The organism is Paenibacillus shirakamiensis, from assembly GCF_017874255.1.
Taxonomy (GTDB): Bacteria; Bacillota; Bacilli; order Paenibacillales; family Paenibacillaceae; genus Fontibacillus; species Fontibacillus shirakamiensis.
This window is the reverse complement of record NZ_JAGGLD010000001.1, coordinates 1-57,671: the sequence shown is the minus strand read 5'-3', so window position 1 is coordinate 57,671 and position 57,671 is coordinate 1. Positions and strand designations below refer to the sequence as shown.

The window sequence follows — 57,671 nt, the reverse complement described above, 5'->3', positions numbered from 1 at the left end:
ATTAACAGTACCGCTATAGTCCTTGGCACTCTACGCGCACCCAACATGTTCACAATCGGATTTAGGACATAGGAAATAATTAAGGCAATGAGAAATGGAGCAAAAATGACTTTAAGAAACGCATAGATAATCATAATTACTGGTCGAAGCAGCCAGAAAAAATAGGCGATGATCAGTCCCAATAACAGCCAAAGGGCATAGCGGAACATCTTATGATTCCAGAATGGTTCCACGCCTTTCCCTCCTTTTCGCACATACAGCCTGTCTTTGTAAAGAGTATATGCGCAGAAAGTCTAAAATAATCAGTTAGACCACCACAAAAGCAAAAAGACTACCCTAGATCAGAACTCCTTAAAAAGGAAATCTGTATAGGATAGTCATGTTAGGCAGCTTGGCCTCATATGTATACCTTACGAGGAAGCATGAATATGCGGGAAGTCTTGAGGCATGTCATCACTGAAGAATAAATCATCCAGTGAACTAAGTGTTCCGTCTTCCTCTACTTGATAGACAGACATTTTTTCTCCATTTACCGTAAGTTCAATGAAACAACCCCAACAATAAAATTGGTGAGAGCCGATTTTACCGATATCTTTGGAGCTGCAATTTGGACATTTCATCATATCGTATCACACCTATTCGTTAGCAGTATATACGCCCTTCTCAAGACGCTCTTCACTAAGTGGAGGCACAATTACTGCACTTTCACCCCGAGTCATCCCGGCCGTGTAAGGCAGCCATTTCCGGCCTTCCATCAAATCTGAAATAAACCCATCGCTTATTTCAAATCCTACTATTGTATTTCCCACTTCTTGGTTAAAATAAACATCGCTTACATGTCCAATCATAACCCCATCGCTCGTCAATACCTGAAGCTCCTTGACTTTGTTATTCCCGAGGACGAATGTTTGCTGTATATTCTCAGCTTCCATCTTACGGATAGCTTGTTGATTACGAATCATTACGGCATCCTCACCGTATGCTACGATATCATCCCATAGTACTGCCTTAATCGTTGAAGAGAACAAGCCTTTACCTTCAAGTTCAATAGCCACTAGTTCCCATTCGCTGCTCAGCAGAACATCCAGGACTTTACCGATTTGCTTGCCTTCCTCTACATCGAACACCGACAAACCAATCAACTCTTGTAGTCTCATGTCCCGGATCCCTCCTAGTACTTTTATAACCTATAATACGGAACACGCTCCCTGCCGGTTACGAATAAAAGTGAAAGACCTTATCTCCTACTACGAATGCGTTGAAGAATGGTTTCAATTTTATGGGCAGTGTATTCCAGTTCTTCATTAGTATTACCCAAACCAAAGCTGAAACGAATCGCTGTGGTTAAAAGATTTTGGGGAAGGTGCATAGCAGCTAGGACATGAGAAGGCTCTAAGGAACCCGACGTACATGCTGAGCCGCTAGCCACTGCAATTCCATCCATATCCAGGTTCATCAGCATTGTCTCTGTGCCGCATTCTGGGAAGCTTACATTTACGATATGAGGAAGTCTATGATCCGGATCTCCATTGACAACATAGTGCTCTTCCCCAATCTGCGAGCGAAGCAAATCTAGGAAAGTCCTGCGCATCTGTTCGTCTCTCACATGCTTTGCTTCAAGCTCGGCTACTGCAAGCTGAATCGCCTTAGCAAATCCGGCAGCTCCTGCTAAATTCTCTGTACCTGCACGGCGTTTGCGTTCTTGTAACCCTCCGAATAATAACGGATCCAGAGCTACGTCTTTATGCACATAAAGGGCTCCCATCCCTTGCGGTCCATTAATTTTGTGCGCAGAGAAGCTCACCAAATCTACGGGTAGTTCGTGGCAATTGATAGGTAGGGAACCCAGCGCTTGAACCGCATCCACATGAAAAAGAATACCCTGCTCCCGCGCTAGTCTACCGATCTCTTCAATGGGCTGAATGGTACCTACCTCATTATTGGCATACATCACACTGATTAGCGCTGTATCATCCTTGATTGCTTCCTGAATTTGATTGAGATGTACTCTTCCATGACTATCCACAGGTAAATACGTGACTTCGTATCCCTGTCGTTCTAATTCCTCGCAAGTATGCAGTACGGCATGATGCTCAATTTCAGTAGTTATGATATGCCGACCTTTATTACGTCCCCCTTTAATCGCCCCGAACAGGGCCAGATTGTCACTTTCTGTACCCCCAGAAGTCAACACCAGCTCATCCGAGCGACAGCCGAGCGCAGCAGCAATCTGATCGCGAGCCCCGTTAACAGTACGTTTTGCTTTACGGCCGAACGCATGGATACTCGAAGCATTACCAAATTGGGTCTGCATGACACTCAGCATTTCCTTTGCTACTTCAGGATGAATAGGTGTGGAAGCTGCATGATCCAAATAAATATTTCTCATCTTCAAATGCCACCCTTACGCTATAATATCTAGCACCTCTAAATTATCTAGCACCATATGTATAACTTCATTAGTAAGTTTGAGCACTACGAACTTCATTTCACAAATAGCTGTGAAAGACTATTCTATACGTAATAGTCAAAATGAGCAATTAGAATGTACCACTGTCAACCTCTTGCTTTCCTATAAATGGAACGAAGAAAGACTCCCGCATGGGAGCCTTCTGATCTTCATCGTTGAGACTAGATATAGAACATATAGTTCTCTTTCGCTAACTGATCCTCATAATTCACTAGGTTGTCCAGTGTTGTGGAATCTAGAACGTCTGCAATTCCATCCCGAATACGCAGCCATAAGTCACGCTTAGCTGGATCATCTTCTTCGGTAAAATCTACCGGTGAGATGGGGCCCTCTAGCACTCGGATGATGTCACCCGCAGTGATCTCTGTAGTCTCCCTAGATAAAATGTAACCACCATAGGCACCACGTATACTTTTTACAAGACCTGCATTACGTAACGGGGCAATCAGTTGCTCCAAATAGTGTTCAGATAGTTGATTTTTCTCCGCAATACTCTTCAAGGAAGTGGGACCTTCACCAAATCGGGCTGCAAGTTCCATCATTATCGTTAATCCATAGCGTCCTTTTGTCGATATTTTCAAGAAAGCCACCTCTTTCAATTTTCGCTAAATATTTATATAATTGATCTTTGACCTATAATAGTGAGAAGTCGAGGGTATTGTATACCGCCGTATTCCGATCTTTGATCTATGCTTATCGTAACATACCCGCAAGGGTTATGGAAACAAATCACGGTTTTGAGACCTGTCTTTTTTTACAGTAATTTACATCCAAACTACAGGAGTGATATACATGTCGAAATCTAATAGCGAAACTCGCGTCGTCGTAGGCATGTCCGGTGGTGTAGACTCCTCCGTTACAGCACTACTGCTCAAGCAACAGGGCTATGATGTCATTGGTATTTTCATGAAAAATTGGGATGATACCGATGAATTCGGACACTGCACCGCTGAAGAAGATTCAGAAGATGTGCGAAGAGTCTGTGAACAAATTGATATTCCCTACTATTCCGTTAACTTCGAGAAGGAATACTTTGATAAAGTATTTACCTATTTCTTGGATGAATATAAGCTTGGCCGCACCCCTAACCCAGATGTCATGTGCAATCGGGAGATTAAATTTGGAGAATTCTTGAACAAAGCGCTGGACCTCGGTGCAGACTATGTAGCTACGGGCCATTATGCGAGAGTGATTGAAGAGAATGGGATGTTCAAACTCCTCCGCGGTGTAGACAATAACAAAGATCAGACCTATTTCTTGAATGCACTGAACCAAGATCAACTCTCCAAAACCATGTTCCCGATTGGTCATCTACCTAAGCCGGAAGTTCGTAGAATTGCAGAAGAAGCGGGACTTTATACAGCTAAGAAAAAAGATAGCACAGGGGTCTGCTTCATCGGGGAGCGGAATTTCCGTGAATTCCTCAGTCAATATCTTCCCGCCAAGTCGGGAGAGATGGTCGATGTCGCTACGGGCGAAGTAAAGGGTAATCATGATGGTCTAATGTACTATACGCTTGGTCAACGCCAAGGGCTAGGCATCGGGGGTTCAGGCAATGGAGAACCTTGGTTCGTAGCGGATAAAGATCTGGAGCGGAACATTCTATATGTCGTTCAAGGTGATCAACATCAAAGCCTATATTCTACGGGACTCACAGCAAGCGGCGTGAACTGGATTGAGGGTAAGGGTACAAGTGGCGATGATTTGCTAGCGAAACCATTCCAATGCACAGCAAAATTCCGTTATAGACAGCCGGATCAAGGCGTTACGCTTACGCAAAGGGAAGATGGGTCGATTCACGTTGCATTTGACCACCCTCAAAAGGCGATTACACCGGGACAGGCAGTCGTCTTCTATGCAGGGGAACAGTGCCTTGGCGGCGGAACGATCGATCTCGTAGATAAAGTGCCATATACTTATCCGCAATTAAAGGTAAGTAAATAAATAGTTACACATTATACACGCGCAAAAATACCCTTATTATACTTAACGAGGGTGTTTCTGCGCGTATTTTTTTGAAGTGGTAAGTTCGATTGGCACCTAAGTATTCATGATATATTAAATTTCAATTTGTCCACGTAAGAGGAGAAATTTTGGAATCATACCTGCACATTTTCCATTCCGCCCACTGCAATGAACATACGATTTACTGCTCGTCTCATATAGGGCTTATTGCTGGGAGGAATCAGCCAAAAGTCCCTTTTACATAATTATACATAAATATATATTATTCCTCACCGTTTTTATTACCTCTAATTATTTTCCGCCGAAGTTCCTGATTATGCTTAATCTTAATCTCATTTCCCTGCTGTGACGCTTGGTATAGAACCATTTTGCCTAACTCGTTAGGCAAGTATTGCTGTTCTACAAAGTGACCCGGATAGTTATGAGGATATTTGTAGCCTGTATGTCCGAGCTTTACTGCTCCCTTATAATGCCCGTCTCTCAAATGCAAAGGTACTTCGGCATGTTGAAGTTGATCCATAGCGCTCATTGCATTGGAAATGGCCGTATATACGGCATTAGATTTCGGACTTTCTACTGCGAAAAGTATCGCTTGAGCAATATTCAATTTGGCTTCAGGCCACCCGTTATTCCGATAGGCATCTAGCGCACTCGTTGCCTGAACCATAGCTTGTGGATTAGCTAACCCAATATCTTCGCTACTTGCGGCAATGAGGCGGCGAATGAAGGTCATTGGGTCCATACCTAACTTCTCAACGGCATAAAGAAACCAAAAAAGTGCGGCGTCGCTGGAGCCTCGGATGCTCTTGTGAAAGGCGGATAAAATATCGTATTGAGTAGACTCGTCCGCTTTTACAATGGGTCTACGAATCGATTCTTCAGCAACATCCATCGTAATATGAATGGTGCCATCCCCTTCAGGAGCAGTGGTCATAGCTGCCAATTCAAGTGCATTCAAAGCCCGGCGTATATCCCCGTTCGAGACCCAAGCAATGTGCGTGAGCGCTTCTTCGTCCGCAATGAGCTTCAAATACCCAAGGCCCTTCTCATCGTCCTGTAAAGCCCTTTGCATCGCAATCATCGAATGTTCCTTCCCCAGCGGCTCCAATTGAAACAGCGTCGATCGGCTTAGCAAAGCTCCATTCACATAATGAAATGGATTCTCGGTGGTCGCCCCAATGAACGTAATCGTTCCTTTTTCCACAGCCGGAAGTAGTGCATCTTGCCTTGAACTATTGAATCGATGCACCTCATCTAGAAATAGAATTGTCTTCGTTCCGTAGAGTGCTTTATCATTTTGAGCTTTTTCTATAACCGCTCGTACATCCTTCACCGTGGCATCCACCGCGTTGAGCCGGATGAATTCACCTTGGGTATGGCGAGATATGATATGAGCCAGCGTTGTTTTGCCGCATCCGGGAGGACCATACAAAAGAATCGAGGAGACTTGATCCGCTTCAATCGCTCGGCGTAGTAACTTACCCGGGCCCACGATGTGTTCCTGACCTATATATTCATCCAGTGTTGACGGCCGCATGCGGTCCGCAAGCAGGCGTGTACTGGGATTCTGTTCTTGACCATAGGAGAATAAATCCATGTTCAGCTGTCCTCCTTGTAAAAATCATTCATTTTCTCGTCATTCTTTCATCCATGACCCTATTATTCTATCATATGCGCACTGCAATTCCGAACTTACGTTTGCCTTATGGTCTAATTAGCTCGTAAAGAATACTTATAACTGTTCTTTCACTTTCATCCTTTCGGTGCCTATGCGTTAATATAGATGTCGGGCCGACAAGATGTAACTAGGAAAGGAGGCTGGTCAAATTGATCACAGTATACGAGGTGGCTTTCGCGTAAATCGCGAGGGCTCATTCCAGGGGGCCGCAAGGCCTCCCTTTTTATAAACGTGAAGAAGGAAATCCCAAGTTGTAATTAAGACTATAAATGCGCTATGCTTTTAACATAAAATACATATTCCGGAAAAGAGGTGCTGAGAATGAACAAGTTACGTTATTTCGTCAGCCATACGGTGTTCACAACTTAATCTGCATGCTCAAAGTCACTGGAAGCCAAATCAATATAGTTAAGAAAATAAGAATTCCAAATTACGAAAGGAGGACACGGCAATGAATATCTTAATCGATAGCGGGATACACGTCGGAACACGATTTAAGGAGGAAATTGAACGTGAATTACAGAAATGGGAAGGATGTGCTTCCCCCTAGGCTGCTGAAAGAACTGCAGCATTATATTCAGGGAGAACTCGTATATGTCCCGAAGCTTGATACCAAAAGGGCCCCTTGGGGCGAGGTTAGCGGATCACGAAAATTAATAGCAAGGCGGAATGAGGAAATTTACCACGCCTATTGTGGAGGGCATTCTGCTCCGGAACTTGCTGCATCTTATCATTTATCCATTGACAGTATTCGTAAAATCATTACCAAACTGCGTTCGGAAGCCAGGCGGCGTGAATGCTCTACTAGTCAAGTTGCTTATGGGCCGGCTCACAGCCCAACATGATCTATAACCGGTCAAAGCTACAAAAATTACAATTATGGAATATAGATAAAGGCTGTCTCGTCGAAGGGAGAATGCAACCCTCGGAGACAGCCTTTTGTTCGTGGAAAATGGTATTCACTTCGTATGGCCGCTTAGCAACTGTACTTACGCCACACTAATTTATTAGTAAACTTTAATTTGCTTCATAATACTTATACTACACTTTTACTAATTGGATTCCTTTGATTCCATAGGAGTAGGCCAACCTTGAACAGCCACCTCAGGATCATCGATTGGAACATACATGGGAAGCGAATCTCCATATAGTAACCACAGTTCATGCAGTGCCCGGGTACAACCTACATAGAGCAGCTTGGCATCGTAAGAGCTATATTCCTCTGCATTTACATCGGGTATGATGACCGCATCAAACTCAAGTCCCTTGGAAAGATACACAGGTAATACAGATAATCCCCCCGCATATTCACTCGTTCGGCCATCAATAAGATTCGGATCTAACCCCTTATGCTTCAAATAAGCATGAAGCTCTTCCGCAGCCTGTAACGTTCTCGTGAGAACAGCTACCGTCCGGTATGGGCCTTGTTGCACAAGTTCTAATGCCTTTAAAATCTGCGCCTGTCGCTCGCATCCCTCTTCTACGAAATGAATTAATCGCACAGGTTCGGCACTTCGGAATACAGGAATAGCCAAAAAATCTGTATCTACACCGCGGCTTAGAATTTCGTTGGCAAAATTAATGATCTCCATGGTGGAACGATAACTTCGAGTCAAGGCAAACATGGCCGTCTCCTCAGGCTTGAAGAGAATCTGCATTTCATCCCAAGTCCGAACTCCCTTATAGTAATGAATGCCTTGCGACAGATCTCCCAAAATAGTAAAAGAATGATTCTTCACAAAACGATCCAGCACCGCCACTTGAAAAGGAGAGAAATCTTGGGCTTCATCAATGACGACATGGTCAAACCGTTCGTTTCCATCCAACTCATTTGTTAGCGTGTAAAGATACAATAATGCAGGAAGATCCTCTTCGCGAAGTTGATTTTTTTTCAAATAGGCCTGTGTTTCTTTGAGAATAGCGGGCGGCATGTGTTCAAGTGCTTCGGAACTATCCACACCATTTTGTTTTTTTACACCCATCATCGTCTTGAACAGGGTCAGGGCAGAAAGATCCGGCCACTTTTTAGCATAGGCTTTCTCTCGCTGCGAAGCCTTTGTTTTGCGTTCTTTGAGAGCTGCAGCCGAAGGTGCCTTCTTAAGTTCCATCTCAATCCAGCGATGAATCCGAGCCAGAACACGCTCTTTACGCATCACAATGGGGTAAGGTTTATATTCCTGCATATACCATTCTCTAATCATACGTTCAGGTAATACGGCTCCATCCCACGGGCTAAAATCGCCATCAGGTAGACAGGAGGATTCCAATCCTTCCGCGAACTGTTCGATCATATCTCGGTAGGCTAGCGAACCTTTGAATCTACCTGGCAAGTCCTCATCCAAGCGGGATATATCTTTTCCTTGGTCGAACCAATGCACATACGTCTCAGGTCCATCCTGAGGGATGTGTTCTAATTCCAGTATCCGCGCCGCCCAATCACTGAATGTACTTTGCTGGATATCGCCTACACCTAGTTCGGGCAATACATCCGAGATGTAATCAATAAACATTCGGTTAGGTGCAAAGATGACCATTTTCTCGGCCGTAATCTGTTCTTTGTATTGATATAAAAGGAAGGCTAGACGATGCAGAGCAACCGTCGTCTTTCCACTTCCAGCGACCCCTTGAATAATAAGCGCTGTATTCTTAGCTGCTCGGATGATCTGATCTTGTTCCGCTTGGATCGTAGATACAATGTCGCGCAGGCGGTTATCTTTATTCTCCCCTAGACGGTAGACAAGGAACTCATCGGAAACCGCCGGGCCATCTGCCTCAGCATTAAACGTATCGGAGACCCGCTCCAAAATTTGTTGGCGAATGACCACATTTCGTTTGAGGTACACGAGTCCTTCAATAAGTCCTTCGGGGGCATCATAGGAAGCGGAATCGCCTCCGGTAAAAGAGTAAAACAAACTTGCCACAGGGGCCCGCCAATCTATAACTAAAGGCTGAGGGGAGTCGCTTCCTACTCCAACTTTACCTATGTAGAGGGGGACACGTTCTCCCCCTTTTTCCTCGAAATCTAAGCGTCCAAAGTAAGGTTCCTGCGTAGATTTAGCAAGCTGATGGCGCTGCTGATCGCGCCCGGCTTCGAGCACCTGCTCCGTATAATCATGCCCCGTATACACCGGGGTATTTCTTAACTTGTCTAACTGTTCGTCTATCGTCAGTAAAGTGCGATCTAGCCGCTCTTTCTCTTCTTGATAGGCACTTTGAACATGATCCATTTCAGTTACCTCCTAAGGAATGTTGGTTCAGAATTTTTTTGGAAAAAGAAGATTTATTATATCACTTGCTGTAGGAATAGGCTACATGCCCTCAGAAGTCATAATGAGTTGACTCTATTCTAATAAATTAAGAAAAGATGAACGTAAGCGAGTATGCATGGATTGCATACTCGCTTACGTTCATCTCAACATGTGAAATTACAACTCTGAATGCATACTGTCATCCTGTTTCATATAACCTGAATGCATATCATCATCGAACATATCATCTTATTCATTCATGTAATGCATATCAAAATCAAAATTCCGATTTCATTGAAGCCTTAAGCATTAGCTTTCTCAAGCAATTCCCGTATAGCTACGCTCACCATAATCAACCCGACTGCTGGAGGCACGAATGAAATGCTCGCCGGAGGCTGCTTGGCTTTACGAATTGCGGGGGCATTGGGAGATACAATCTTCTCTGTTACATCCGCGCGTGGTTTGATCGGCTTCTCGGTGGAAAAGACGACCTTCACGCCCTTTTTAATGCCTTCATCTCGTAGTTTCCCCCGGATGACGCGAGCCATCGGGTCCATGTGGGTCTTGGAGATGTCCGCAACCTCAAATTTCGTAGGGTCCATTCGGTTCGCTGCGCCCATGCTGGAAATAATGGGGATTCCACGTTCACGGCATTGTTTGATCAAGTGAATTTTGTAGACAATGGTGTCTGAAGCATCCAGCACATAGTCTAGATCATACTTGAACAATTCCTCATACGTCTCATCTGTATAGAACATGTTCAGCGCTATCGCTTCACACTCGGGGTTAATGAGCTTAACCCGATCTACCATCAGATCCGCTTTCTTCTGCCCTACCGTGCTCGTTAGCGCGTGAATTTGCCGATTGATATTGGTAATATCCACAACATCTTTATCGATCAAGATGATTCGGCCAACGCCAGTTCTTGCCAAGGACTCCACGGCAATGGAACCTACGCCGCCAATTCCTAATACGGCAACTGTGCTATTTTTCAGCGTATCGAGGCCCTCGGCTCCAATAGCGAGCTCCGTCCGTGAGAACTGATGAAGCATAGCTTATCGCCTCCTTGTATACCTTAATTCTATTGTTTTTTCGCTTCGACTGGCTTCTTAGCTACACGAATATGAAGCTGTTCAAGCTGCGGTGCATCTACTTCCGACGGAGCATTCATAAGCAGATCAGTCGCACTCGCTGTTTTAGGGAAAGCAATCGTCTCTCTAAGGTTAGTACGGCCGGTAAGAAGCATGACTAAGCGGTCAAATCCGAACGCCATCCCACCATGCGGAGGTGTACCATATTCAAAGGCATCGAGCAAAAAGCCGAATTTCTCTTGCGCTTCCTCCAAGGATAAGCCGATAGCTTTGAACATTTTCTCTTGAATATCCCGTTTGTATATCCGCATAGATCCTCCGCCTACTTCATATCCATTCAGGACGAGATCATAGGCTTGAGCGCGGATTTGGCCTGGATCTGTATCGAACAAAGCCAGATCTTGGTCTTGTGGACGAGTAAATGGATGATGTAGCGCTACAAAGCGCTTCTGATCTTCATCCCATTCAACAAGTGGGAAATCAACTACCCAAGCGAATTTGAATTCTTTTTCATTGATAAGACCCAATTCACGACCAATTTTGAGACGTAACGCGCCTAGCACATCCGCGACAACTTTTTTCGTGTCTGCTGAGAATAGAAGTAAGTCTCCTTCTTCAGCTCCCGTACGTTCTTTCACGGCTTCGATCTCTTCTGGTGTGAAGAATTTAACGATAGGTCCTTTGAATTCTCCATCTTTCACTTGAATCCAAGCCAGTCCCTTCGCGCCATAACGCGCAGCAAATGGACCTAGATCATCGATATCCTTACGACTCCAAGTGCCACAGCCTTTAGCATTCAAGACTTTGACCTCGCCGCCTTTTTCGATTACAGAAGCGAATACTTTCACCCCACTTGAGGAGACGATTTCGCTTACTTGGATTAACTCCATACCAAAACGTAAGTCTGGCTTGTCTGAACCATATTTGTCCATCGCATCTGCATACGTGAGACGCTGGAATGGAGCAGCGATTTCAACATCAATTGTCTCTTTAAGCAGACGCACAACCAACTTCTCCATCATGCTAAGTAGCTCATCTTGGCTTAAGAAAGAGGTCTCAATGTCGACTTGCGTGAACTCTGGCTGACGGTCTGCACGAAGATCCTCATCACGGAAACAACGAGCGATTTGATAATAACGTTCCAGTCCACCCACCATGAGTAACTGCTTGTATAACTGTGGAGACTGTGGCAAAGCAAAGAACTCGCCCTCGTGTACACGGCTAGGTACGAGATAATCACGGGCTCCCTCTGGCGAACTTTTGGTCAAAATAGGGGTTTCAACTTCAATGAATTCTTCGTTGTCCAAGAAGTCACGGAATACTTTTGCCGCTTTCGAACGAAGCCACAATGTTTTTTGCATTTCTGGACGACGAAGGTCCAAATAGCGATATTTCAGACGAAGGGACTCGTCAATAGGAATGCCATCTTCAATGAAGAATGGAGGTGTTTTAGCGGTATTCAGCACTTCGATCTCGGTAATTTGCACTTCGATTTCGCCCGTTGGCAGGTTTTTGTTAATCGTCTCCGCATCCCGCTTAACGACTGTACCTGTTACGGCTAGTACGTACTCACTACGAACTCTGTCCGCGATTTCTAGGGCATCTCCGGAATAAGCTGGATTAAATACAACTTGTACAATTCCGCTACGGTCACGAAGGTCAATAAAAAGTACGCCGCCTAAATCACGACGAGTCTGTACCCAACCGTTCAGTGTTACTGTGTCCCCGATATTAGCCGTGCTAAGTGTTCCACATTGATGTGATCTTGTCATGGAATAATGGTCCTCCTCTTATTTTAAAAAAGATGGGTAAACCTATGATTGTTGTAGCGCTGATACCAAATCTTCAATATTTACCAGTTGCTGCTCACCTGTATCCATACGTTTCACTGTTATTTCGCCGCGCGATAATTCATCATCACCCAAAATAACGGTATAACGAGCCTGCATACGATCGGCTGACTTGAATTGAGCTTTCATTTTACGTCCTAGATAATCCCGTTCAGCGGAATAACCTGCTTGACGAAGTTTGAACAATTGCTTGGTAATTTCGCGATCTGCCGCCTCTCCCAAAGCAACAAAGTATACATCAAGTGGCTTCACCGCTTGCAAATCTATATTCTGATTGTCCAGAATGAGCTGAATTCGCTCCAGACCAATCGCTAGTCCCACACCGGGCTGATCGGGGCCACCGACTTCAGCTACAAGCCCGTTATAACGTCCACCACCACCGACAGTATCAATAGCACCAATACCTTGCGCTTTATATTCGAATGCTGTGAGCGTATAGTAATCCAAGCCCCGGACCAAACGAGGATTCAAGCTATAATCTACACCCATATCATCCAAATACATTTTCACCTGTTCAAAGTGCTTCAGGCTTGTCTCATCTAGACTTTCTACCAGTTCAGGAGCATCTGCGAATTTGTCCTGATCCACCTTGCAATCCAATACACGCATCGGATTTCGGTCCATTCGGGACTGACAATCTTTGCATAACGTGTCTTTGATCGGGGTAAGGAAAGCTAATAACTTCTCCTTATAAGCCGCACGACTATCTGGATTCCCAACCGAGTTGATCTCTACAGTTACGCCTTGGAGACCTAAATCTTTGCACAATTCATAACCAAGTGAGATGACTTCGGCGTCAATAGCTGGATCCAATGCGCCAATGGCTTCAATGCCGAATTGATGGAACTGCCGCTGACGTCCGGCTTGAGGACGCTCATAACGGAACATAGGACCAATATAGTAGAGCTTGCTCACATCAGGTTCCCCATACAACTTGTTCTCTACATAGGAACGAACCACACCTGCTGTACCTTCCGGCCGAAGGGTCATACTGCGCTGCCCTTTGTCTAGGAACGTGTACATTTCTTTTTCGACAATATCTGTGGTCTCTCCCACTCCACGCTCGAATAAAGCTGTCTGCTCAAAAATAGGGGTTCGAATCTCGCGATAATTGAAGCGTCGACAAAGATCTCTAGCCTTTTCTTCAATGAATTGCCAGCGCTCCACATGACCTGGCAGCAGATCTTGCGTGCCTGTCGGTTTCTGAAAACCCATAGTTGATCCTCCATTCTTCTGTGCTATTCTCGGTATAGGATTTGTTACCAAAACATAAAAAATCCCCCATCCCTGTCATTACAACAGGGACGAGAGATTGGATATCCGATCATCTCGTGGTGCCACCCACATTCCGTCAGCCTGCCTGTTAAGGCATATAGTACTCAAGTCTGACGCTCTAAACGGTTAACGCCCGTCTACGCTGCCTTGTTACTAAGATGTCTTGCATCTAGTTCACAAGCAGTTCTCAAGGAGGTCTTTCATTCAATCATCAACGGAATTCTTCCAGCCTGATCCCTGACACAAGCGATAGCTGCCGAAACCTTGGAATTCCTCTCTGAAGTTGTGGGGTTGAATTACTTTTTCCCTTCATAGAAGATACTGTCATATAGTTTTTTATCATTGTAAGAAACGTGACGTACAAAGTCAAGACTTGCTGAAAAGAAAAATGACCTGCAGCTAAGCCGCAGGTCCAATCATGATATATTAAAAGGGGGTCATGCTGTTATTATAAACAACCTATATTAAAGGATTATGAAACAAAGATTACAGTTATATTACATAATTGAAAGCGTTTTCTGACTAAGAATAAATAAAACCCATCTACACTACTTGATTGTAATGTAGACAGGTTTTCATCAGCCTTTGCTGATATCCGACAGCATCTCTAAGGAGAGTCCTGATGCATGTTGTTAAAATTAACTCAAAACTTCAACATGTGCTCCATTTTCACGCAATTTTTGAACAATATCATCGACTTCTTCGTCTTTGACTTTAGCGCTAAGTACATATTTTAGATCTTCCGTTGAACCACTTTGCTTCACTACAGAATCTTCTCGGCGATCTTGCTGATGAACATCGCGCTCACGATCTACACCTTCGTAATTCGCCTCAGCATGATCCACTGTATCATTGTTCGTAGTTACAAACGGGACCACTGTCTGAGGAGCCGTAGTTCCAGTTAGTCCTGCTGCTCCAAATACACCGCCACCAATAATGGGTGAACTTGCCGTATCTGGATCTACGGGATCTAGAATTTGATTCCCTCTTGTGATCTCATGATCTAACCGGCCCACTTCCAAATTGTCTGTCTCGAATGAAAGCAGACTGGTTCTAGCCCCTTCTGCTTGGCTTTCCGTCTGAAAATAAGCTTGAATATGTTTACTCATCGTAATCTCTCCTTAGCATTCGAATTACAAACGTTGTAGTAGTTCGCGTACAAAAGCCGGCTCGTCCTTAGGTGTGCGGGACGTGATGAAATTATCATCTAATACCACTTCTTTATCTTCAAATGTAGCCCCGGAATTGGTCACATCATCTTGCAGTGGGGGATAAGAAGTAAGGGTACGTCCCTTCGTCAATCCTGCACTAATCAAAATTTGTGGTCCGTGGCAAATTGCCGCTATCGGTTTCTTGGAAGCATCGGCTTCTTGTACAAATTTCAATATATTAGAGTCCAGACGAAGATTTTCAGGAGAAGAGCCTCCTGGAATAACCACCGCATCATAATCAGATGCTGTTACACTTGTGATGGCTTTGTCTGCTTTATATTCAGCCTTACCTTGTTTGCCCTTTAGTGTCTCTCCTGCTTCGAGACCAATAATGTCTGCTTGATGTCCGGCTTCTTTCACCGCATCATATGGAACCTGCATCTCAGAATCTTCAAATGCATTCGCTAATAAAAAGGCTACTTTACTCATCGTATGTCATTCTCCCTTCAGATAGTTCGTGATCCATATTTCTCTTCTTGTTGTTATTACCCGAATGAGAATGCTTTATAACAGAACTGTGGAGATCACGCTTAAATGCCTGTGGATACATTAAAAAAGAGCTGTCTTCTATTTAGGAAGACAGCTCTTTGTATGGGCAACAGCTTTGTTATGGGTTACTTTAATTTAAGAAGAAACTACTGGACTATCTAGAATGATGGTCACAGGGCCCCAATTCGTAAGAGACACGTCCATCTCTGCTCCAAAGCGGCCTGTAGCGACCGTAAGACCCTTTTCACGCAGGATCTGATTGAAGCGATCATATAAGGCAGATGCTGGTTCTGGAGCGGCTGCACCCATGAAATTGGGACGCCTTCCCTTACGGCAATCTGCATACAGTGTGAACTGTGAAATAGATAAGATTTCACCATGTATATCCTGAACACTGTCATTCATTTTCCCAAGATGATCTTCAAAAATACGCAAACCCGCTATTTTATCCGCTAGATAGATCGCATCTCTCTCCGTATCTTCATGCGCAATACCTACAAGCAGCATTAGGCCTTGTCCAATTTCACCTACGATTTGATCATCAACCGTAACTTTAGCCTGCTTGCAGCGCTGGATGACTACTCTCATCCTATATCACTCCTCTATTGCATAATCCGGTGAACGGTGTAGATGTCTTTGATGCGCTTAATTTTGTCGACAACCGATTGTAGATGCTCGGTATTCCGAATCAGGATGGTCATATGAATCAAATCCATCTTGTTCTTGTCAGAACGTCCGGACACTGCTGATATATTCGTCTTGCTCTCCGATACGGCTTGAAGCACTTCATTTAGCAGTCCGCGGCGGCTGTGACCTGTAATCTCAATGTCTACACTATAGTTAGCCTCAATCGATTGTTCCCATTCTACTTCAATCACACGCGCTGCTTCTTCGCCATCATCCGGTGAAGGAATATTGGCACAGTCCGCTCTATGCACCGACACACCCCGACCCCGAGTAATATAGCCGATGATGTCATCTCCGGGTACCGGGTTACAGCACCGTGCGAAGCGAACCAGCAAGTTATCAATACCTTTAACACATACGCCGTTGGTAGGACGCTTCTTTTCTGCCGAAGGAGATTTCATCTCTTTAATCTCAGATGTTAATTGAATAATTCCTGCGTCTTCTTGTTCTTTGCGCAGTTTCTCCGTCAGCTTGGTTACGGCTTGAGAGGCGGTTAGACCACCAAATCCGATGGCAGACAACATATCATCTACATCGTTAAAAGCGAATTTTTTCGCCACTTCCATCATTTTATCATCGGACATAAACTGCGAAGGTTCTAGGCCTGCACGCTTCAATTCGCGCTCAATGAGATCGCGGCCCTTCTCCACATTTTCTTCCCGCTTCTCTTTCTTGAACCACTGTTTGATCTTGCTCCGAGCATGGGAGGATTGAGCGATCTTCAACCAGTCCTGACTTGGTCCATAAGAATGTTTGGATGTAAGAATCTCTACGATATCACCCGTTTTTAGCTTGTGGTCCAGAGGAACAATTCGGCTGTTCACCTTCGCACCAATCGTCCGGTTACCTACTTCGGTATGAATTCTAAAGGCAAAATCAAGCGGTACAGATCCCGCCGGCAGCTCAATAACTTCCCCTTGAGGAGTGAATACAAACACAAGATCTGAGAAAAAGTCCATCTTCAACGATTCTACGAACTCAGATGCATCTTTGGCTTCGTGCTGCAGTTCCAGAATTTCACGGAAAAATGGCATTTTGTTCTCCGGTCCTGCCGGTTCCGTTCCTTCTTTGTAAGCCCAGTGAGCCGCAATCCCGAACTCCGCGGTTCTGTGCATTTCCCAGGTCCTAATTTGCACTTCTGTAGGCTCGCCTGTAGGTCCCACCACGGTCGTATGGAGTGACTGATACATGTTGGCTTTGGGCATAGCAATATAATCCTTGAACCTCCCTGGCATAGGTTTCCAAAGCGTATGAATAATACCTAAAGTTGCATAGCAATCTTTAATATTATCCACAATAATGCGAATGGCCAGAAGATCGTAGATTTCATTAAATTGTTTATTTTTCGTTGACATTTTTCTGAAGACACTGTAAAGATGCTTGGGTCTTCCTGACAAATCGGCTTCTATACCCATTTCGTCAAGTTTCTCCGCAATACGTATTATGACATTGTCGATATATTCTTCACGTTCTGCACGCTTTTTGTGCATTAGATTCGCAATTCGGTAGTACTGCTGAGGGTTAAGATAGCGGAGTGCAATATCCTCCATCTCCCACTTGATCGCAGAGATCCCAAGCCGATGAGCAATGGGACAAAAGATTTCCAGCGTTTCGTAAGCAATTCTTCGCTGGCTTTCTTCGGACTGATATTTAAGCGTACGCATATTATGAAGCCGGTCTGCTAGTTTAATGACAATAACTCTAATATCCTGAGCCATAGCAATAAACATTTTCCGGTAATTTTCGTTCTGTTGTTCTTCTTTTGATTGAAAACGAATCCGTTCCAGTTTGGTTAGCCCATCCACGAGCATGGCGCAATCTTTACCGAAATTCTCATCGATTTCCTTCAGGGAAACGGTTGTGTCCTCCACAACGTCATGAAGCAGAGCTGCAATGATGGACAACGCATCCATTTGCATACCCACAACAATTTCTGCTACCGCTAACGGATGCAAAATATAGGGCTCACCTGATTTTCGCACCTGTCCATGATGGGCTTGTTCCGCGAAATCGTAGGCTTCCCTTATGCGGTTCAGATCTGGTTCTTTAATGTAGGCGGACGCCTTTTCAAGTAATCGCTCAATGCCCATTGAATCCTTTTCGTTTCCTTTCGTGGTAACAAGGCCCTACTACTTTCCTAAACATACAGGTGTAGTATCCCCATTTTCGATTTTATCTAATTATGACGCTTGCCGGGAATCCCGTCAACTCTGTGGAAAGCTATACATCTTATCATTTTGACAAAAATATCTTCTTCCCTGAAAAATTTTGTTGAATAAAAGGGAATGAATCATTATTCTAGTAAAGATGCTTTTTTAGACAACAAAATATAAGGAGTGTGTTCAAGCTTGCAACGTGAAATTCAAGTCAATCAGAAAGTCCCTGTAGGCCCCGGCATTCTTCTCAGTATGCAGCATTTGTTCGCTATGTTTGGAAGTACGGTACTAGTTCCCAACTTATTCGGAGTAGATCCAGGCATGATTCTGTTAATGAATGGGATTGGAACATTATTGTACATCCTCATCTGTAAAGCAAAGATTCCGGCTTACTTAGGATCTAGCTTTGCCTTTATCTCACCCGTATTGAGCGTATTAAGCTTACATAAGAGCAATGGATATTCGCTCGCTTTAGGCGCCTTTATCATTACAGGGATTATCTTTATTCTGGTTGGACTTATCGTCAAATACGCCGGAACTGTTTGGATAAATGTTGTCTTCCCCCCTGCTGCTATGGGAGCTATCGTAGCTGTCATTGGACTTGAACTTGTACCTGTAGCCTCGGGTATGGCTGGCATCATTAACAGCACACCCGGTACAGCTTGGACCCCCAATCTTACGGATATAACATTATCTATGACGACACTTGGCGTGACTATTATCGGAGCCGTACTCTTTCGAGGCTTTCCTAAAATTATTCATATCCTAATTGGGATCGTGACAGGTTATGTACTAGCTTTAATATATGGAAAAGTGAATACGGATGCGATAGCGGCTGCCCATTGGATCTCCCTTCCAAAAGTGTCTACTCCGCAGTGGGACCTCTCTGCAATTATTACGATCGTCCCTGTAGCTCTCGTTGTCATCGTGGAACATATTGGTCACTTGCTAGTTACAAGCAATATTGTTGGTAAAGATTTATCGAAGGATCCAGGTTTAGATCGATCCCTAATCGGGAACGGAATCTCGACCGTTTTATCTGGATTCGTAGGATCTACTCCCAACACAACTTATGGTGAGAATATCGGTGTTATGGCTCTCACCCGTGTCTATTCCATTTATGTCATCGGTGGCGCTTCCATCTTTGCCATCTTGCTATCCATCTGTGGTAAATTCTCAGCCATTATTGCTAACATTCCGATTCCTGTCATGGGCGGGGTCTCCCTCCTTCTGTTTGGCGTCATTGCTGCATCTGGTCTCCGTATCTTTGTGGAGCAAAAGGTAGATTTCTCTAAAGCCACGAACATGATTTTGGCTACCGTAATTCTTGTGATTGGAATTAGCGGAGCCAAGCTAACTTTAGGTTCTGTAGAACTTAAAGGCATGGCTTTAGCAACCATTGTCGGCATTCTCTTCGCCTTGTTCTTTAAATTCATTGATGTCATGGGTTGGTCCAATGATAAGGATGAAACGGTGCAAAAACATTAGCATGATAAATAGTTCTTCTATTTAGAAAAAAAAGGTGACCTGACAGCCTAAGCGGCTCAATCAGGTCACCTTTTTTTTTTAATGTTCCCAATGAATAGTTCTAAAATTTATTTCCGGGGAAATCAACGATTTTAATAAGTTAGTAATGTGAATACATCAATTCCATCTAATTTAGCTCGTCCATTCAAATCAACAAGCTCAATCAAGAAGGCGGTACCAATAACGTTACCACCAAGCTTTTTAACAAGCTCAACGGAAGTAGAAATGGTCCCCCCAGTAGCTAGTAGATCATCAGCTATAAGTACATTCTGTCCAGGTTTGATCGCGTCACTATGCATAGCTAGAGTATCTTTACCGTATTCCAAGTCGTAACCAATTTCAATCGTATCATAGGGAAGCTTGCCACTCTTGCGAATCGGCACAAAACCTACACCCAGCGCATAGGCAAGTGGAGCACCAATTACAAATCCACGTGCTTCCGGACCTGCAATAAGATCTATTTTAAGTTCGGACACTAGTTCCTTTAATTCATCAATCGCTTGACGATATTTAGCGCCATCATTTAGCAACGTCGTAATATCTTTAAAACTAATACCTGGTTGCGGAAAATCTTCAATTACACGGATATAATCTTTAAGATCCAATTGTATCTCTCCTTCATCTGCTTACCATGTGTTGTATATTATCTTGTTCATTCTTGGAACCACCTATAATCAGCATGCCCCTTGAATTCTGGAACTTATCCATTGTCTCACTTGCTCAGTTTCTCCGTAGGAAAGAATCTGTTCCATTTCAGCCAGCAACTGAAGACTCTGATACTTCACAGAGGAATCCAATGGTTGCTTCGAGGGAGATCCATTAAGAGATAGATTGCCATCATTTTGCTTAATGAAGTCCAAATCTTCAAATACATCTAAAATGAACTGCACCATTCTTTTTGTCAGTCCACTATGACGAACGAGTAAGTTCACGATTTCATCTAAAGTATGTGAACTCTGGCAATAATGACGAAGTAATGCATAAATCTGCTTGAACTGTTCTCTTGAAGGGGCAACTAATTGATGCTGTCGCTCCTGCTTTGCTTGGAGTAACCAAATCCGTTCTAAATGTGGCCACTGAAGCAACAGTGTATCCCAATGATCTGAAGTGGAAGGAAGCTCAAGTACATATAGACTTGTAACTTTAGCTTGTGAGGAACTTTGTGATGGTGTGAGTTGATTCTCCACCGTTCCCGAATCTCTATCATATACCCTAACCGCTGTCTGCGACAATTGTTCATTATAACGAATAGCTAATTCCTTGCCACATACGGCGGCCGATGAAGCAGCTGAACTGTAAGGCAACTGCATCTGTTTGAGATGAAGCTCCTTGAGTACACGTTCAGGAGATACTGTCCCCCTATAGTCATATACCTGCAATTGGGAGACATTAATGTCCTGAATCATTAACTGCGGTTTTCTATTTCCATTCCATTCGTTGATCTCTGCTTCAACAATAAGTTGGATAGCTGTATTTATAGGAATTAAGTCTGCAAGATACCCTCTACCAAAAGCGACAGCCTCCATCGTGGCACGCCCTTGCTTGACCGTCATCTTTAAATGTCTGCCTTCTTGGCCCATATGGCGAATATCCACCACTGCGGCATCTCGAATTAATAATCTTGGACAGGAGTTTCCCATTCCATAAGGAGCTAGCAAACCTAGTTCTTCAATCATTGGAACTGTGATGTCAGCTAGTTGACATTCCAAATCGGCTTGAAGTCCCGGAACAAAATGTTCGGTGGTCAGCCAATCAGCCCCCCATTGATTCAGCCTAAGCTCAAATTCATCCAAATGAACTCGATCCAGTGACATCCCAGCCGCAGCAGGGTGTCCTCCATAATGTTCTAACAGGTCTGCACAGGCTGTTAAGGCTTGATACATGTCATAGCCAGGTATAGAACGAGCTGACCCTTTACAGTGCCCTGTATCCGCATCGATACCGAGTACGATGGTCGGTCTATAATAACGATCCAGTATTTTAGAAGCCACAATTCCGACAACACCCACATTCCATCCCTCACCGGCAATTACAATGACATCAGGAACTGATCGATGCTCACGAATCTTAGCTTCAACTTGCTGCGTCGCTTCGCTAACGATGCGTTCTACCATCTGCTGGCGATCACGGTTCAGAAGATCCAGCTCCGTAGCCACCTCATCGGATTGCTCCGCATCCTCTGTAATAAGCAAATGAACCGCTTTATTCGCATGCTCAAGTCGACCACTTGCATTAATTCGAGGCGCTAATCCGAATCCAACCGCCGTTGAATGGACTGATTTATCACGATGACCCGCTAGTCGTAGTAAAGCAGCTATACCGGGAATAGGTTCCTCTGTCATGGACGCAAGCCCAAGCTTGACAAGCACTCGATTCTCACCCGATAAAGGCATGAGATCTGCTATAGTACCCAGAGCTACAAGCTGCAACCATTCTTCGGGTACATCGCCAATCAGTGCACAAGCCAGTTTGTAAGCTACGCCTACACCTGCTAACCCTTTGAATGGATAGGTACATTCAGTCAGCTTCGGATTCACAAGGGTGTAAGCATTCGGCAAAATAGCAGGTGGTTCATGGTGATCTGTAACAATGACATCGATACCTAATGACTTTGCATATTCTATCTGCTGAACAGCACTTATTCCCGTATCTACCGTAATGACTAGCGTTACCCCACGATGTTTAGCTTGGTCTAAGGCATGATTATGAAGTCCATATCCTTCCTTGGATCGATGAGGAATATAATATTCAAAAGATGCTCCGATATGCTGCATCAATCGAATCATTAACGAAGTCGAAGATACACCATCTGCATCATAGTCTCCATAGATAAGAATATGCTCTTTCTGCTCCAAAGCTTGTCTAATTCTAGATACGGCTCGATCCATTCCGTGTAATAGATAAGGATCATGTAACTGCTCTATCGAACTTTTTAGAAATTGCTCAGCTTCAAAAGATTGATTGATTCCTCTATTAACAAGAAGGGCAGCCAGTAATGTAGAAATGTGCAACTCGTCTACTAATCCTTTTACTTTTGTAGCATCGGGCTCTTTACAACTCCATACATATTTAGACGGTATCATTCGGTCTTCCCCCTGTTCTTAATTCAGTTACTGAAGCAACGTAGGGATGTCCATAGCGTCTGATTCATGATTAGATTTATAAGGATAACCTGGATCATAAGGTAAAGCTTGAATCATAACATCACTTACATGGGAGAATCTCCCCATTAACAACGCTTTAGCACGATTAGTAATCTCTCTTGCCTCTAGCACAGATATTCTCGGATTCACACTAACCTTCACTTCAATAACTATATAATGGCCATATTCATGAGCCTTCAGATCTTCTACACGGATGATGCCATATACCCTTTGTACCGTGTCTATGAAGTCTATCGCATTTTCCTCTTGCAACTCTCGAACCAACGTTCCGTATACAGAACGTGTGACCATTTGATAACCTCGCAGCAAAATAAGACAAGCAATAAATAGAGCCGCTGCAGGATCTAAATATAACAAAGGCTCAATATCCAGCGCTCCCCCAGCCATTGAACCGAACACCCCGACAAGAACCGCGATGGATGAATAAAGAGAGAATCTACGACTTTCCATAAAAGAGTCAAGGGCTTGCTCCCTTGTTTTTTTTAGAGCCCGATATTGGAACTGAAAAAGAGCCTCTTTGAGTGCAACCGCTATAACAATCGATACTCCCGCCATCATGGTTGGAGAAGTCATATTATTAGCTGACATGGCTTTAACAGCTGAGATCGCCGTCTGCACTGCCCCCATTAATAAGAATACTGTTAGGATCATAGTAAGAATAGGTTCTTTGGATTCACTGCTAGTTCTTCTTCCTGCCGAGGGTAAGCGGTCCTTCTGTAAAGGTAGACGAAATTTCTCTGCCAGGCCTTCTGCCGCTTCCGAGGCTGTAAACAATGCATCCGCAACTAGAGCCTTGCTGTCGCATAATAGACCAATGGCCCCTTTAAACACAGCAAGAATCAAATGACCCGTAATTCCCGTCCACGCCGCAGCGTTGGAGTGAATAATTTGTTTATGAGACATAAGTTCCCTCCTGCTTCATTAACATGAGCACAAGCGTAGAAAGCCGCGTCACCCATAGACGCGGCTTTCTCTCTTGTCCGGATAGACAATTTAATTATACCGTAGATTTAGGCGCATTCGGTTTGACATCTTTGTTAAGTCCTTTAAGAGCGTACCACAGTGGGCTTGCAATAAAGATAGATGAATAAGCACCAAACAAAAGTCCAATAACCATCGCAAGCGAGAACATACGGATGGATTCGCTTCCGAAGATTAACAAACATACAGAAGCAATAAATACAGTAAATACCGTATTAATCGAACGTGTCATCGTCTGAGCGATACTTTGATTCACTACTGTCTTGAGGTCGGAAAGATTTTTAACTTTCGCAAAGCGCATGTTCTCACGTACCCGGTCAAAAATAACAACTGTATCGTTAATTGAATAACCGACAATCGTCAGTACAGCGATAATGAACGTCAAATTCACTTCCAAGCGGAAGATAGAGAACACGGTGATTACCATGAACGCATCATGCAGCAATGCCACAATGGAAGCCACTGCAAAACGCCATTCGAATCGAATGGTTACATAAGCAATAATCCCTAGACTGGCAAGTAGCACAGAATAGATCGCATTACGTTGTAACTCTTTTGCAATTTCAGGATCTACGGTGTTCACTTCTGGTGATGCCTTAGCGTCCAGTCCTTTTAATGCACCTTTAAGCGTTGCTTCTTGGGTAGGACTAAGTACTTCAGGGAAACGAATGTTCACCCGGCCTTCACCTGGTGTAATATGGACATCTTTTTGATTCAGTTGGGTATCTACCAGAACCTTCTCAATTTGTTCCTTGGACAAGTTAATGCTTGTCTTTACATCCACATTCGATCCAGCGCGAAAATCAACGCCGTAATTCAGCTTGAACACAGCCAAACAGATGATTCCTACAATTGTAAGAATAATGGAAGCGGTATAAAAATACTTACTGGCTTTTACATAGTCAAAATTCCAATTAAAGCGCACGAATCTCACTCTCCTTTACACCGAGCATTTTAGGGCTCTTGATGATATTCGCCTTAACTAACAGATGCAGGAGGTAACGTGAGAAGAAGATATTTGTAATGATACTCACGATCAAATCGAGCATGAGCACGAATGCAAATCCTTTAACTGGGCCCGTACCCAGTCCATACATAACTGCCGCTGCAATAAATGTAGTAACGTGAGCATCCATAACGGTACGGAAGGATGTCCGGCTTCCCGCTTTAACAGCAGACAAAATGCTCTTACCGCTACGAAGTTCTTCTTTTATCCGTTCATCCGTGATGATATTGGCATCTACAGCCATACCTATACCTAATATAAAAGCCGCAATCCCCGGCAAGGTTAAAGTTACCCCGGCGAAATAGAAGAAAGCGATTAACATCCAAGTATAGACAATCAGCGTAAAGCTGGCTACAAGACCTGGAATACGATACACACTAATCATAAAGATTAGAATAATTAAAGAACCAATAATACCCGCTCTAAGTGTCTGATCCAAAGAAAGCTTACCTAAGGTAGCGCCTACACTTTGGGAATATTTCTCTGTTAATTTCAACGGAAGTGCGCCTAGATTGATGGTATCACGTAATTCTTGGGCGGCTTCACGGGTGTACTCACCACTAATAGAGGCCGTGCCATCTGTTAATTCAGCTCTTACGGTAGGTGCTGACAATAAAGTCTCATCTAAATAGATAGCTAAATTTTTTCCGAATAACCTTTTAGAAATTTCAGCTAATTTACTTTTGTCTTTCACTTTAATAATTACAACATAATACTTATTAAATTCGTCAATATGATAGGTGGCCCCATTCTCTGTGAAATCCGTACCGTTCAATTCAATCTTATTGTATTGGTCCGCAGATTTCTCCTTACCATCCTTACTACGGAATGTAAGTACAGCAGGCTTTTGAATCGTCTTACGTACTTCGTCTTCATTCTTCACCCCAGCAAGTTTTAACCGAATACGGTCCGCTCCCTCTGTGGATACTTCTGGCTCGCTTGTCCCCAGCTTATTGGCACGTTTCTCCAAGCTCGCTGCGGTCTGATTCAGTGATTCTTTAGTGATTTTGCCACCGGGTACCATAGGCTGAGCTTGATATAAAATCTCAAAGCCTCCTTTTAAATCCAGACCCAGCTTCATCTTACTCAGCAATGTGGGGCTTGTCCCTGCCATGACTGCAATACACACAACGATTACAGCTACGAATGTGATGATTCTTTTCATCCCGCTCTGTTTTCCCCTTTCAGTCTCAATGTGTCTATTATATCGATGTGGGAAAAGACCGTCAATTTATCATATTTTGTCACACAAAAAAAATCCCATTAGTTAAAATGGGATCCCTTATAAGCGGATATCGTAAGAAAATTCATAAATTTCATAACTTTTAGTGACAAAATATCATTAACCAACTCGTGCATAGGAGGAATGATGTCCTTCTTATATTTGGAACTCACGCACTCCCACACATCGGAATAGGTGACATGTTCATACCCGATAAGACGAAATTCATCTGCTTTACTTTGACAAAGCTGTTGAATGGCCGCTGTAAGCTGACTTTCCGTAAGCTGATGTTCATCTTCCATCGGAATCCTCCTTCTAGTTCGTTCCCTATTATCTCATTCGACCTCTCTTGCTCAATTCCTGCTTCTTAGGACTAAAAACACATGTCATGAAGCAGGACAGGTCTCGCATAAGGATAACTGAGAGCTTGTATTGTGCCCCTTCGGGTACGTATGACACAAAGGGGAGAAGAGGATGAATAGTGAATAGACAATCTTTTATCCACGGGACTATGATTTTGCTCGCTGCCGGAATTATTAACCGAATACTCGGATTTATTCCCCGCATTCTTCTGCCTCGGATTATTGGTGCTGAAGGGGTAGGACTGTACCAATTAGGATATCCCTTTTTTCTAGTTATTGTAACCATTATATCCGGGGGGATTCCACTGGCTGTAGCCAAGCTAGTAGCCGAAGCTGAAATTGCAGGCAAACCTGAACGAACTAAAGTCATTTTACGTACAAGTCTAGCCCTTTCCCTTGGTGCTGGATTTCTGTTCACCTTTATTTGCCTGTTCGGTGCTTCATGGATTACCCAGTACATCCTTCCGGATAGCCGAGTATACCATACCTTCATTAGTATGAGTCCGATGATTGTAATTGTAGCCGTCTCCTCCGTCTATCGTGGATATTTTCAAGGCAGACAAGATATGATCCCCTCTGCCAGTTCCTCCATTATGGAGACGCTAACCCGTATTTTATGTGTATTATGGTTCTCCTATCTATTACTTCCCATGGGCATTGAATATGGAGCTGCTGGGGCCATGTTAGGCGTAGTTGCGGGAGAAATCGTGGGGATGATTGTACTTCTCCTTCAGTTACGAAGAGTACGATCTAAGAACCATGGAGAGGAAGCTGAGCTTGAAGGAAGTAATATCGCTGAAGAGCTGACTCCTCGCAAAGCTGTGCACAGAATTCTAGGCATTGCTCTTCCCGTAACCGGAGGACGCCTCATCGGTTCCCTTTCTTATTTGCTCGAATCCATTACTACCGCACGAAGTTTAGCTCTTGCTGGGGTGGCTACCGCAGTAGCTACTGCGCAGTACGGTGCATTGCAAGGCATGATCATCCCCATCCTGCTGCTTCCCGGAGCCCTCACTGCTTCTTTATCCATTTCTTTGGTACCATCGCTCGCAGAGGCACAAGCTCGTGGGGATATGAGAACGATTCATAAGAGACTTCATCAATCCATAAAGCTCGCACTCGTATCAGGCGCTCCTTTTGCCGTCATTATGTATGTCATGGCAGAGCCGTTATGTGTACTCCTTTACCGTAATAGCGACATTGCAGGCATGCTTAGATGGATGGCTCCCTTTGCACTTCTTATCTATTTGCAAGGTCCCCTACAGGCAGCCCTTCAAGCACTCGATCAACCTGGAAAAGCCCTTCGTAATACTCTGATTGGAGCTATTATCAAAATTGGACTCATTCTGTACCTAGCCTCGAATCCTGCCTTTGGTATTTATGGTGCAGTTCTTGCCATTATCGCCAATGTTGTGATTGTTACGTTATTACATGCCTACTCCGTAGCTAAAGTATTGAATTATCATATTCCTTGGCTAGACTTCACAAAGATTGCGGCGGGCATGATCATTATGGCTGCGGGAGTTAGCTTATTATTCAACGAAATCCAGTTAAGTTCAAAAATGTGGCTCCATTTCTTCCTCACTTCGGCGGCAGGTATACTATTGTATCTAGCCCTTATCGCTTTGCTCCGTTTGGTCGACCGAAGTGATTTACAGCGCGTACCTTACATTGGAAAATGGTTTGCTTAAACTTTAGTTACCTGCGTCCACATAAATTCTGCCTTTGTGATCAATCGTGCACAGAACTACCTCTTTGAAGTCATGGAATCCCTTGAACTGAATCTGATTCTTCAACCAAAATCGGGTTTGCTGGATTTGCTCTAAATTACGATCCTCTACTTTTCCTTGTGTAATTAAAGGCAGAGGCAAAGCGGCATATTTAATCAATACAGGCACGATCTGATTCCCCTTTCCTAAGTAGATGTATTTTGCCCCACCCTCTTTCGGACATGCAACAGATTACAATTCAAAAACAGGACGAATTTACAAATTAACCAAACATACTTGTACTATCTCTTCCCACTTGACCATAGAATGGGTTATCAAATGAAAGAGTCTAGGAGGCCAAGAAATGGAATCGAATCGAAAAATCCTCCCGTTTCGCATCTCTCATCCTATCGTCTCGGGAATCTGGTATGCTTTCTTATGGATGATGATTGGAGCCTTAATCTTATCTATATGCTTGAGAATTAGTGAACTTCGAGAAGACAATCTTACCGTCTACACGTATCTGATTCATGCCGTATCTATCGCATGTGGAGGCATAGTTGCAGGCAAGCGTACGGGGCGGAGAGGATGGTATCAAGGTGCATTAATTGGGTTCATCTACGGACTAATTGTGCTTCTCATCAGCTTTCTTGCCTTGGATTCTTCACTTACTTTAGGAGACTTAGGGTATTTGATTCCTGCTATGCTTATTGGGGCTGTCGGCGGTGTGATGGGCGTAAATCTCAATCGGAATTAACGATCCTATGTACTGGTCAATTTAGGATGATCTAGACTCGAATATATATGTTAAACTGGTGTAAACACAGATTCCACGTACAAGGAGGAACCACCAGTTTGCTGTATCATTCGATGACCACCATTTCAATGTTCACCGCAGGAGTTACGCTTTTATTCATCTGGTTTGGCTCAGGCAAAAACCCTTTTGTGGCCGGTTATAGTTTTATACGAGAACTTATCACCTCTAGAACTTTCCTTATCTTATTTCTCGTTATGGTAGGTGTGCTTCTAATGAATAGTTACGAATTAAAATGGGAAGCTCATCTAACTAACCTTACCGACTTCACTCCTTTGTTCCACCAGATTGAAGGAGATTTTGTTAAAAACTTTCAGCAGTTTTTCCATTGGCGTCCGATTACTGAGATCACTGCTTTTTTCTATATTATAGTATTGCAGGCCTTATTAATTGCTTCCATGGGAATCTATGCAGCCGATAAAAATAGGACGTATGTACACGCTGTATGCTATACCGTAATTATTAATTATGTGATTGCCATTCCTTTTTATTTATTTTTCCCCATTCATGAGGTATGGTCATATGCTCCGGCTGGTGTAAGTTTCTATATGCATGAGGTGTTTCCAGGATTTGATACCATATATCGGCCTTTATCGGGGATCGATAACTGTTTTCCAAGCCTTCATACCTCGATCTCTGTGTCGATGGCTATTCTAGCCGTTCGGTCTGGTAACAAACGCTGGGCTGCATGCGCTGTACTTAGTGCAACGATTATTGTTTTTGCTATATTCTATATGGGTATTCACTGGTTAATAGATATGTCTGGTGGACTTGTGCTTGCTGTAGTCGCCACGTCACTCGCTATTCGGCTTGCGGAACGGTCAACCCCCCGCCTTCGAGCGCCTCATGCAGTTGGATCGTCCTTATAAGCAGCTAGTATGTGTTCTAAAAGAAAAAAGAATTCAAAAAAGGCTCTCAGGAATTTCTCCTGAGGGCCTTTTGTTATCGCAATTTACGCTTCCGTAACTGGAGTAGTGTCTACTGCGGTATTAATGCTGTGACTGATCGCACTACGTTCGAACGTAAGCTTAGTCACATCGTTCACACGAAGAACAACAGTATCGTCACTCATTTCAAGAATGGTTCCGTGAAGTCCACCAATCGTTACGATGCGATCGCCTTTTTTGAGGCTACCCAACATCGAATTACGGGTTTGCTGTTTTTTCTTCTGTGGACGAATCAACAAGAAGTAGAATACTGCAAACATAATTACAAAAGGGATAATCACAGAAAACAAGCCCCCACCGCTTGAAGCTGCTGCTGCATAATGGAACATAAGTTTCAACCTCCTAGTTATTAATGTTCTTAAAATCCTTTGTCATTGTTAAACAATCCATATTGTTCAAAGAACTCATCTCTGAAGTCTAATAGACGATCATCCATAATGGCTTGACGCACATTCTTCATCAAGTTTTGCAGGAAATATAAGTTATGGTATGTCGTAAGACGCAGGCCGAATGTCTCATCTGCTTTGATCAAATGACGTAAATATGCTCGTGAATAGTTCCGACAAGTATAGCAATCACATTCAGGATCCAACGGACCGAAGTCATTGGCATATTGAGCATTTCTCACTACAAGTCGGCCTTGGCTCGTCATGGTTGTCCCATTACGGGCAATCCGTGTAGGAAGTACGCAATCGAACATATCAATGCCTCGAATTGAACCTTCAATTAAAGCGTCCGGAGAACCAACTCCCATTAAATAACGAGGTTTATTGGCTGGCATTAAAGGCACCGTGTAATCGAGTACATCATACATCAGATGTTTGGGTTCACCTACACTGAGTCCTCCAATAGCATACCCCGGAAAATCTAGGGAAGTCAAATCAGCTGCACTCTGTCTGCGTAGATCCTCATACATCCCACCTTGAATGATGGCGAACAATGATTGATCCGCAGGTCTTGTATGACTTTCTAGACAACGTTCTGCCCAGCGTGAAGTACGCTCCAAAGATTTTTTAACATAATCATGTTCTGCTGGAAAAGGAGCACATTCATCAAATGCCATCATGATGTCCGATCCCAGTGCATTCTGAATCTCCATGGCGATTTCAGGGGAGATGAACAGCTTATCACCACTCAAATGAGAGCGGAAGTGAACGCCTTCTTCTGTAATCTTACGCATATCACTAAGCGAAAATACCTGAAAACCTCCACTATCCGTAAGAATGGCACGATCCCAATTCATAAATTTATGCAATCCGCCTGCTTCACGAATGAGTTCATGACCCGGACGAAGGAACAGATGGTATGTATTGCTCAAAATAATTCTAGCATCCATTTCCTTTAATTCTTCTGGGCTCATTGTTTTTACGGTAGCCTGAGTTCCTACAGGCATAAATGTGGGTGTTTCGATTGTTCCGTGGGGGGTGTGCACGCGTCCTAACCTAGCTCCGGACTGCTTGCAAGTTTTAATCGCTTCGTATGTCACTGCTGCTGTCAATATCATCAACCATCCTTACTTAATAGATAAACATAGCATCGCCAAAGCTAAAGAAACGATATTCCTGATCAATAGCTTCATAATATGCCTTCATAATAGCGTCTCTTCCCGCTAAAGCACTAACCAACATAACTAATGTAGATTTGGGAAGATGAAAATTAGTAATTAATGCTTGCACTAAGCCAAACTTATACCCTGGATAAATGAAAATTTGCGTCCAACCACTACTTTTTACAATTGGACCCTGACCGCATTTCTGCGCAACCGTCTCCAGCGTCCTAGCCGAAGTTGTCCCTACGGCGATAATACGTCCACCTCGAGATTTGGTTTCATTAATGATGTCAGCGGTCTCTTGGGGAAGTGTGTAATACTCCTCATGCATGACATGATCCTCAATACGATCGACAGACATCGGTCGGAAAGTCCCAAGTCCTACATGAAGTGTAACAAACGCCACATGGATGCCTTTAGCTCGAATTGTATCGAGTAGTTCTTCTGTAAAATGAAGTCCTGCTGTAGGTGCTGCGGCTGAACCTTCATTCTTCGCGTATACGGTCTGATAGCGATCCTTATCTTCAAGGGTCTCCTTAATATATGGAGGAAGAGGCATCTGACCTAGACGATCTAAGATTTCGTTAAAAATGCCCGTGTATACGAACTTCAAAGTTCGTCCGCCCATGTCCCCTTCTTCTGTAATTATGGCCTTGAGCTCTTCACCGAATACAAGAACAGAACCTTGTTTGATACGTTTGGCTGGCTTGACCAATGCTTCCCATGTATCATGTTCCACATTTTTTAGGAGCAGCACTTCTGCTTTGGCTCCCGTGTCTTCCTTTACACCAAATAATCTAGCAGGAATCACTCGGGTATCATTCAGCACGAGAGTATCCCCTGGGTTCAGGTAATCTACAATATCCTTGAAATTGTGATGCTGTATGCTTCCGTTCTGCTTGTTCAGTGTTAGAAGTCTTGAAGCCGTACGGTCAAGCAAAGGTGTCTGTGCAATTAAATCCTCAGGGAGTTCAAAATCATATATATCTACGTTCATACAATCATTCAGTCCTTTGTTATCGTCACATTCTGATAGTAATATTGCAATATAGTCTTATAGTCTTTGCCTTGATCCGCCATACCCTTAGTACCCCATTGGGACATACCCAGACCATGACCATTTCCTTTTCCGGTGAACACAAACCCGTTCGTCTGGTCTACAGTCCTAGCTTCCCCTGCCCCATTCAGCACCACGATAGGGGTTCCACTAAGTTTACCTGTTCCAGATGCAGAGAGTACAGATGCACCTGTTGCTGCGGACGCCGAACTTTTCGCATCCGCTGCGCCTAGTACAGTATACCTTCCAGTAGGGGTAATATCAAACAACGTACTCGGTAATCCATTCAACGCTGAGCGATAGAGATCGGGGTATTTCACATCTAAAAGTTGGCCGTTAGATTTCACTTCAAGCGCTCGTCCTGACGGTCCTCTTTTCGTTACTTCCAAATTCACAATCGGCGAAGTTATAGATGTTGCCGTCCTCCCCTTAATAGTGGAGAGCAGTTGATCTGAAGTATAAGGACCTTTAATCCATGCATACTCTCCCGATTGCGGCACTTTCTTAAGTACAACAACTTGATCTCCCGGATTTATTTTAGCTACAGGCGTCTCCCCAGATTGAATAACTGGAAGAATTCTGACCGCTGTACCCGTAGCTGTAGCTGTCATATAAGATAGACCCGCTCCATTTTTACCCGTTATTTTGGCATTATCTTCTCGAACATATCCAGTCTTCCCGTTATCTAAAAGAACTTGATACCACATTTTCAGCCCTGCTTGAGAAGCTTGATCCCCTTCGCTTTTCACCGCTTTATACGTCGGATCGGGAGATTTCCACACTTCCATGGGATCAGCCGACATCCCCCCACTATTGGAGGAAAACACACCTTCGACTAGCTTCCCGCCACTCTTCATCACTTCACCTGACGTTTGATCAACGGCTTGGATAATACTTGCAGCTTCTTTCTCAATGCCGTTATAAGCTTGACTTAACGTAGTATCTACTAGACCTGCTACTTTGAATTTAGTTGTTCCCTGAAATGTAGCGTAGCTTCTGGCGGCGACGGCCTGAGCTTTCAGCGCCTCTTGAGGCCAACTTGAATATACTTCGCCACCCACAACTGAATATAAGTATTGATCCATAGGTAATTCATTGACCAAGGCAAGTTGTCCATTTTGCTTGCTAATCTCAAATCCGCCTCTATATTTTCTTACGGAACGCTCGTCTAGCTGAATCGATCCTTTGGTAGGATCTGATCCTTGTACCCACATAGGCATAGTTCCCGTAACTACATAATGTTTCACTGGAACTGGAGCATTTAAGTTCAACGTAACATCACTTCGTACAATTAGTCCGGATGTCGTATTATTTACTGGGGATAAGTTCATAGTAGGCATTGTCTGAATCAGTTGTGATTCTATTTGATCTAATTCATCTCCCGTGGTAGTATCCCCTACCCATACCTGGTAACTAGCTGCGTTCGAAGGACCTGTGAGCACAACTACAGCATCTACCCCAGCAGTCATAATACTTTGTCGCAATGATTCTGCCTCGGATTGAGATTTGAAGGTTCCCGCAGATAAGTACTGCCCCCCCTTAGCTTCCGGCGTACCCCCAGATAGAAGACCAGATAAAGTCTGTGCGTCTCGTGTGGCCGCTTTCTGAGCCTCAGCAGCGCTGAGATACGGTCCTGTATAGACATCATATACGGTGCTGCCGGCATTTGTGGAGGCAAAAATCACAGGCTTATCCGCTGAAGTAGACTGCAACTTCTTAGCTGCTGCTGAAGCAGTTTTCCAGTCTACCTGCTGAAGAGCTTTTACTTTGTATCCATCTATACTAAACCGAACTTTTTCTCCAGCATTTAAAGGGACCCATGATGCGGCACCTTTTGGGCCAGCCATTCCAGTTACACTAGACGTAAGCGTTACTACAGGTGTCGTTGACTTAAACGTACTTCCGGCATCTACAAACAGGGCTACCCGTACCGTATCTTGGCTTGCCGCACTCGTGTACACAGGTAGCTGAGTTGATCCTAGCAAAAGAATGCCCGCTATAACTCCCTGCCTCCATGAAAAACTCACGAGCTTCCTGACATTTCCCTTATTCTTCATCCTAACTCCTCCTCGGTTAAATAAGTTTTATCCGTTTGTATTTGGAATAGGCAATCCTAAATGGGTGTAAGCCGCTGGGGCTACGATTCGTCCACGTGGTGTGCGTTGCAGAAATCCAATTTGCATCAAATAAGGCTCGTATACGTCTTCTATCGTCTGACTTTCTTCTCCAATCGTCGCGGCAATTGTATCGAGTCCAACAGGCCCACCACGAAAGTTGTTAATCATCGCATGCAGCATTTTATGGTCAATCACATCCAGACCCATCGGGTCTACTTGGAGAAGTTGCAAGGACTCTTTGGCTATAGCTGAAGTAATAATCCCATCACCACGTACCTGGGCATAATCGCGCACACGTTTGAGCAGTCGGTTCGCAATCCGAGGTGTCCCTCTAGAGCGCAGTGCAATTTCATCAGCGGCATCGCCCACGGTCTCAATCCCTAGAATATCTGCACCACGGCTTACGATGTAACTAAGCTGGTCCACGGAATAAAATTCAAGTCGGCTTACCACGCCAAAACGATCCCGCAATGGGGCAGACAATAGACCCGCTCTTGTAGTTGCACCTATTAACGTAAAGGGAGGCAGATCTAATCGAACGGATCTTGCGCTAGGCCCTTTGCCGATCATTATGTCTAAAGCGAAGTCTTCCATCGCTGGATACAATACTTCTTCTACGGTCCGATGCAATCTATGAATCTCATCTATGAAAAGGACGTCGCCCTCTTGAAGATTCGTAAGCAGCGCAGCTAAATCACCAGGCCGTTCAATGGCTGGACCTGACGTGGTACGCAGACTCACACCGAGCTCATTTGCTATTATATTAGCTAGCGTAGTTTTTCCGAGTCCGGGTGGTCCGTACAAAAGCACATGATCCAACGCTTCTTTTCGCATTTTCGCAGCTTCTATATAAATTGTTAAATTTTCTTTGATTTGATCCTGACCAATGTATTCCGCTAAATAACGGGGACGAAGACTAAGCTCTACCGCCTGATCTTCCATCATTAAGTTTGCCGATATAATTCGGTCATCCATCTACTTTTCCCCCTCTACCTAACACCTTTAGCCCGCATATAGCATTCTCAGTGCCTTTTTCATTACCGAGTCTACAGATTCTTCTGGAGCTATACCATCTTTCAGACTATGCCATACTTTATCTAGCTCACCATCCGTATAGCCAAGCGCTTTAAGCCCTTCTCTAGCTTCCTTCCAACCAGAAAAGATCGGATTGAATAAATCATGTTCCCCTTCTACAGGAACAAGGACAGGCATAACTGCAATGCCATCCAATTTGTCTTTCAGATCTAGAATAATCCGCTGTGCCGTCTTCTTCCCGATACCCGGTAACTTTGTCAAAAAAGTAATGTTCTCTTGGTATATGGCTGCGACTACTTGATCAGGGGTACCCCCTGCAAGAATGCCCAAAGCTACACGAGGCCCGATTCCTGTCACTTCAATAAGCTTGCGGAATAACTTTTGCTCTTCCCTAGTGGCAAATCCATATAAAAGAATTGCATCTTCTCGAACGTTATAATGGATATAGACCGTGACGCTATTCTCGCTTTTAGCAAATACAAATGGATTAGGACAAAATACGCGATAGCCGATATGCTGTACATCCATGACAATATAGTCCGATTCATAATGAACGACCTGTCCATGTAAATAATCGATCATGAGCGCAGTACCTCATTTATTTTAGAATTAAGCGTATAAGAATGTGCGTGACAAATAGCAATGGCCAGCGCATCAGCCACATCATCAGGTTTTGGAACTTGCTGCAATTTCAGAAAAATCTTTGTCATTTCCTGTACCTGTTTCTTCTCCGCCTTACCATATCCCACAACCGCCTGTTTCACCTGCATAGGCGTGTACTCCCCAATCGGAAGACCTCGCTGAATAGCTGCAAGTACGAGCACACCTCGCGCTTGGCTTACCGACATTGCTGTCGTTACATTTCTGTTGAAAAAGAGCTTCTCCAAGGCTACAGCATCCGGCTGGTATTTATCCATCAATTGATTAATTCCTTCATAGACATGCAGGAGTCGCTCTTCTTCAGGGGTGTTCTTCTCCGTCTGAATACATCCATATTGAACAGGAACAATTTTGCTTCCTTGTTTATCAATAAACCCAAAACCGACAATCGCGATCCCGGGGTCAATTCCTAAAATTCGCAAATCGATCTCTCCTATAGTTCATAAAGCGAACATATGTATTCACCTTATTATAACAAAAGAAAGCTCCGTACACAGAAAAAAGTTATGCCATTATATGTAGACACAAAAAAAGAAGCGTAGAATACGCTTCCTAATCTGGAACTGATTCTGTTAATGAGATAGGGATCAGTTCCTCTAATTTAGAGGACTTTGAAATCTTGAGCTCTTCTTCAAGGCTAACGATGCTGCTGCATCACCTTCTGTGTCTGTTCTTTCGCATAATCACTGAACGTAGAGATGACACTGTTATATTCCTCTACATCTTGGATACGGATGCCTTGCTTCAGCTGATTAACAACCTTCTCAGGCAAAGAGCTTTCAATTCGTTCCATATCCATCTGAAAAAAAGTGTGGATTACATTCCTATCTTGAGGTGGACCATCAAACAAACTCAAATTCCCTTCGGCATCTAATCCCATATAACCTCTACGTTTACATGCTTCGGAAAGATCGTTCACCGGAGACTCCAACCAGACTTCACCTTGCTGATCTATTCTTCCTTGCCATGTTGGATGTTGCTTAAGCCGATCTATAATCTCTGACCCCTTCAACCTACCTAGACTCTGTGTTTCTTCTCCACATTTATATACTTTAATCAAATGAACAGACATCTTTTTGGAATGAGAGGCCTGTAATTCTTCCATTAACAAATCAGGAGATCGCGATACATTTTTTAATTTAAGCAAGGTTTCTTGGGTTAGAGGCTTCGCCGCTTGGGTCATGGTCTCCTGTAATTGTTCCGATAAAGGCATGCCCAGCCATGCCATAAAGGCCACGATGCTACATGCTGTTATAGTCCAAGCGGCTCGCTTCCACCTTCTCCATCGTCTCTTGAACTGTTTCTTTATATTGAAAATGTTCACGTGACAATCCCCTTTTACTACATTTTTAGCTTAGTGTGACCTTGGGATTGTCGAAATATACAAAATAAGCCATGTCATGATGCTTGAATCTAAGGGGACAAAAAAAGTTCATGAACTATACCTAGTTCACAAACCCTTTTCACGTGTAAACAGCACGAAAAATCGTTCTTCAGTGTTCCATTGAATTACATATACGTTGCAAATAATCAGCTAATTTTCCCCATTGATCTAACATATAAAAGTGATTACCAGGAAATTCAACGAGTTCAAATTCCTTTTCCGTTAATAAAGACCATTTTTGCATATCACTACGCTTAACCCCATAGTCTTCGCTCGCTTGAATACCGTATATGGGAACCGCAACTTTATATGCTTTGGTTAAGCTGAAATTTCTTACTGCGTAGAGATCATTTCGAACCGCAGGAATAATCAAATCTAACATCATTTTATTCTCAAAAATAATATCATCTAGACCGCCGATAGATTTTAAATACTCAATAATCGAATTATCCTCATCCATATTAAATTCCCTACTAGCTTTTTTAGTTGAGGGAGTATGGCAGGACACGATTAGGCTAAGGATGGAGGTTAGCTTATGTCCATGTCTATTTAACATATTATATGCGATTAAAGCTCCCATACTGTGCCCGAACAAAACGGTTGGTTTATCTCCATCCATTACACTTAAAACTTGTGTCACCCTATCGGCATAATCATCAATAGTATTAACCATATCTTCGAGAAGTCTTTCTTGTCTCCCGGGATATTGAATGATGATACATTCAATTTCTGAGCTCAAATAATGTACTAAATCTCTATAAAAATTTGCATTGCCACCCGCATGGGGTAGAACCACTAATCTCACGGTAGACTCGGAATGATCCCGGAATCTTCTGATCCATTTTTCCGCTTCATTTATGTGCATTTCAGTTACCGAGAATAGTCTTGATACAATGCTGCTCTTTATTTATGTTGAGCGAATCCGCAAGCATGTTTTCACCATCTCTCGCTTGCTTAAGAAGAGTAGGATCTAATTCAGCTATTAACAATTCTATTTCGCCTTCAGAAGCACCCGTAATAGGATCACCTAAAGGGCTCCATACACCGCTATGTCCACAGGCATCCCACACTCCTGTTTTGCCAGCGTGATTACACATCGCCGTGAATATTGTATTATCTAATGCCCGAGCAGGAAACCATATACGTGACTCTTTATATCCCATCCCCTTGCTAAACAGAGAGCTACCCATATACAAATGACATCCACTCTGCGCTAAAAGACGAGCATGTTCAGGGAAACCAGCATCATAGCAGATGGCCAGTCCGATATTCCAACCCTTTAATGTAATGATGATCTGCTCATGATTCGTAGAAAATAATTGCTTTTCCGTCTGAAATAAATAAGATTTATCATAGACGCCGACTTCTTTTCCATTTGAATCAATAATAATCGAGGATATGAAAACTTCTCCCTCTCTTCTTACCGGGCTTCCAATGATTGACCAAATTCCATACTTTTCACATACGTGACGCAACTTTTCAATTCTCACATCATGAATTTCAAGCGTATATTCAGTTACATTCGATGCTACGATTTCGGGTACATAACCGGTTAGATACTTTTCTGGAAACATGATGATATCCACGTTATTTTTTCCAGCTTCTTCAATTAGTTCATAAGCTCTGCTCACATTCTCTTCAATGTCTCCATCCTTGGAGGAACACTGCGCTAAGGCAATTTTCAACTTCTCTTTTGGCAAAACGTCTAGTGCAACACCCATAATATCCACTCTTTCCTTATATTCAAATATCAAATCTATGAACTAAGAGTCCCCTGAATATATTTCACAACATCAGCAGGAATATTTCTCAAGAAGTAGTGCCCACCCTTCTCGAACTCCACTAAATCACATTGAGTGATCCAATGATTCCAATTCGTCCACAATGCGTTGTAATCCTCTGTAATAGGATCATCTTTAGCTATCACTATGGAGGTAGGTGTTCGTATTAATTTTTCCTTTTGATTCCATAGATTGCTCAGATACGTATTTGCTTGAATAGAATCATGTTTGAAAATGTCGACTAATTTGGACTCGTAGCTCTGCCCTAAAGTCGATAGGTTACTTGTACCACTCCACTCCGAATATAATTCAGCTATATCTGAAAATTGTAAGTTCGTAGCATTGCGGACACGCATATCACAGTCTTCTTGACTAATCATATTTTTTGCGGCTAAAAATAGTCTTTGGGGATAGAAGTTTCTCGATTCTAGTTTTCTTACTACTTCGAAGGCAAGAGCACTTCCAACACAATGTCCCCAGACCATGAATGGTTTATCTTTCATCGCTGAACATATCTCTTCTACCAATACATTCACTGTATCCTCAAAGTTAACAAATGTACTGTGCTCTAAGTTAGGATCATGTGCCGGTAATTCTGCAGCAAACACGGAAATGTCGACATTATTTTTCTCGAATTCTTTAGCTATGGGGATAAAATTTAAAGCGTTGCCCCCAGCATAAGGTATAAAAATGATGTTGCACTCAGATTCACTTGATTTACTTAAGCAGGTTAAGAGAGAAACCTCTTGCGATAATTTAATTTTTTCTTTATTTGCAAGTTCACTTGCAAGTTCGAGTAGAATCGATTTTTGCATAAGTTGTTTTAAAGAAATATCCTTTTTGAAAAAAAGAGCTACCTTCATAGCAGCTAAAGAATTTCCTCCAATGAAAAAGAAATCATCATCTAATTTGAGATTCTCTTTTGATATTTTCAAAACATTTGACCACACATCTTTGACGCGATTAATCGCTATGTCCAAGTCCAGATTGATATCAAGGCGTATAGAATCTTCTTCATTCCGCGATGGTTGATCCATCTTCTCCGTGTAATATTTGAACTCGTCTAACTTTTCTTCCTCCATTAGGATTTGATGATTTTCTTCGGTCCGGTGAACCATGCTCTCGAGAATATCAACGAAAATTGTACCAAAGAATTCAATGTCTTTAAGGTCATATTTGGATGTGTGATAATGCAAACTTAATTCAATCTCATCGGTATAAAAATGTCTTGAATACTCAATTCTTAGTGGGAATTCTGTAATTGCTGCCGCTCTTACATCAATATTATCAAATCCTGGAAGCCCGCGTAAATCTTTCAAGGAATAAAAGTGTGTAAAATTAAATACAGTTTCGAATAAGATCGTTCTTGAGGTTAGATCTTGTTTTACTTGTGCCATGGGATATCGTCTGAAAGGTAGAATGTTAGCTTCAACGCCATATACATGCAGAATGAAGTCTTTCCAACTAGAATTAGAATCAAGGATGACACGAAATGGCATGGTGTTCAAAAATACACCTAAAGCATTTTCCGAACCAAGAAGTTCGGGTCTCCCACCGATTTCATATCCCATGAAAACATCATCTTTGCGGGTCAGTATAGCAAGAAATTTGACATGTGAGGCGAGCAGGATATCTTTTACGGGGATTTTGAGTTCTTTAGCCAAGGTAACTAATTTTGCTGAAAGTCCTTCTGGTAAGATTATGTCTTGAAAAATAACTTCGTTTCCTTTTCGTGTATCTTCTTCTCTACTACGCGGGATTGTTCCTTCAGGAACATCTTTTAACATGTCTCTCCAAAAATGACGATACTCTTCTGAATGTATAGCTTTTTGTTCCAAGTAGATAAACGTACGATTATGATTGTTGCTTTCGAGCAATCTAGTATTAGGATCTACCCCATTCACCATATCGAAATAGGTCTTGAACAGGAAGGTATGGACTTTATTCATACTCCATCCATCTAGAGCTGAATTATGCTGGCTTATACTATATTTATATTGGGATTCACTTAGGATATGGACATGAAGTTGAACTAATCCTGGTTTGTCCCATTCAAACGCTCTATGTTGTTCTTTCCAAAACCATTGTTCATATATGTCTTCTTTTTCTTGTTCCGTATGCAACCCACGTAGATCATATACATGTAAAGGGAGTGTGTCGATAGTGCTGTGGACTAGTTGAAGGTATTCGGAGAAATGTTCCAAATTGTAACTTGTTCTAAATATAGGCTGCGAGTCTACTAACAATTGAACGGCTTTTCTAAATGTAGGTACATCTAGTTCTCCATCAATGGTGTATGTCACGATATCATGATAGTTATTATCACCTTCCATGATACTACTTTGATAGACAAGTCCGGATTGTAACATGGACATCGGATAGGCATCTTCAATGTCATCAGGGATGTTGGTTTTATCTTCATCCTTAATTAATTGGAAATTGGAGATTACGATATTCACATCATCATGACTTGTATCATTGAGATTCACGTGTGTAATCAGATCTTGTATCGTAGGATATTTGAATAAGTGTTGAAAAGTAAATATCAGTCCACTTTTGTGTGCTAATGCCACTACCGATACAAAGTTTATTGAGTTCCCACCCAGCGCAAAGAAATTCTCATTGATTCCTATATCAGGAATTCCCAATACATCTTGCCAGATTCCACAGAGCATTTTTTCTTCTCTTGTTTGGGGTGCAATTTTTTCATCGACAGCTCTTTCATTGCTCATTTCTAACAGCAGCTTACGATCAACTTTTCCATTTCTAGTTAAAGGGAATTCACTAAGGATTACTAATTTTTCTGGAATCATATAATTCGGCAGTACTGTAGTCAATGCTTGTCTAATATCTTTAACATCAACCAATCTATCTTTTTGAATGATAAATGCATATAAATGTAGCATCTGATCAGCTTCTAGATTAGTTAACACTAAGGCATCGCTAACACTAGGCAGGTTCGTTAAAGCCGTTTCAATTTCTCCAAGTTCTATTCGGAATCCTCTTACCTTCACTTGCCGATCATTTCGGCCAAAATACTCGATCGTTCCATCCTGTCTAATTCTCGCTAAATCTCCAGTAAGATATACTTTTCCTTCTTCCAAATGTGGTATATCGATAAAGCTGCTCTTCGTTTTAAAGGGATCATGAATATAGCCTTTCGCTACACCCGTGCCAGCTATCGCTAACTCTCCTATCATCCCTATAGGTCTTAACCTTCTGGTCTTGTCTAAAATATAAATGTGAGTATTATCAATGGGCTTACCAATCGGTACGGGATTCTCGCCTTTTGATGTTCGATGCCATGTAACATCGACTGTAGCTTCTGTCGGTCCATATAAATTTATCAGTTCTACATCACTTAAGTATCGATGAAACTTTTCGACATGATTTGGAGTTAATGCCTCACCGCTACTGAAGACTCTTTTTAAAGATTTAATTTTTTCATAAGATGAAGAACTATCTACATAATCTAAGAAAGCGTTCAGCATGGAAGGGACAAAATGCAGCGTAGTGACCTTGTTTTCTTCTATTGCTTTTATAATCTCAACAGGATTTGCTTCTTCGTCTGCTGGCAGAACTGCTACTTTGGTTCCAGTAATCGCCCACCAAAAAATCTCCCACACAGAAACATCGAATGTTGAAGGCGTTTTATGCAAAATGACATCACTGCTCTCTAGTGCGAACATATGCTGCATCCATTCAATTCTGTTAATGACACTTTTATGTTTTATTTCTACACCTTTTGGCGTACCCGTAGAACCCGATGTAAAAATGACATAAGCCAAGTCATCCGGAGAAATAGGTTCAGCATAATATTCAGCATTCGTTTGGTAAATTTCACTTATGTTGAATTTTTTTAATTCAATTCCTTCAAGAACAGCGCTATGTTTATCTAGATATAAAACGGTTTGACTATTCGCTTGCTTTAGAATGATCTCATTTCTTTCTTGGGGCGCTTTGGGGTCCAGCGGAAGATAAGCTTTGCCAGATAGTATCACGCCAAAAACCGTGGCTAGAAAATCTATGGAACGTTCACATAATACGGCAATGATGGACTCCGACTTTTCCGTATTTTTCTGAATAAATGCAGCTATTTTTTTAGATCTATCCTCTAATTGTTTGAAAGTCACTTCCTGCTCATGACTCACTATACTTTTTTCATTTTCAAACTTACGAAAAACATGTTCCAATAGACTCGCTATACTATCTGAATTGGAGAATTGTCTATTTGTCATATTTAGTAGTTCATAACTTAGGGCATCCTCAGTCTGAAATAAATCTGAGGCTTCAATATTTTCATCTGCATTAGCTGTGATTAATTCCATTAGATAGGATAGCTTTGCTGCTATGCTATCCAAAGTTTTAGTCATATAAAGAGAAGACACTCCAGCAATAATGAACTTCCAATTGCCGATACTATCCATCTCAAGGTTACAAGAAAATATATATTTGCTATATATATCTGCTAGGTCTACAAATGTATCTTCAATAATATTTATTTGTATGGGTGTCGTCTCAATGATTAGGTCTGTAGGGTAACCTGCATATTCTTTGTGATTTGATATTTTATTGTGTATTTGGTCAAGAATATCTCTATAAGTATGTCCATGCTGTATATTAGCTCTTATTGGGAACTCTAATATTCCCCCATCTTTATATTCGGCAAAACCGACCAAGAGATCCTCATTCATCCCATTGTCGATGGAATATAATAAGGATAATACTAATAAAGTAAATACTTCATTTGAATGTTGTATATCACATTCCTGACAATTTAAAAATGCATCCACTTTGGAAGCTTCAATTTTAATCTGCGAAACATTATAACTTTGTGTAATGGGATTTGAGGTATTCTTTCGATGATCGGGTAATAGATTAGAAGGTACGGCATCAACCAATTGCTCTTTCCAGTATGCTCCTGCCTCAGGCATCTGTAATGCAGCTATTTTTTTTTGACCCAACGTCTTATTTTTGGTTATCATACTAATCTCCTTTGCATTATTGCTATCTATCTAATCAGAAATTAATAGCAATAATTATATTTATTTACCTAGCATGGCATCGAGGGTTTCCTTGAAGAGATCCTCTAAACTTTTTATCGTTTCATATTCAAACAGCTCGGTTAGATATTCCCACTCTATCTCTAAAGACTCGTCCCCATCATAAATTTGCATATTCAACGAGAACATGCCCTCCGGTGGAATAAGCGGCTTTATCCGTATGTCCTCTCCTAAAAAACTCACTTCCATTGATTCCTTATCATGGTAAGCGATCAACGTCTCATGAAGATGTGTATCCCCCATAGTTCTTTTTAATTTATAGATAAAATCAACAGGTACATTTTGATTTCGCTTAGATTCCCTCCATTGATCAATAAATTCTTTTAAATATTCATGTGTGAAAATACTAGATTTAGACACAACCCATAAGGTATTGGTCAGCATGGAGACGACAGGTAAGCTTGAGACTTTAGAGTACTCGCGACTAGGCGTTGCAAATGTTACATCTTCACTACCCGTGATGAGATGTAAAAATTGAGAATATCCCATAGCAAGTGCTTCAAAAATAGTAATTCTATTGTTCAAACTCCACTCTTTTAACAAAGCAGTTCGTTCTGTTCCCAAAGAAAACACAATATGATTATTCCTATTCGATATCCCCTCCACATCCATTCGATCAAATGGAAGATGATTCATACCTTTATACCCTTGAAAATGAAGTTGCCAAAATTGTTCAGCTGCATCTTGATTCTTATAAAACTCACTTCTAGATTCTTCAATTAAGGTTGAGTAATTCAAAGGTAATTCTCTAAGTTCCTCGTTAAGATAAAAACTGTTTAGATCTTGTACAATGTTCCTTAAGGAGAACCCGTCTACTACGATATGATGAAAGTCCATGAACAACCAACTTCCCTCACTGTCTTCATGAATCTCAAATTTGTATGGGGGATCATGCTGTAAGTCGAAAGGGGAAATTAATTCGTGTACATTCACTTGAGTAGAACACTCTTTTACGTTAACACTGAAGTTTTCTTGAATAATCTGAACTGCATGTCCTTCGCTCAATAGAAATCGTGTCCTCAGACTATCATGACGTTCAACAAGCTTATTTAAAGATTGATGCAAGAGATCAAAGTCGACTGTATCTGGAAGCTTAAGCAGAAGGGGAATGTTATATCGTGTAGTATGAGGATGAATAGTGAAGTCTATAAAAATGGGCTCTTGTTGATTGAGCAACTTTAATTTTTTCTCTTGACTAACTAATGCGATTTCATTAATCATGTTGATCTTTTCTTTTTCCATAACCAGACGAATGAATTCATCTATACTTGAACTCATCAACAGATCTATGGGTTCCATATCCATGCTAAATTCCTTATTGATCTCATCGGATATATATATACTTGTTAAAGAATCTAATCCTATTTCAAAGAAAGAAATAGAAGTATCTTTTACAACACAATTCATATTTTTTTCAATGATTTTCATTATAGTATTTTCTTGCCCATCCAAATCGTGTTCTTCTAATAAATCACTCTGGTCAGCTTGATCCTCAATAATGCTTTTAATTTTTTTATAGTCTAGTTTACCGTTAGAATTCATGGGAAGATGTTCTACAACACATACTTGTGCCAATACGATATGAGAGGGGGCTATTTTTTTGAACTGGATGCGGATCTCTTCCTCAGATAAATCAAATTGTTCTCGGATGACAACACAGCATGCTATCCCTTTCTCACCGTGTCGATTTTCAATAACTGTGACCGCAGAAGATTGAATCTCCTTCATTTCATTTAGAATACTTTCTATTGCATTCAATTCAATTCGAAAACCCCGTATTTTAATTTGGCGGTCTTTTCTACCTTTAAAAATTACGTTACCGGCATAATCTAGAGATGCCAAATCACCGGTTTTGTACAATTTCCCAACTCCGAATGGATTTTTGATGAACTTTTCCTCGGTTAGTTGTTCATTATTGATATAACCAGCAGATACACCCTTCCCTCCGATATAAAGTTCTCCATCATGATTAGGTTCTACTATGTCGAGGTTCTCGTCCAAGATGTATACTTTCGCATTTTGAATGGGTTTTCCAATCGGAATATAGTTCTCCTGAATTGCAGCATCGATTTTATACATCGTAGAAAATGTTGTGCATTCCGTCGGTCCGTACCCATTGTAAATAATTAGACTCGGATTACTTAAGAGCGCTTTGTTTACATCTTTTGGATGAACGATATCCCCACCCACAATTAATTCTTTTAAGTTAGAAAATAACTCCATATTTTTCTGAACAGCAATAGAAAATAAAGGAGCCGTTAACCACATCAGGTTCACTTGGTATGTGCTAATCAACTCACTTAAATAGCTAAAATTCGTCACTTTTTGGAGATCCGGAATAACTAATTGTCCTCCATTTAAGAGGGCACCCCAAATTTCAAAGGTCGAGGCATCGAAATTAGGTGCACCCGTTTGAAGAATAATAGTCTTGCTGGATAGTTCAAGACAAGCATCTTCAGTAGTCAAATTAATAATATTGCCATGGGTAACTTTTACCCCTTTCGGAAGCCCCGTAGTACCCGATGTGAACATAATATAAGCGATATCCGTGTCAAGGATAGGTTTACTGCCGTAGTTAACTGGGGATACTTGAAGCCCCTCGGCATCCCTCACCATTCTTATGCCCTTTACATTCCAATGCTTATCTGCAAATACGAATTTGATGCCTGCCGACTGAATAAGACTTTCTAAATAATACTCATTTTCTTTGTTCGATAATGGAATATAACTAGCGCCGATCTTAGCTAAAGCAATAATAGAAATGACGAATTTTAGACCGTTGTTAAATAAGACTCCAATTCTATCACCAGAATTCACTCCAGATTCCAAGAAAAAATTCGCCATATCATTTGCGCGCTGATTCAGATCTTGGTAAGTTAATTTTTCATCTAGATAGACAACTGCTCTTTGGTTAGGATACTTAGATACTATCTTATTGAAGTAGCTGCCTAAGCTCACATATTCAATCATGGTCTCCATTTATTGCAACACTTCTTTCTGTTGGACTATCAAGGGGTTAGCTTGACTACGAACCAGATTAATTGTTGTAACAAATTGTTGGAAGTCCTCTGACTCCCCATACACGATCCCGATATTATTTTCAGTTCCTAAGCGAGAATCTATAGTTTCGCCCTCTTTTTTAGTAATTTGTACATGAGTAATATCTTTGTAATCCTTCAATGTCTCGAGTCCTGTTATGCCTTGATAAATTCCATTTTCAATACTCGGCGGAGTTAAAAATATTTGATAGTATACTTTGTTCATAGGTATCGGCTGAATGGATACTTCTTGATTTAAAGATATTTGTAACGTTAATCTTATTAAATCAACACCTGTTGCTCTTTTTAGTATTTCTGAAACGTATCCGCCCATTCTACCGTTGACTTCGATTATTTTCGGACCATCATCCGTAATTTTAATTTCCGTGTGTGTTGTACCACTGGTGATATTCAATGCCTTAATTGCTGCTGCATCTACGGACCTGATTTTATCTTCCATCTCTTTAGAGAAAGGATGAGGTAAGAACATTCCACTTTCTGCGAAATGTGGTGTTAAAGGTAACTTTCCCGTGATTGAGATTTGAGTTGATTTGCCTCCTTGATGAACAGATTCCACCGATACATAATCTCCGTAAAATGAATCTGCACTTCCTTTATGCCCCGATAAAAATTCTTCTAAAACATATTCGTGATCTAGAGGAAACTCATGAACTGCATGCTCCAATTCCTCGTAAGAGTTCACCTTCTTGGTCCATTTACTCCCGGCTCCTACAACAGGCTTAATAATAGCGGGGGTGCCCACTTCAGACAAACTCTGTTTCATATTATTCTTATCTAATCTAGTGAACCTGACAGAAGTACCTTTGGCTGTCGAAAGAATTTGTCTTTGCATAAACTTGTTAACTAATGCGTTTGCAGTTTCCGTAGAATTACCGAACAAACCCATTTTTTCTACGAAAAGAGAAGTTTCTAACAACTTATATTCACTAAAGGTAGTAATTCCTTGAACTCTCTCATGAAGCAAGATCTCTTTGATTTCCACTTCAGATACATTCGAGATATTATAGGATTTCACATATTTATCTAACACTTTAATCTGCGACAAATCACTGCTCGAGCAATCTTCTCTATACAGAAATACGATGTTACATACTCCAACAGATGCAGCTTGTATGGAAAGAGGGCTTGCAGAACCCTGGCCATAAAAAATAGCTACTTTAGGAAGAATCGAATTCGTCATACGCTGACTTCTCCCCGTTCCTTTGCTTTTAAGAAAGCTCGCATACTACTTGGCGATGAATGCACGTAAAGATCTCTAAGCAATATATCCTTACTAACCTTTTGTTTCAATTCAGATAACAATGACACGGCAAGTAGAGAATTCCCGCCACAGTCAAAGAAATTATCCTCATCTGTAATTTGTTGACCTAATATCTTACACCATACTTCTAAAAGAACATTTTCACCTGAATTAGCAGCTGTTTTTGCTTGATAAGGCTCATTCTGTTCATCTAATAACTTTTTGAAATCAATTTTTCCATTTATAGTTAGGGGAATGTCTTCAACGTGAACTGATTTTGAAGGAATCATATAGGAAGGTAGCTCTTTCATTAGGATATCTCTAATATCATTAGAACTATAGTCTTTATTACTTTCAAAAAAAGCGATAATTTGCTTATGTTCATCCTTGTCGTTATTTTGAACGGTTACAACAACTTCCCTCACACCAGGGATTCGACTCACATGTTTCTTGATTTCATCAAGTTCAATCCGATACCCTCGTATTTTCACTTGATTGTCAATTCTGCCTAAGTAATCGATGCTGCCATCTGATTTTATTTTTCCAAGGTCTCCACTTTTATACCAGCGTTCTCCGGATAGCTTATCGATAATAAATTTTTCTGTATTAAGCTTTTCTCTATTTATATAGCCATTTGAAAGGCCAGCACCTCCTACCCAGATCTCACCTTCCACTCCGAGGAGACAAGGTACTCCATAAGGATCTCGAACAGATATTTTCCACCCTTTGATAGGAACGCCTATACTCTGACTACTTGTGTCCAAATTTCTTTTGAAAATATTTTGATAGGTCACATGAACAGTCGTCTCAGTTATGCCATACATGTTCACAAGCCTACATTTACTTGATGAGTACCTTTGAAACCATTTTTTTAGCTTTGTGTTATCCAAAGCTTCCCCGCCAAAAATGATCAACCTAATTGAATTTAGACGTGGTATTCTTTGTTCAGACTCAATATTTTGTAAAGCATAAAAAGAAGAGGGGGTTTGGTTTAATACAGTCACATGATGTTCAATAAGCAAATCGTAGAAATCGTACATTGAGGTAGCTGTTTCTCTTGGAACTACAACCAGTTTGGCGCCACTTAATAAGCTCCCCCACATCTCCCACACAGAGAAATCAAAAGAAGAAGAATGGAACATGGTCCACACATCATGAGCTGAAAGCTCGAACTCTTCTTGAGTCGCTTCTACTAAAGCAATAATGTTATCACAAGAGACTTGAACACCTTTAGGTACACCGGATGTTCCAGATGTATAAATTACATAACCCGATTGAGGGGTATAAGCGGGGAGAAGCAAGTCATTGTGTGGTTCCAGCTGCGTCTGTTGCAATAAGCCGGATGGTTGTATGGTTATATAGTCCGCATCTTCATCTTGTGAATTTTGAATAAGATTAGATATAAAGAATTTTGCTCCAGAATCTTTTAAGATAAAGGATATTCTTTCTTCAGGATAGTTAGGATCTACAGGAATGTATACACCGCCAGCCTTAATCACTCCAATCATTAATAACACAAGTTCATTATCCTGCTTCACAGAAATAACAGCCTTATCTCCTGTTTTTAACCCTTCTTTGATCAGATGTGTGGCTATACTATCACTTCGTTGTGCTAATTCTTCAAAAGTGATGTCTCCCTGTGTGTCTGAGAGAGCTATATTCTGAGCAAATTGTCGCTCTATTTTTTCTAATCGATCCAGTATATTTTCCTGCTCCAATACAACTGTCCTTCTACCAAATGGAGTCATTAATTCATTTATTACTTCATTCATGCTAGAATCTGAATCCGCCTGAATAGGGGTTAAGAAATACTCAAGCATTGTACCGAATTGTCGGAGTACTTCGGAATCCATAGTGTCGACGCTAGCCTGTAGTGATACAGAATGGACAACTCCTCCATTTTGTTTTATTACGCACGTTAATGGATATTTAGGACTTAGACAGTACGTATAATCAAACTTCTTATTATCTACATCAATACTAATAATGCCTGTTGTGTAACCGGCGCTCTCCCCATTTTGAATAGCTTGCTGGTTGGGATTAATCGTTCCATCTTGGTTTAGTTTACCCTTTAGTATAGTCTGTCCGCTCATAGTTAGACTTTTAGCATAGACATTCAGGTCTTCATCACCGTATAGCTTTAGAGTTTGTGCAAGCGCCGCATATATGGCCTGATTTTGAAGAGCAAAATGAGATACGCTTTGACCTTTTAATTGAACAATATTATATTCATTAAAATTCCCTTGGGTTGCTTCATCCAATAGAGGAACTCCCCATTTAATTGAAGCTTTTGCAGGACGCTCAACCTCATCTGCATCCAACTCGATCATCTGAATATTATCTAATAGATCATTGTATACCTGTAATAATCCAGACAAATTAGCTTTAGTGAGATCTGAGGTTAGTACTAATGTTGCATTATTTTCATTTAAGATTAGAGTAATTCTGATTTTCTCCGCCAACCCGATGGCTCGATTTTTTTCCCTCTTAATATACTCTTCATACATTTCTGGACTAGGAACTTGTTCCACCGTAATGAAAAGATCCACATGATCTTGATTAATAGATTTTTGATGAATTTTTGAAATTTCTTCTATTGTTAATTTTTTTACAAGCAAAACATTTGTTGTAGTTGAAGTTTGTACTACTGCCTTTGTCTCTAAGACATTCATCATAGGTTCTCTCCTTTATTTAGCAGAATAACCAGCATCAACTGTAATATTTGTACCTGTAACTCTCTTGGATTCGTCGCTACCTAACCAAATTGCAGCTTCCGCAACATCTGTAGGAGATACAACCGAATTCATTGCCACCGACTGCAGATCAATTTCTTCTTGTTCACCTAATTGAATACCTAAGGAATCCGCCACTACTTTTGTCATACTTCCATCCACGAATTCATCATCATAGACTGGTCCGGGACATATGGCATTGACCCTAATATTATCCATGGCATAATCCAATGCAGCAGATTTGGTTAATCCAACTAATCCGTGCTTTGAGGCTACGTACCCAGCGAAATGCTTATATCCTAAGAGTCCAGCAGTTGAAGCAATATTGATGATGCTTCCTTCTTGCTGCTTGATCATAATGGGGACTACAAATTTTATAACTCTCCATGGCCCAGACAGATTAACATTTAATAAAATGTCCCACTCTTCACTTGAATAGTTGTGCGCTGCCTTCCCTGCTGGAGCACCAATTCCTGCATTATTGATTAGAACATCGATTCTACCAAAGCGATGAACGGCATCTTGGACTAAAGAAGCAATCTCTTCTATTTTAGTAACATCCGCATGTTTTTTTAATACATTTACACCAAGCTTTCTACATATTTTCTCCGTGTCATCCAATTGACTTGTTCTCGAAAGATCGTACGGCACAGCATCAATATTACTGCCGATATCTGAAATAATGATGTCCGCGCCCTCTTTAGCAGCTTTAATAGCGCAAGCTTTTCCTATTCCTCTGCCCGCACCTGTAATGAGAACAACCTTGTTTTTTAATCTATCCAAGTCTATTCACTACCTTCTGAGTAATTTAATAAACTTTTCTCTACGATATGAAGTGCAAGATCTGCTCTATCAAGCAAATACATATGTTCTCCTTCAACTTCATAAAGCTCGTAATCTTTAGATGTATGCTGTTTCCATTGTTCTACCTCATCTCTGCTTACAAAAACATCATGATCCGCATATATAGCTGAAATGGGGATGTTAACAATTGCATGACTCACAGGATATTTAATATCCATCTCGAAATCCGCTTTAAATGTTGGCATTAATAGCTCTTTTAGATCAGGAATATCAAATGCCTCATTTTTAAGCCCCGTCAGCTTTTCAACTTTTGTGATGAACTCATCCTCTTGCTCTAAATCAATCCCATAATCGCGGATACTACTGGGTGAAAACGCAGCCGAAGCAAACAGATGTTCAATGTTTAACTCAGGCACACTTTCAAGCCTTCTTATTACCTCGAACGCCAATGTAGATCCTAGAAAACAATGTCCAAAAAATGCAATTCTTTTATTTACATATTCAGCTTCAATAATTGTTGCATAATGATCCGCTGCTTTATTCAAATCTGTGAATGGATCTTCTCCAATCTCTCTTTCTCTGCCTGGAAGTTGGATGGGTACTACTTTAATTTTGGGTGACAGTTGCTTGTTCCATTCACTATAGACACTTGCTCCACCACCCCCATATGGGAAACACAGGAGGTATATTACATCGTCATTTTTCATAATTAATCTCCTAGACTAATATTTTTTGATTTCTTTAATATTATTCCTTTAGATAGATAATCACTTCCAAATACAAACTTTCTCCCTAGTAAGTAGGAAATGAATGAGTATGAAAAAAGGACAACACCCGAGGCCAGAAGACCATATTCTATAGAAATATCAAACATTCGAGAAAGAATGGGGATTAATGTAATTGTCAGTACAGACACTATGAAATTCTTCACAGAGTTGATCCGCCCCATGAATTCTGAAGTACTTCTTTTTTGTAAATTTGTATTAAAAATAGTGATTGAAAATGAATTTGCCGATCCATAGACGATGATTAACAAGAATGCAAATATTACATGAATTTTAATAGAAAGAATGATAAGAATCATAGACTGCAAAAACAATCCAACTACAGCAGAGTTATTCGTCCCTAATTTTTTAGAAAAACTAGCGATCAAAGCGACAATGATCATGGAACCAATGGCAAACCCGCTGTCGAATAAAGAAATATAGAAGCTGTTGTTATTATAGTGAACCGCAACCAGAGGAATGAGCATCAGATTAAAAATATTTACCGCCATATAGTCACCAGAACTCATCAGCAAATGAGCTAACACACTTTTCTCTTTCCCAATTTGTTGCATTAGATATTTCCAATCTTCAAAAAATCTTACGCCTGTACTTTTTTGTTCGTTGACTTCTTTAATTTGTTTGCTGTATTTAATTAATTTGAAATAAAAGGCAGATATAAAAAACATACAGCCAGATATAATCAATGCCGTCGCAGGACTCATAAAAAAAATAATAGAAGCAACAATAGCACTACCTAAAAGCTGGCCGGCTTGAAATAGAGTGGTGATTATACTATTTGCCTGTAGCAGTTCATCCTTATCTCTAACAAGTTCAGGAGTTAATGTGAATTGTGCATTCGAGAAGAAAGGCACAACAAAATTCACAATGATGAGAATAATAAATAGATAGCTTAACCCCGTATCAGGATGAATTAAGAAAATGGTACCTGCCCCAGTTATGAATACACCTTTGGTAAAATCGCTAATAACGAGAATTTTTTTTTGATCACTTCGATCCACCACCGTCCCAGAAATAAACTGGACTAAAAACATCACAACGTATTGGAGAATGATTACAATTCCGATCGAAGTGGCACTATTCGTTTTATCGTACAATAGCTTGCTAACAGCAATGAGTTGCATGCCACTTCCTATATTGGAGATAAAAATGGCTAATGCCAACAATCTAATATTTCTTGCGTTTCTTAAAAATCTCAAGATTATCTTTCCATTATTCATATGTTTCTCCTACATATTTCATTTAATTTCGACCTCAAACTCAACTTGATTCAAAATTTCATTGGCAATTCGATTTACTTCATCGTGCGTTTCTCCCACTACCACAAAGTGTCCTACTCTATCCCATGAAGATTTTACAACGGGAATGATATCTCCTATACTCCTATCTATCGAGAAATCAACTACTTCAGGAACCATTAAGCTGTCTACACCTTTAATTTCTTTTAATTCACCTGCAGGACAGTTAAAATATCTTATTGTACTCACTTTGGTAGCAAGTTGCTGTATATTCGTAGGTTCGCGCATTAATATCATCGAATATTCCTTTAAGAAATCAAATTCATAAGCATTACTAATTAAATCATAGATATAGTCACCCGGCATTCTTCCTGCACACTCAATCAGTACGGGTCCATCTTTTTCAATTTTCCATTCCGAATGCAATAATCCTGAATCAATTTCTAGTTTTTCAACTAAATTTTTCTTTTCATATAATAATTTTTCCGTATCAGCTGCTGAAATATTGGCTGGAACAATGTGACCCTCTTCAACAAAATTATTATCAAATGTTATTTTTTCAGTAATATTTGAAAATATAATTTCATTGTCTCTTACTAAAGTCTCAACGCTAAATTCTGGCCCATTTACATAATCCTCGGCAATATGTTCTCGGTTGATTTCTCTTGATACTGTAATTTTCGGATTGTCGAGAGCTGACGTTGTATTTTCCCATGCCTTTTCAATATCTCCAACGGATTCAATCTTGCTAATTCCTATGCTAGCTTGAAGTGTAGCAGGTTTGAATATGAATGGATTCCCTTCATAAAAATTGAAAAGATCTTCTTTTCGAATTATTTTTTTGTATCTTGGATGGGGAATATCATATCGTTCACATGCTTCTCTTAGTAGAATTTTGTTTGTCAGTATTCTAGCATTTTTTTCTTTTAATCCAGGCAATCCTAGCAAATCTGCAATTTTCCCAGTTGCTTTCACTGCATAATCTTTTGAAGGGAACACTGCATCAAATTCTATTTCATCATGCAGTACTTTTGCTATGGCCACACAATCTTCGGAATCAATATAGTTACCAAACACAATTTTCTTTACTAGATTCGTCTTAAATTCACTTAACTTATTCTTTTCATATAATTCTTCCTCTTCAATAATATAGACTTCTATATCCGTGCGATCTTTGAACTGCTTTAAAGCTACCATCGAAAAGCCTATCATTAAAATTTTTTGTTTCATTGTGCTTAAATCTCCTTTTTGGTATGAAAATAGGCTTTTAGTGCTTCGAACATAGTACAGCACAGAGTTCCGATTTATTTTAAAAGACAATCTTTCCATCATTTTCAGTTGTAGAAGTAAGTAGATTCATTGAATGGTTAAAGTAGCTTTCCAATCAGACAAACACATCTTCAGCTTCTATTAGACCTCATCCAAATCATTCTCTATTCATTTACACAATGAGGGGTATAGAATAGTTTAAATCAAGCACCAGAACTAGCGCTTCAGTGGAGTTAAACTTACGAATAGATTGGCCACCTCCTATCCGGTCCAGTCAAGATTATCTCTAAAACGAAGTCAACATACATAATTCGCTAGAGTATAACCATTTCCTTCCAAACAAGCGTTCCATTTAAATCTAATTATGTATAAAATTTGTTTAATTTAATATTTGTATTAGAGATATTGACCTATGAGATCAAAATGATATCAAATATTGGTTTGAAACTTGTGAATTCTGTAGAATTAGAGATGATTTATATGAAAAACTCTGCTGCCAACAAGATATAAATAAGCTTAAGAGACATTAATTGTCCATTACACAATGATTATTAATAATTACGTTGCAAAAACAGAACCCCTACCAAGACTGCACACAGCAGTCTCACCCATGATTTTTTTCCTGAAAGGTGTTCTCTTTGATCTTAAAGGGTGCAAATTTATAACCCGCGAAGGCTGATCAAAATAGGATAAATTTGAAGAAATTTATATAAATACCCCAAGAGCGTGGATAATACAGCATTCTTGGGGATTGGCTTTTTAGTAATATAGATTCGGGAGTGAACTTCAGGATAACTCAGTCCAAAATATTTCCCACACTTTCCTACTTGCTTGTTGAAGGCATAATTAGTTGGCTGTCGACCATATTTTTTAGAATAAGCTTTTTTATCCGCTGTAAAGAACATATAGAGCGTTAGTTCCGATCGAAAGAGGATTATGGGCTTGAGGATATGGACTTCAAAATAAATGCTAGAGGATATGCGCTTGAGGGTATGTAGTTGAGTTATATGTTTGTTTCTATGTATTCGAGATTCTCTGTTTGTTCCTATGTGTTTGAGGTTATGTGTTTGATCCTATGTATATGAAGGTTATATGTTTGTTGCTATCTATTCGAGGTCTTATGTTTATTCCTATATATTTGAGGTCTTATGTTTATTCCTATGTATTTGAGGTCTTATGTTTATTCCTATGTATTTGAGGTATGTGTTTGATCCTATGTTTTATAGGTTTTAGTCCAAAATTTCAGTCTCAGTAACAAATGAATATTCGAGATTATTTACCAATATAGTTATTTTATAATTACACAATAGTATCAAATATATATTTAGACCTTAATATATAGTACAAAGATCTCAACTACCTACAACAATGATTAAATGCATATAACCATTTGCATTAAAAAAGGGTTATAAGACTGCTTTAAAAGCAATCTTATAACCCTTTTGGTATACCGGCGAGAGGACTCGAACCTCCACGGTTTCCCACTCGATTTTGAGTCGAGCGCGTCTGCCATTCCGCCACGCCGGCATATACAATTTTAAAATGGCGCGCCCTGAGAGATTCGAACTCCCGGCCTTTTGATTCGTAGTCAAACGCTCTATCCAGCTGAGCTAAGGGCGCACATATATTGGAGCGGACGACGGGAATCGAACCCGCGACCCTCGCCTTGGCAAGGCGATGCTCTACCGCTGAGCCACGTCCGCAAATAAGTAAATTTGCATTCATAGGTAGAATGGTGAGCCATGAAGGGCTCGAACCTTCGACACCCTGATTAAAAGTCAGGTGCTCTACCAACTGAGCTAATGGCTCTCATAAAGAGAATTATTACATGTTCTGTTTATTCTTAAAATATAATGGCGGAGCCGACGGGATTCGAACCCGCGGTCTCCTGCGTGACAGGCAGGCATGTTGGGCCTCTACACCACGGCTCCACATTATAAAAAAGAATTGGTTGCGGGGGCAGGATTTGAACCTGCGGCCTTCGGGTTATGAGCCCGACGAGCTACCGGGCTGCTCCACCCCGCGTCATTGAAATATTCATCCTTA

General features: G+C 41.3%; 44 protein-coding genes, 6 tRNA genes and 1 pseudogene (1 of these 51 running past the window's edge). 6 read left to right on the top strand and 45 right to left on the bottom strand.

The window, feature by feature from the left end:
* The 5 genes from J2Z69_RS00255 to cymR form a co-directional block, all read right to left on the bottom strand.
* On the bottom strand, positions 1-209 hold the 5' end (the start) of the coding sequence (locus J2Z69_RS00255; RefSeq protein WP_209860376.1) for an AI-2E family transporter. It extends 835 nt beyond the left edge of the window; the window shows 209 of its 1,044 coding nt (coding positions 1-209); it begins with the start codon at positions 207-209; its stop codon lies beyond the left edge, outside the window.
* 201 nt (positions 210-410) lie between these two features.
* On the bottom strand, positions 411-620 hold the full coding sequence (locus J2Z69_RS00250; protein ID WP_209860374.1) for a hypothetical protein: 210 nt from the start codon (positions 618-620) through the stop codon (positions 411-413).
* A gap of 15 nt (positions 621-635) precedes the next feature.
* Entirely contained in the window at positions 636-1,157 is a 522-nt protein-coding gene (locus J2Z69_RS00245) for a PRC-barrel domain-containing protein (protein ID WP_209858154.1), read from the bottom strand.
* Between the two features lie 80 nt (positions 1,158-1,237).
* Positions 1,238-2,389 carry a cysteine desulfurase family protein gene (locus tag J2Z69_RS00240; protein WP_209858153.1) on the bottom strand — a complete coding sequence of 384 codons (1,152 nt, stop codon included), beginning with the start codon at positions 2,387-2,389 and terminating at the stop codon, positions 1,238-1,240.
* Between the two features lie 242 nt (positions 2,390-2,631).
* Positions 2,632-3,051, bottom strand: a complete 420-nt coding sequence (cymR, locus tag J2Z69_RS00235) for a cysteine metabolism transcriptional regulator CymR (protein ID WP_209858152.1) — start codon at positions 3,049-3,051, stop codon at positions 2,632-2,634.
* A gap of 211 nt (positions 3,052-3,262) precedes the next feature.
* Between cymR and mnmA the strand changes: the two genes are divergently transcribed.
* A complete protein-coding gene (mnmA, locus tag J2Z69_RS00230) occupies positions 3,263-4,414 on the top strand; it encodes a tRNA 2-thiouridine(34) synthase MnmA (protein ID WP_209858151.1) in 1,152 nt (383 codons plus the stop codon).
* 283 nt (positions 4,415-4,697) lie between these two features.
* Here mnmA and J2Z69_RS00225 read toward each other — a convergent pair whose 3' ends face one another.
* Entirely contained in the window at positions 4,698-6,032 is a 1,335-nt protein-coding gene (locus J2Z69_RS00225) for a replication-associated recombination protein A (RefSeq protein WP_209858150.1), read from the bottom strand.
* Positions 6,033-6,625: 593 nt separating this feature from the next.
* Between J2Z69_RS00225 and J2Z69_RS00220 the strand changes: the two genes are divergently transcribed.
* Positions 6,626-6,958, top strand: coding sequence for a CD3324 family protein (locus J2Z69_RS00220; RefSeq protein WP_209858149.1), 333 nt, complete (start codon positions 6,626-6,628; stop codon positions 6,956-6,958).
* 207 nt (positions 6,959-7,165) lie between these two features.
* Here J2Z69_RS00220 and J2Z69_RS00215 read toward each other — a convergent pair whose 3' ends face one another.
* The 8 genes from J2Z69_RS00215 to J2Z69_RS00180 form a co-directional block, all read right to left on the bottom strand.
* Entirely contained in the window at positions 7,166-9,340 is a 2,175-nt protein-coding gene (locus tag J2Z69_RS00215) for a HelD family protein (protein ID WP_209858148.1), read from the bottom strand.
* A gap of 323 nt (positions 9,341-9,663) precedes the next feature.
* Complete coding sequence (locus J2Z69_RS00210) at positions 9,664-10,413, bottom strand: tRNA threonylcarbamoyladenosine dehydratase (protein ID WP_209858146.1); 750 nt, start codon at positions 10,411-10,413, stop codon at positions 9,664-9,666.
* A gap of 29 nt (positions 10,414-10,442) precedes the next feature.
* Positions 10,443-12,224: an aspartate--tRNA ligase gene (gene aspS, locus J2Z69_RS00205; RefSeq protein WP_209858144.1), complete on the bottom strand. Its 1,782-nt coding sequence runs from the start codon at positions 12,222-12,224 to the stop codon at positions 10,443-10,445.
* Positions 12,225-12,266: 42 nt separating this feature from the next.
* Positions 12,267-13,517, bottom strand: a complete 1,251-nt coding sequence (gene hisS / locus J2Z69_RS00200; protein ID WP_209858143.1) for a histidine--tRNA ligase — start codon at positions 13,515-13,517, stop codon at positions 12,267-12,269.
* 698 nt (positions 13,518-14,215) lie between these two features.
* Positions 14,216-14,686, bottom strand: a complete 471-nt coding sequence (locus tag J2Z69_RS00195) for a hypothetical protein (protein ID WP_209858142.1) — start codon at positions 14,684-14,686, stop codon at positions 14,216-14,218.
* Positions 14,687-14,710: 24 nt separating this feature from the next.
* On the bottom strand, positions 14,711-15,217 hold the full coding sequence (locus J2Z69_RS00190) for a type 1 glutamine amidotransferase domain-containing protein (protein ID WP_209858141.1): 507 nt from the start codon (positions 15,215-15,217) through the stop codon (positions 14,711-14,713).
* A 195-nt stretch (positions 15,218-15,412) separates the two neighbouring features.
* Positions 15,413-15,865: a D-aminoacyl-tRNA deacylase gene (gene dtd, locus J2Z69_RS00185; RefSeq protein WP_209858140.1), complete on the bottom strand. Its 453-nt coding sequence runs from the start codon at positions 15,863-15,865 to the stop codon at positions 15,413-15,415.
* Between the two features lie 14 nt (positions 15,866-15,879).
* On the bottom strand, positions 15,880-18,054 hold the full coding sequence (locus tag J2Z69_RS00180) for a RelA/SpoT family protein (protein ID WP_209858136.1): 2,175 nt from the start codon (positions 18,052-18,054) through the stop codon (positions 15,880-15,882).
* Between the two features lie 258 nt (positions 18,055-18,312).
* Here J2Z69_RS00180 and uraA point away from each other — a divergent pair, with 258 nt between their 5' ends.
* Positions 18,313-19,608: a uracil permease gene (uraA, locus tag J2Z69_RS00175; protein WP_209858131.1), complete on the top strand. Its 1,296-nt coding sequence runs from the start codon at positions 18,313-18,315 to the stop codon at positions 19,606-19,608.
* Positions 19,609-19,739: 131 nt separating this feature from the next.
* On the opposite strand, the gene J2Z69_RS00170 is transcribed toward uraA, so the two are convergent.
* From J2Z69_RS00170 to J2Z69_RS00145, 6 genes are all read right to left on the bottom strand, one after another.
* Positions 19,740-20,252, bottom strand: a complete 513-nt coding sequence (locus J2Z69_RS00170; protein ID WP_209858130.1) for an adenine phosphoribosyltransferase — start codon at positions 20,250-20,252, stop codon at positions 19,740-19,742.
* A 69-nt stretch (positions 20,253-20,321) separates the two neighbouring features.
* Complete coding sequence (recJ, locus tag J2Z69_RS00165; protein WP_209858129.1) at positions 20,322-22,730, bottom strand: single-stranded-DNA-specific exonuclease RecJ; 2,409 nt, start codon at positions 22,728-22,730, stop codon at positions 20,322-20,324.
* Between the two features lie 27 nt (positions 22,731-22,757).
* Entirely contained in the window at positions 22,758-23,714 is a 957-nt protein-coding gene (locus J2Z69_RS00160) for a cation diffusion facilitator family transporter (protein WP_209858128.1), read from the bottom strand.
* A gap of 94 nt (positions 23,715-23,808) precedes the next feature.
* Positions 23,809-24,717: a protein translocase subunit SecF gene (gene secF / locus J2Z69_RS00155; RefSeq protein WP_209858127.1), complete on the bottom strand. Its 909-nt coding sequence runs from the start codon at positions 24,715-24,717 to the stop codon at positions 23,809-23,811.
* Entirely contained in the window at positions 24,707-25,963 is a 1,257-nt protein-coding gene (secD, locus tag J2Z69_RS00150) for a protein translocase subunit SecD (protein ID WP_209858126.1), read from the bottom strand. The genes secF and secD overlap by 11 nt, the downstream gene beginning before the upstream one ends.
* Positions 25,964-26,061: 98 nt before the next feature.
* Entirely contained in the window at positions 26,062-26,322 is a 261-nt protein-coding gene (locus J2Z69_RS00145; protein WP_209858125.1) for a post-transcriptional regulator, read from the bottom strand.
* Between the two features lie 179 nt (positions 26,323-26,501).
* Between J2Z69_RS00145 and spoVB the strand changes: the two genes are divergently transcribed.
* A complete protein-coding gene (spoVB, locus tag J2Z69_RS00140; protein ID WP_209858123.1) occupies positions 26,502-28,073 on the top strand; it encodes a stage V sporulation protein B in 1,572 nt (523 codons plus the stop codon).
* A gap of 3 nt (positions 28,074-28,076) precedes the next feature.
* On the opposite strand, the pseudogene J2Z69_RS00135 reads toward spoVB, so the two are convergent.
* Positions 28,077-28,268: pseudogene (locus tag J2Z69_RS00135) on the bottom strand (YetF domain-containing protein); the annotation flags it as partial.
* Between the two features lie 187 nt (positions 28,269-28,455).
* Here J2Z69_RS00135 and J2Z69_RS00130 point away from each other — a divergent pair.
* Together J2Z69_RS00130 and J2Z69_RS00125 are read left to right on the top strand one after the other, a co-directional pair.
* A complete protein-coding gene (locus tag J2Z69_RS00130) occupies positions 28,456-28,848 on the top strand; it encodes a TIGR04086 family membrane protein (RefSeq protein WP_209858119.1) in 393 nt (130 codons plus the stop codon).
* 98 nt (positions 28,849-28,946) lie between these two features.
* On the top strand, positions 28,947-29,774 hold the full coding sequence (locus J2Z69_RS00125; RefSeq protein WP_209858117.1) for a phosphatase PAP2 family protein: 828 nt from the start codon (positions 28,947-28,949) through the stop codon (positions 29,772-29,774).
* Positions 29,775-29,857: 83 nt separating this feature from the next.
* Here the strand turns inward: J2Z69_RS00125 and yajC are convergent, their stop codons facing one another.
* The 24 genes from yajC to J2Z69_RS00005 form a co-directional block, all read right to left on the bottom strand.
* Positions 29,858-30,181, bottom strand: coding sequence for a preprotein translocase subunit YajC (gene yajC, locus J2Z69_RS00120; RefSeq protein ID WP_209858115.1), 324 nt, complete (start codon positions 30,179-30,181; stop codon positions 29,858-29,860).
* 29 nt (positions 30,182-30,210) lie between these two features.
* Entirely contained in the window at positions 30,211-31,356 is a 1,146-nt protein-coding gene (tgt, locus tag J2Z69_RS00115) for a tRNA guanosine(34) transglycosylase Tgt (RefSeq protein ID WP_425354969.1), read from the bottom strand.
* Between the two features lie 13 nt (positions 31,357-31,369).
* Positions 31,370-32,398, bottom strand: a complete 1,029-nt coding sequence (gene queA, locus J2Z69_RS00110; protein WP_209858111.1) for a tRNA preQ1(34) S-adenosylmethionine ribosyltransferase-isomerase QueA — start codon at positions 32,396-32,398, stop codon at positions 31,370-31,372.
* A gap of 8 nt (positions 32,399-32,406) precedes the next feature.
* Complete coding sequence (locus tag J2Z69_RS00105) at positions 32,407-34,515, bottom strand: SpoIID/LytB domain-containing protein (protein WP_209858109.1); 2,109 nt, start codon at positions 34,513-34,515, stop codon at positions 32,407-32,409.
* A 27-nt stretch (positions 34,516-34,542) separates the two neighbouring features.
* Positions 34,543-35,550: a Holliday junction branch migration DNA helicase RuvB gene (gene ruvB, locus J2Z69_RS00100; protein WP_209858106.1), complete on the bottom strand. Its 1,008-nt coding sequence runs from the start codon at positions 35,548-35,550 to the stop codon at positions 34,543-34,545.
* Between the two features lie 27 nt (positions 35,551-35,577).
* The gene (gene ruvA / locus J2Z69_RS00095; RefSeq protein WP_209858105.1) at positions 35,578-36,192 is read right to left on the bottom strand and encodes a Holliday junction branch migration protein RuvA; all 615 of its coding nucleotides are present in this window, start codon (positions 36,190-36,192) and stop codon (positions 35,578-35,580) included.
* Complete coding sequence (ruvC, locus tag J2Z69_RS00090) at positions 36,189-36,692, bottom strand: crossover junction endodeoxyribonuclease RuvC (RefSeq protein WP_209858103.1); 504 nt, start codon at positions 36,690-36,692, stop codon at positions 36,189-36,191. Before ruvC ends, ruvA begins: the two co-directional genes overlap by 4 nt.
* Positions 36,693-36,907: 215 nt before the next feature.
* Entirely contained in the window at positions 36,908-37,594 is a 687-nt protein-coding gene (locus J2Z69_RS19360) for a BofC C-terminal domain-containing protein (protein ID WP_209858101.1), read from the bottom strand.
* A 169-nt stretch (positions 37,595-37,763) separates the two neighbouring features.
* Positions 37,764-38,459, bottom strand: a complete 696-nt coding sequence (locus J2Z69_RS00080) for a thioesterase II family protein (RefSeq protein ID WP_209858099.1) — start codon at positions 38,457-38,459, stop codon at positions 37,764-37,766.
* Positions 38,460-38,520: 61 nt separating this feature from the next.
* Positions 38,521-39,375 (bottom strand): carbon-nitrogen hydrolase family protein, encoded by an 855-nt coding sequence (locus tag J2Z69_RS00075; RefSeq protein WP_209858097.1) that lies wholly within the window; start codon positions 39,373-39,375, stop codon positions 38,521-38,523.
* A gap of 35 nt (positions 39,376-39,410) precedes the next feature.
* On the bottom strand, positions 39,411-44,420 hold the full coding sequence (locus J2Z69_RS00070; RefSeq protein ID WP_209858095.1) for a non-ribosomal peptide synthetase: 5,010 nt from the start codon (positions 44,418-44,420) through the stop codon (positions 39,411-39,413).
* A gap of 60 nt (positions 44,421-44,480) precedes the next feature.
* Positions 44,481-47,468, bottom strand: a complete 2,988-nt coding sequence (locus J2Z69_RS00065; RefSeq protein WP_209858093.1) for a non-ribosomal peptide synthetase — start codon at positions 47,466-47,468, stop codon at positions 44,481-44,483.
* A gap of 9 nt (positions 47,469-47,477) precedes the next feature.
* The gene (locus J2Z69_RS00060; protein WP_209858091.1) at positions 47,478-48,737 is read right to left on the bottom strand and encodes an ATP-grasp domain-containing protein; all 1,260 of its coding nucleotides are present in this window, start codon (positions 48,735-48,737) and stop codon (positions 47,478-47,480) included.
* Positions 48,734-51,472, bottom strand: a complete 2,739-nt coding sequence (locus tag J2Z69_RS00055) for a non-ribosomal peptide synthetase (RefSeq protein ID WP_209858089.1) — start codon at positions 51,470-51,472, stop codon at positions 48,734-48,736. Before J2Z69_RS00055 ends, J2Z69_RS00060 begins: the two co-directional genes overlap by 4 nt.
* A gap of 12 nt (positions 51,473-51,484) precedes the next feature.
* A complete protein-coding gene (locus J2Z69_RS00050; RefSeq protein ID WP_209858087.1) occupies positions 51,485-52,312 on the bottom strand; it encodes an SDR family oxidoreductase in 828 nt (275 codons plus the stop codon).
* 2 nt (positions 52,313-52,314) lie between these two features.
* Positions 52,315-53,040 (bottom strand): thioesterase II family protein, encoded by a 726-nt coding sequence (locus J2Z69_RS00045; RefSeq protein WP_209858085.1) that lies wholly within the window; start codon positions 53,038-53,040, stop codon positions 52,315-52,317.
* Positions 53,041-53,042: 2 nt separating this feature from the next.
* Positions 53,043-54,338, bottom strand: a complete 1,296-nt coding sequence (locus J2Z69_RS00040; protein ID WP_209858083.1) for an MFS transporter — start codon at positions 54,336-54,338, stop codon at positions 53,043-53,045.
* Positions 54,339-54,356: 18 nt separating this feature from the next.
* Positions 54,357-55,586, bottom strand: coding sequence for an ATP-grasp domain-containing protein (locus J2Z69_RS00035; RefSeq protein WP_209858081.1), 1,230 nt, complete (start codon positions 55,584-55,586; stop codon positions 54,357-54,359).
* A gap of 1,487 nt (positions 55,587-57,073) precedes the next feature.
* Positions 57,074-57,152, bottom strand: a tRNA-Leu gene (locus tag J2Z69_RS00030).
* A gap of 16 nt (positions 57,153-57,168) precedes the next feature.
* Positions 57,169-57,245: transfer RNA gene (locus J2Z69_RS00025), tRNA-Arg, on the bottom strand.
* Between the two features lie 8 nt (positions 57,246-57,253).
* Positions 57,254-57,328, bottom strand: a tRNA-Gly gene (locus tag J2Z69_RS00020).
* Positions 57,329-57,358: 30 nt separating this feature from the next.
* Positions 57,359-57,434: transfer RNA gene (locus tag J2Z69_RS00015), tRNA-Lys, on the bottom strand.
* Positions 57,435-57,479: 45 nt separating this feature from the next.
* A tRNA-Asp gene (locus tag J2Z69_RS00010) sits at positions 57,480-57,556 on the bottom strand.
* 17 nt (positions 57,557-57,573) lie between these two features.
* Positions 57,574-57,650: transfer RNA gene (locus J2Z69_RS00005), tRNA-Met, on the bottom strand.
* Positions 57,651-57,671 lie beyond the last annotated feature (21 nt).

Coding starts and splice junctions, on each gene's coding strand:
- J2Z69_RS00250 (WP_209860374.1), bottom strand. CDS start 620: ATGAAATGTCCAAATTGCAGCTCCAAAGATATCGGTAAAATCGGCTCT.
- J2Z69_RS00245 (WP_209858154.1), bottom strand. CDS start 1,157: ATGAGACTACAAGAGTTGATTGGTTTGTCGGTGTTCGATGTAGAGGAA.
- J2Z69_RS00240 (WP_209858153.1), bottom strand. CDS start 2,389: ATGAGAAATATTTATTTGGATCATGCAGCTTCCACACCTATTCATCCT.
- mnmA (WP_209858151.1), top strand. CDS start 3,263: ATGTCGAAATCTAATAGCGAAACTCGCGTCGTCGTAGGCATGTCCGGT.
- J2Z69_RS00225 (WP_209858150.1), bottom strand. CDS start 6,032: ATGGATTTATTCTCCTATGGTCAAGAACAGAATCCCAGTACACGCCTG.
- J2Z69_RS00215 (WP_209858148.1), bottom strand. CDS start 9,340: ATGGATCATGTTCAAAGTGCCTATCAAGAAGAGAAAGAGCGGCTAGAT.
- J2Z69_RS00210 (WP_209858146.1), bottom strand. CDS start 10,413: ATGCTTCATCAGTTCTCACGGACGGAGCTCGCTATTGGAGCCGAGGGC.
- aspS (WP_209858144.1), bottom strand. CDS start 12,224: ATGACAAGATCACATCAATGTGGAACACTTAGCACGGCTAATATCGGG.
- hisS (WP_209858143.1), bottom strand. CDS start 13,517: ATGGGTTTTCAGAAACCGACAGGCACGCAAGATCTGCTGCCAGGTCAT.
- J2Z69_RS00195 (WP_209858142.1), bottom strand. CDS start 14,686: ATGAGTAAACATATTCAAGCTTATTTTCAGACGGAAAGCCAAGCAGAA.
- J2Z69_RS00190 (WP_209858141.1), bottom strand. CDS start 15,217: ATGAGTAAAGTAGCCTTTTTATTAGCGAATGCATTTGAAGATTCTGAG.
- dtd (WP_209858140.1), bottom strand. CDS start 15,865: ATGAGAGTAGTCATCCAGCGCTGCAAGCAGGCTAAAGTTACGGTTGAT.
- J2Z69_RS00180 (WP_209858136.1), bottom strand. CDS start 18,054: ATGGGCATTGAGCGATTACTTGAAAAGGCGTCCGCCTACATTAAAGAA.
- recJ (WP_209858129.1), bottom strand. CDS start 22,730: ATGATACCGTCTAAATATGTATGGAGTTGTAAAGAGCCCGATGCTACA.
- J2Z69_RS00160 (WP_209858128.1), bottom strand. CDS start 23,714: ATGTCTCATAAACAAATTATTCACTCCAACGCTGCGGCGTGGACGGGA.
- secD (WP_209858126.1), bottom strand. CDS start 25,963: ATGAAAAGAATCATCACATTCGTAGCTGTAATCGTTGTGTGTATTGCA.
- J2Z69_RS00145 (WP_209858125.1), bottom strand. CDS start 26,322: ATGGAAGATGAACATCAGCTTACGGAAAGTCAGCTTACAGCGGCCATT.
- J2Z69_RS00130 (WP_209858119.1), top strand. CDS start 28,456: ATGGAATCGAATCGAAAAATCCTCCCGTTTCGCATCTCTCATCCTATC.
- yajC (WP_209858115.1), bottom strand. CDS start 30,181: ATGTTCCATTATGCAGCAGCAGCTTCAAGCGGTGGGGGCTTGTTTTCT.
- tgt (WP_425354969.1), bottom strand. CDS start 31,356: ATGATATTGACAGCAGCAGTGACATACGAAGCGATTAAAACTTGCAAG.
- queA (WP_209858111.1), bottom strand. CDS start 32,398: ATGAACGTAGATATATATGATTTTGAACTCCCTGAGGATTTAATTGCA.
- J2Z69_RS00105 (WP_209858109.1), bottom strand. CDS start 34,515: ATGAAGAATAAGGGAAATGTCAGGAAGCTCGTGAGTTTTTCATGGAGG.
- ruvB (WP_209858106.1), bottom strand. CDS start 35,550: ATGGATGACCGAATTATATCGGCAAACTTAATGATGGAAGATCAGGCG.
- ruvA (WP_209858105.1), bottom strand. CDS start 36,192: ATGATCGATTATTTACATGGACAGGTCGTTCATTATGAATCGGACTAT.
- J2Z69_RS00075 (WP_209858097.1), bottom strand. CDS start 39,375: ATGGGTGTTGCACTAGACGTTTTGCCAAAAGAGAAGTTGAAAATTGCC.
- J2Z69_RS00070 (WP_209858095.1), bottom strand. CDS start 44,420: ATGATAACCAAAAATAAGACGTTGGGTCAAAAAAAAATAGCTGCATTA.
- J2Z69_RS00065 (WP_209858093.1), bottom strand. CDS start 47,468: ATGATTGAATATGTGAGCTTAGGCAGCTACTTCAATAAGATAGTATCT.
- J2Z69_RS00060 (WP_209858091.1), bottom strand. CDS start 48,737: ATGACGAATTCGATTCTTCCTAAAGTAGCTATTTTTTATGGCCAGGGT.
- J2Z69_RS00055 (WP_209858089.1), bottom strand. CDS start 51,472: ATGATGAATGTCTTAGAGACAAAGGCAGTAGTACAAACTTCAACTACA.
- J2Z69_RS00045 (WP_209858085.1), bottom strand. CDS start 53,040: ATGAAAAATGACGATGTAATATACCTCCTGTGTTTCCCATATGGGGGT.
- J2Z69_RS00040 (WP_209858083.1), bottom strand. CDS start 54,338: ATGAATAATGGAAAGATAATCTTGAGATTTTTAAGAAACGCAAGAAAT.
- J2Z69_RS00035 (WP_209858081.1), bottom strand. CDS start 55,586: ATGAAACAAAAAATTTTAATGATAGGCTTTTCGATGGTAGCTTTAAAG.